At 37.2% G+C, this 43384-nt stretch carries 56 protein-coding genes and 1 tRNA gene (2 of these 57 running past the window's edge); 47 read left to right on the top strand and 10 right to left on the bottom strand.

Annotated elements, in window-relative coordinates; translation table 11 throughout:
- A protein-coding gene (locus tag HFP47_RS07010; RefSeq protein ID WP_011680317.1) for a rhodanese-like domain-containing protein crosses the window boundary here: on the top strand, positions 1-341 show its 3' portion. Its footprint begins 64 nt before the window's first position; the window shows 341 of its 405 coding nt (coding positions 65-405); its start codon lies beyond the left edge, outside the window; the stop codon is at positions 339-341.
- Between the two features lie 28 nt (positions 342-369).
- On the opposite strand, the gene HFP47_RS07005 is transcribed toward HFP47_RS07010, so the two are convergent.
- Positions 370-552 (bottom strand): DUF3042 family protein, encoded by a 183-nt coding sequence (locus HFP47_RS07005; protein WP_002815399.1) that lies wholly within the window; start codon positions 550-552, stop codon positions 370-372.
- Positions 553-635: 83 nt separating this feature from the next.
- Here HFP47_RS07005 and HFP47_RS07000 point away from each other — a divergent pair, with 83 nt between their 5' ends.
- The gene (locus HFP47_RS07000) at positions 636-1379 is read left to right on the top strand and encodes a glycerophosphodiester phosphodiesterase family protein (RefSeq protein WP_014325074.1); all 744 of its coding nucleotides are present in this window, start codon (positions 636-638) and stop codon (positions 1377-1379) included.
- Entirely contained in the window at positions 1372-2265 is an 894-nt protein-coding gene (miaA, locus tag HFP47_RS06995; protein ID WP_179876271.1) for a tRNA (adenosine(37)-N6)-dimethylallyltransferase MiaA, read from the top strand. The genes HFP47_RS07000 and miaA overlap by 8 nt, the downstream gene beginning before the upstream one ends.
- 45 nt (positions 2266-2310) lie before the next feature.
- On the opposite strand, the gene HFP47_RS06990 is transcribed toward miaA, so the two are convergent.
- The gene (locus HFP47_RS06990; RefSeq protein WP_002815396.1) at positions 2311-3138 is read right to left on the bottom strand and encodes a hypothetical protein; all 828 of its coding nucleotides are present in this window, start codon (positions 3136-3138) and stop codon (positions 2311-2313) included.
- A 361-nt stretch (positions 3139-3499) separates the two neighbouring features.
- Between HFP47_RS06990 and metK the strand changes: the two genes are divergently transcribed.
- Together metK and HFP47_RS06980 are read left to right on the top strand one after the other, a co-directional pair.
- Positions 3500-4657, top strand: coding sequence for a methionine adenosyltransferase (gene metK / locus HFP47_RS06985; protein ID WP_011680314.1), 1158 nt, complete (start codon positions 3500-3502; stop codon positions 4655-4657).
- A gap of 18 nt (positions 4658-4675) precedes the next feature.
- Complete coding sequence (locus HFP47_RS06980) at positions 4676-5635, top strand: ADP-ribosylglycohydrolase family protein (protein WP_011680313.1); 960 nt, start codon at positions 4676-4678, stop codon at positions 5633-5635.
- Between the two features lie 17 nt (positions 5636-5652).
- Here the strand turns inward: HFP47_RS06980 and HFP47_RS06975 are convergent, their stop codons facing one another.
- Together HFP47_RS06975 and ppcA are read right to left on the bottom strand one after the other, a co-directional pair.
- Complete coding sequence (locus tag HFP47_RS06975; RefSeq protein WP_179876270.1) at positions 5653-6564, bottom strand: diacylglycerol kinase family protein; 912 nt, start codon at positions 6562-6564, stop codon at positions 5653-5655.
- 97 nt (positions 6565-6661) lie between these two features.
- Positions 6662-8176 (bottom strand): phosphoenolpyruvate carboxylase, encoded by a 1515-nt coding sequence (gene ppcA / locus HFP47_RS06970; protein ID WP_011680311.1) that lies wholly within the window; start codon positions 8174-8176, stop codon positions 6662-6664.
- A 412-nt stretch (positions 8177-8588) separates the two neighbouring features.
- On the opposite strand from ppcA, the gene HFP47_RS06965 reads away from it, so the two are divergent.
- Both HFP47_RS06965 and HFP47_RS06960 read left to right on the top strand, forming a co-directional pair.
- A tRNA-Asn gene (locus HFP47_RS06965) sits at positions 8589-8660 on the top strand.
- Positions 8661-9092: 432 nt separating this feature from the next.
- Positions 9093-9482: a DUF805 domain-containing protein gene (locus tag HFP47_RS06960; protein WP_010286910.1), complete on the top strand. Its 390-nt coding sequence runs from the start codon at positions 9093-9095 to the stop codon at positions 9480-9482.
- Positions 9483-9661: 179 nt separating this feature from the next.
- Here HFP47_RS06960 and HFP47_RS06955 read toward each other — a convergent pair whose 3' ends face one another.
- The 5 genes from HFP47_RS06955 to HFP47_RS06935 all read right to left on the bottom strand — a co-directional run bounded on the left by HFP47_RS06955 (position 9662) and on the right by HFP47_RS06935 (position 12446).
- Positions 9662-10279, bottom strand: coding sequence for a site-specific integrase (locus HFP47_RS06955; RefSeq protein WP_373562335.1), 618 nt, complete (start codon positions 10277-10279; stop codon positions 9662-9664).
- 35 nt (positions 10280-10314) lie between these two features.
- Positions 10315-10707 carry an Arm DNA-binding domain-containing protein gene (locus tag HFP47_RS06950; RefSeq protein WP_179876269.1) on the bottom strand — a complete coding sequence of 131 codons (393 nt, stop codon included), beginning with the start codon at positions 10705-10707 and terminating at the stop codon, positions 10315-10317.
- A 177-nt stretch (positions 10708-10884) separates the two neighbouring features.
- Positions 10885-11619 carry a DUF4190 domain-containing protein gene (locus HFP47_RS06945; protein WP_114666130.1) on the bottom strand — a complete coding sequence of 245 codons (735 nt, stop codon included), beginning with the start codon at positions 11617-11619 and terminating at the stop codon, positions 10885-10887.
- A 47-nt stretch (positions 11620-11666) separates the two neighbouring features.
- Positions 11667-12104: a hypothetical protein gene (locus HFP47_RS06940; RefSeq protein WP_114666129.1), complete on the bottom strand. Its 438-nt coding sequence runs from the start codon at positions 12102-12104 to the stop codon at positions 11667-11669.
- 3 nt (positions 12105-12107) lie between these two features.
- Positions 12108-12446 (bottom strand): helix-turn-helix domain-containing protein, encoded by a 339-nt coding sequence (locus HFP47_RS06935; protein WP_114666128.1) that lies wholly within the window; start codon positions 12444-12446, stop codon positions 12108-12110.
- A gap of 254 nt (positions 12447-12700) precedes the next feature.
- Between HFP47_RS06935 and HFP47_RS06930 the strand changes: the two genes are divergently transcribed.
- Entirely contained in the window at positions 12701-12916 is a 216-nt protein-coding gene (locus tag HFP47_RS06930) for a hypothetical protein (RefSeq protein WP_150288668.1), read from the top strand.
- An 89-nt stretch (positions 12917-13005) separates the two neighbouring features.
- On the opposite strand, the gene HFP47_RS06925 is transcribed toward HFP47_RS06930, so the two are convergent.
- On the bottom strand, positions 13006-13302 hold the full coding sequence (locus HFP47_RS06925) for a hypothetical protein (protein ID WP_179876268.1): 297 nt from the start codon (positions 13300-13302) through the stop codon (positions 13006-13008).
- Between the two features lie 86 nt (positions 13303-13388).
- Between HFP47_RS06925 and HFP47_RS06920 the strand changes: the two genes are divergently transcribed.
- The 39 genes from HFP47_RS06920 to HFP47_RS06740 all read left to right on the top strand — a co-directional run.
- A complete protein-coding gene (locus HFP47_RS06920) occupies positions 13389-13631 on the top strand; it encodes a hypothetical protein (protein WP_011680304.1) in 243 nt (80 codons plus the stop codon).
- 5 nt (positions 13632-13636) lie between these two features.
- Positions 13637-14362 (top strand): phage antirepressor KilAC domain-containing protein, encoded by a 726-nt coding sequence (locus HFP47_RS06915; RefSeq protein ID WP_096639505.1) that lies wholly within the window; start codon positions 13637-13639, stop codon positions 14360-14362.
- An 11-nt stretch (positions 14363-14373) separates the two neighbouring features.
- Complete coding sequence (locus tag HFP47_RS06910; protein WP_179876267.1) at positions 14374-14538, top strand: hypothetical protein; 165 nt, start codon at positions 14374-14376, stop codon at positions 14536-14538.
- A gap of 98 nt (positions 14539-14636) precedes the next feature.
- The gene (locus tag HFP47_RS06905; RefSeq protein WP_257229737.1) at positions 14637-14975 is read left to right on the top strand and encodes a hypothetical protein; all 339 of its coding nucleotides are present in this window, start codon (positions 14637-14639) and stop codon (positions 14973-14975) included.
- Positions 14976-14977: 2 nt separating this feature from the next.
- On the top strand, positions 14978-15892 hold the full coding sequence (locus tag HFP47_RS06900) for a recombinase RecT (RefSeq protein ID WP_179876265.1): 915 nt from the start codon (positions 14978-14980) through the stop codon (positions 15890-15892).
- A complete protein-coding gene (locus tag HFP47_RS06895) occupies positions 15889-16539 on the top strand; it encodes a hypothetical protein (protein ID WP_257229736.1) in 651 nt (216 codons plus the stop codon). Before HFP47_RS06900 ends, HFP47_RS06895 begins: the two co-directional genes overlap by 4 nt.
- Positions 16540-16683: 144 nt before the next feature.
- Entirely contained in the window at positions 16684-17439 is a 756-nt protein-coding gene (locus HFP47_RS06890) for a conserved phage C-terminal domain-containing protein (protein ID WP_179876264.1), read from the top strand.
- Complete coding sequence (locus HFP47_RS06885; protein WP_179876263.1) at positions 17436-17942, top strand: DEAD/DEAH box helicase family protein; 507 nt, start codon at positions 17436-17438, stop codon at positions 17940-17942. Before HFP47_RS06890 ends, HFP47_RS06885 begins: the two co-directional genes overlap by 4 nt.
- Positions 17936-18208 carry a hypothetical protein gene (locus HFP47_RS06880; protein WP_179876262.1) on the top strand — a complete coding sequence of 91 codons (273 nt, stop codon included), beginning with the start codon at positions 17936-17938 and terminating at the stop codon, positions 18206-18208. The genes HFP47_RS06885 and HFP47_RS06880 overlap by 7 nt, the downstream gene beginning before the upstream one ends.
- Before the next feature lie 155 nt (positions 18209-18363).
- Positions 18364-18816, top strand: a complete 453-nt coding sequence (locus HFP47_RS10955) for a hypothetical protein (RefSeq protein ID WP_373562327.1) — start codon at positions 18364-18366, stop codon at positions 18814-18816.
- A 6-nt stretch (positions 18817-18822) separates the two neighbouring features.
- Positions 18823-19065 (top strand): putative HNHc nuclease, encoded by a 243-nt coding sequence (locus HFP47_RS10950; RefSeq protein ID WP_373562326.1) that lies wholly within the window; start codon positions 18823-18825, stop codon positions 19063-19065.
- A gap of 119 nt (positions 19066-19184) precedes the next feature.
- A complete protein-coding gene (locus HFP47_RS06870; RefSeq protein ID WP_025268420.1) occupies positions 19185-19406 on the top strand; it encodes a hypothetical protein in 222 nt (73 codons plus the stop codon).
- A complete protein-coding gene (locus HFP47_RS06865) occupies positions 19399-19797 on the top strand; it encodes a hypothetical protein (RefSeq protein WP_025268419.1) in 399 nt (132 codons plus the stop codon). Before HFP47_RS06870 ends, HFP47_RS06865 begins: the two co-directional genes overlap by 8 nt.
- A 2-nt stretch (positions 19798-19799) precedes the next feature.
- Positions 19800-20240 (top strand): hypothetical protein, encoded by a 441-nt coding sequence (locus tag HFP47_RS06860; protein ID WP_050895009.1) that lies wholly within the window; start codon positions 19800-19802, stop codon positions 20238-20240.
- Positions 20237-20404: a hypothetical protein gene (locus HFP47_RS06855; RefSeq protein WP_179876261.1), complete on the top strand. Its 168-nt coding sequence runs from the start codon at positions 20237-20239 to the stop codon at positions 20402-20404. Before HFP47_RS06860 ends, HFP47_RS06855 begins: the two co-directional genes overlap by 4 nt.
- 260 nt (positions 20405-20664) lie before the next feature.
- Positions 20665-21087, top strand: a complete 423-nt coding sequence (locus HFP47_RS06850; protein WP_179876260.1) for a RinA family protein — start codon at positions 20665-20667, stop codon at positions 21085-21087.
- Positions 21088-21205: 118 nt separating this feature from the next.
- Positions 21206-21784: a hypothetical protein gene (locus HFP47_RS06845; RefSeq protein ID WP_010292081.1), complete on the top strand. Its 579-nt coding sequence runs from the start codon at positions 21206-21208 to the stop codon at positions 21782-21784.
- Positions 21781-21906, top strand: a complete 126-nt coding sequence (locus HFP47_RS10725; protein WP_010292084.1) for a hypothetical protein — start codon at positions 21781-21783, stop codon at positions 21904-21906. Before HFP47_RS06845 ends, HFP47_RS10725 begins: the two co-directional genes overlap by 4 nt.
- 413 nt (positions 21907-22319) lie before the next feature.
- Complete coding sequence (locus HFP47_RS06840) at positions 22320-22574, top strand: hypothetical protein (RefSeq protein WP_011680294.1); 255 nt, start codon at positions 22320-22322, stop codon at positions 22572-22574.
- Between the two features lie 304 nt (positions 22575-22878).
- The gene (locus tag HFP47_RS06835; protein WP_179876259.1) at positions 22879-23064 is read left to right on the top strand and encodes a hypothetical protein; all 186 of its coding nucleotides are present in this window, start codon (positions 22879-22881) and stop codon (positions 23062-23064) included.
- A gap of 194 nt (positions 23065-23258) precedes the next feature.
- Positions 23259-23780 (top strand): hypothetical protein, encoded by a 522-nt coding sequence (locus HFP47_RS06830; protein WP_179876258.1) that lies wholly within the window; start codon positions 23259-23261, stop codon positions 23778-23780.
- Positions 23781-24062: 282 nt separating this feature from the next.
- The gene (locus HFP47_RS06825; protein ID WP_025268413.1) at positions 24063-24263 is read left to right on the top strand and encodes a hypothetical protein; all 201 of its coding nucleotides are present in this window, start codon (positions 24063-24065) and stop codon (positions 24261-24263) included.
- A 61-nt stretch (positions 24264-24324) separates the two neighbouring features.
- Entirely contained in the window at positions 24325-24855 is a 531-nt protein-coding gene (locus HFP47_RS06820) for an HNH endonuclease (protein WP_179876257.1), read from the top strand.
- Between the two features lie 93 nt (positions 24856-24948).
- On the top strand, positions 24949-25122 hold the full coding sequence (locus HFP47_RS06815) for a hypothetical protein (RefSeq protein ID WP_011680289.1): 174 nt from the start codon (positions 24949-24951) through the stop codon (positions 25120-25122).
- A 248-nt stretch (positions 25123-25370) separates the two neighbouring features.
- Complete coding sequence (locus HFP47_RS06810) at positions 25371-25892, top strand: phage terminase small subunit P27 family (RefSeq protein ID WP_096639491.1); 522 nt, start codon at positions 25371-25373, stop codon at positions 25890-25892.
- Positions 25879-27759: a terminase large subunit gene (locus HFP47_RS06805; RefSeq protein WP_179876256.1), complete on the top strand. Its 1881-nt coding sequence runs from the start codon at positions 25879-25881 to the stop codon at positions 27757-27759. The genes HFP47_RS06810 and HFP47_RS06805 overlap by 14 nt, the downstream gene beginning before the upstream one ends.
- Before the next feature lie 188 nt (positions 27760-27947).
- Positions 27948-29090, top strand: a complete 1143-nt coding sequence (locus HFP47_RS06800; protein ID WP_179876255.1) for a phage portal protein — start codon at positions 27948-27950, stop codon at positions 29088-29090.
- The gene (locus HFP47_RS06795; RefSeq protein ID WP_011680285.1) at positions 29087-29776 is read left to right on the top strand and encodes a head maturation protease, ClpP-related; all 690 of its coding nucleotides are present in this window, start codon (positions 29087-29089) and stop codon (positions 29774-29776) included. The genes HFP47_RS06800 and HFP47_RS06795 overlap by 4 nt, the downstream gene beginning before the upstream one ends.
- A 10-nt stretch (positions 29777-29786) precedes the next feature.
- A complete protein-coding gene (locus HFP47_RS06790) occupies positions 29787-30950 on the top strand; it encodes a phage major capsid protein (RefSeq protein WP_096639487.1) in 1164 nt (387 codons plus the stop codon).
- A 10-nt stretch (positions 30951-30960) separates the two neighbouring features.
- Positions 30961-31293 (top strand): head-tail connector protein, encoded by a 333-nt coding sequence (locus tag HFP47_RS06785; RefSeq protein WP_096639486.1) that lies wholly within the window; start codon positions 30961-30963, stop codon positions 31291-31293.
- Complete coding sequence (locus HFP47_RS06780) at positions 31286-31657, top strand: phage head closure protein (RefSeq protein WP_096639485.1); 372 nt, start codon at positions 31286-31288, stop codon at positions 31655-31657. Before HFP47_RS06785 ends, HFP47_RS06780 begins: the two co-directional genes overlap by 8 nt.
- Positions 31647-32063, top strand: coding sequence for an HK97 gp10 family phage protein (locus HFP47_RS06775; protein WP_096639484.1), 417 nt, complete (start codon positions 31647-31649; stop codon positions 32061-32063). The genes HFP47_RS06780 and HFP47_RS06775 overlap by 11 nt, the downstream gene beginning before the upstream one ends.
- Complete coding sequence (locus HFP47_RS06770; RefSeq protein ID WP_010292990.1) at positions 32063-32437, top strand: DUF806 family protein; 375 nt, start codon at positions 32063-32065, stop codon at positions 32435-32437. Before HFP47_RS06775 ends, HFP47_RS06770 begins: the two co-directional genes overlap by 1 nt.
- 3 nt (positions 32438-32440) lie before the next feature.
- On the top strand, positions 32441-33076 hold the full coding sequence (locus HFP47_RS06765) for a phage tail protein (RefSeq protein WP_096639483.1): 636 nt from the start codon (positions 32441-32443) through the stop codon (positions 33074-33076).
- A gap of 340 nt (positions 33077-33416) precedes the next feature.
- Entirely contained in the window at positions 33417-33821 is a 405-nt protein-coding gene (locus HFP47_RS06760; protein ID WP_096639482.1) for a phage tail tube assembly chaperone, read from the top strand.
- 38 nt (positions 33822-33859) lie between these two features.
- Positions 33860-34039, top strand: coding sequence for a hypothetical protein (locus HFP47_RS06755; protein WP_010282314.1), 180 nt, complete (start codon positions 33860-33862; stop codon positions 34037-34039).
- On the top strand, positions 34040-39253 hold the full coding sequence (locus HFP47_RS06750) for a phage tail tape measure protein (protein WP_179876254.1): 5214 nt from the start codon (positions 34040-34042) through the stop codon (positions 39251-39253).
- 65 nt (positions 39254-39318) lie between these two features.
- Positions 39319-40431 carry a phage distal tail protein domain-containing protein gene (locus HFP47_RS06745; RefSeq protein ID WP_105296184.1) on the top strand — a complete coding sequence of 371 codons (1113 nt, stop codon included), beginning with the start codon at positions 39319-39321 and terminating at the stop codon, positions 40429-40431.
- A 14-nt stretch (positions 40432-40445) separates the two neighbouring features.
- A protein-coding gene (locus tag HFP47_RS06740) for a hypothetical protein (RefSeq protein WP_179876253.1) crosses the window boundary here: on the top strand, positions 40446-43384 show its 5' portion. The gene runs 1354 nt beyond the window's last position; the window shows 2939 of its 4293 coding nt (coding positions 1-2939); it begins with the start codon at positions 40446-40448; its stop codon lies off the right edge, out of view.

The raw sequence follows: 43384 nt of genomic DNA, 5'->3' as shown, positions 1-43384 counted from the left end.
GTTGGCTTTGGGTGTTTGTCTCGGCAAAAATGCATGGGACATTGTTAAAGCCCATTGAATTTACTGAAAAACTAGAAGCCGATAATGGTCAAATTATTGACGTACGTGAAAGTACGTTGTATAAACGATCACACATTTTAGGATCTCGAAACATTGTTGCTATGAATTTTTTGCAGGGAAAATCTGGTTTGCGTAAAGATCGCGATATTTTTTTATACGATGATAACCTTCGTGACGCTGTGCGAGCTGCTAAATCATTAAGCAAACAAGGTTTTGAAAAAGATAAGGTTTTCATATTACGAGGCGGTTTTAATCGTTATGAAGGTAAAAAGACAAAATAAAAGAACTGCAATAGTGCGGTTCTTTTTCTTAGTATCGTGATTGATGTGCAGCAACGCTTCTTCTGATAGCTGCTTTAGAGACTTCATTGTACTCTTCTTCTGCCTTTTCAATAGGCTTGATGACTTTGTGACGATATACTAAAGCACTTCCAGCAACTGCAGCAGCTGTTCCAAAAGTTCCAATGATAACACCTAATTTAAATGATTTCATATTTTTTCCACTTTCTTAAGTTTCTTTAAGTACTATTATCAACCATTTCAGCGCATTTGTAAATAACTATGATTGGGTAAAACATGACAGAAATAATAGCACACCGCGGATATCGAATCGTTGCTCCAGAGAACACACTACCTGCTTTTGAGGCAGCCTTGGCATATGATATTGATATGCTTGAAACTGATGTACATCGTACTAAAGATGGGTATCTTGTAGTTATCCATGATGAAACAGTAGATCGAACAACCAATGGGACTGGTTTAGTAAAGGAACTAACTCTAGCAGAAATAAAAATGTTGGATGCAGGCAGTTATAAACAGCCAATGATGAATAATGTTTCAATCCCAACACTAGAAGAATTATTAATTTTTTTAAAAAATGAAAGGTTTAGTAAAACGCTACTTTTAGAAATAAAAACAGATCATATTGACTATCCAGGCATTGAGCAAGAAGTTCTAAATTTAGTGAATCAGTTTGATCCGACATATGGTATTACTTATCAAAGCTTCAATTTAAAATCATTAAAAATAATACGGAAGCTTCAACCTAATGCTAAAATCGCTGCACTAGTATTTTGGCCTTCGCCCAAAGTTTGGTGGTTAAAAATTATTGGTGTATTTAAATTTGTACATCCTGATATTAGAATACTAAAAAGAAAGCCAAAATTATTTTGGCGTATAGGATTGCCCATTCGCCCTTGGACGGTTGACAAGGAAGAAGATATGCGCGCTGTATTCAAAGCAAAATTACCGGGTATCATCACAAATCAAGTAGCGTTGGCCTGTCGAATACGTAAGGAGATACAAAAAGTTAATGAATAAAATAGTAGTGTTGACTGGGCCAACAGCCTCTGGGAAAAGCAGCTTATCTATTCAGATGGCACAACGTCTCAACGGTGAAATTGTATCAGCTGATTCGATGCAAATTTATCGCAACTTGGACGTCGGAACTGCCAAAGTGACTAAAGAGGAACAAAACATTGTTCCGCATCATTTAATTGACATTGTAGATTTAACAGCTAATTACTCTGTGGGCGATTTTATTATTGCTGCAGATAAAGTGATCGCTGATATCATTTCACGAGGAAAATTACCAATTATTGTGGGTGGCACTGGGTTATACGTTAAAGCTTTGTTAGGCTTTCAAGAACTAGAATACGCCGCAAGCGATACGGAAGAAGTGCATAAATTAAATGCTTATGAACTAGACAAATTAGTTGTAGAATTAAAATCTTTAGATATTAATCGTGCTCAAAAAGTAGATTTAAAAAACAAGCAACGCGTTATTAGGGCAATTCAAATTGCAAAATATGGGAAAAAAGATGCAAAATTAACACAACGGCCAAAGTATGATGCGCTGGTTATAGGCCTTGATTGGCCCCGTGAGCTACTTTATGAGCGTATCAATAACCGTGTTACACAAATGTTTCAAGATGGCGTGTTGAGGGAAGCACAGACAATTCTGGACGCTGGCGGGGAAAAACTACAATCAGGGAAGGCCATCGGTTATAAGGAGTTTTTCCCTTACTTACGCGATCAGGTAACTTTGGATAAAGCTATTAATCAACTGCAACAAGATTCTAGGCGGTACGCAAAGCGACAATTAACCTATTTGCGTCATCAAATACCTGGATTAGTCTGGCTAAAAGGACAGACGGCTGAACTTAGGTTAACAGAGATGATTGAAGGCTGGTTATCATTGAAGTAATATTGGTATTTGTAAGCAAAAAAAGAACACGTCTGTGTTCTTTTTTTAATGATATAACAATAACATTGAGAAAGCTTGTAATAAGATATAGCCCATATTCTGCCAATTACCCAACTTAGCCTTCATAAACTGTAGTACAAAAGCCAGTAAGCTAAAAAGTACAACAAAGATAGTGCTGACACCAACATGATGGCTGAACAATACAACCCAGAATAGACCAAGTGTTAAAATACTCAATTTCCTACCATCGGGATTTGGCATTAAGATGGGATTGAAATAGAAAATAAAGCTGAAAAACATGGGTAATAATTGCAAAATAAATTTCTCGGTTACAAAATTATTTTGTACATAAAAAATAGCAATAGGCACTGTGAACGTCGCTAGAACGGCCAGTAAAATTAATCCTAGAATATTTTGTAAACCAAGCCAGAGTTGTTGAACGATGACTAAGAAGACACATAAGAGTAATAATAGGACGAATATTTCATGTCTTGATTGAATTAATGAACTAAATGTGAACAAGCTACCAACAGCAAAAAAAATATAACTAATCAGACTACGGAAGTTCTGAGTCATCATAAGCGCCATACCCACTGCTATTGCTATTGTATAGCAAAATAATGGTGCAATTTGCCAAGTAATGGAACCTTGAAGAGATTGGGTATGGAGTAGGGGTAATCGCCACCAAATAATATTTAGAGAAATCACGATTACAGACAGTGGTATCCAAAAACGGCGGTCACGAAAATGTATCGGATAAAAATTTTCAAAACTTCGTTTGTCTTGAGCATCATTGCTTAAGCGTCGGGGCATTGAACGGCCATCTGGCAGGCGATGGGCCATATTTGATTGTTGAAAATAATCTTGTTCCATGATTAATATTGTACCGTAAATTTGAATTGTAAAGTTGTCGTTTTGATAACGACATAGTTACAGATGAAATATTTTAAACGCTATTTGCTTTTTAATGAACCATTTGATATGATTGTCTATACAATTTAAAACAGCTATCAAGAGTAGGCGAGTGATACAGCACAATGACCCTGCACCAACCGGCAAAATAACGAAAAGCAGCTACGAGAGTGTATTTTCATCAGTTTTGACATGGTGGTCCATCTGTACAGATAGTCGTCACGTTAGCGCGTTCGACTATGCTTGTCGAACGCGCTTTTTTATGCGACTCTTAGCTTTTTATTTTGATTCAAAGGTGACGACCAAACGTAGGAGAGTATTCATGGCAAAGTATTTCACATCGGAATCAGTTTCTGCTGGGCATCCAGATAAGATAGCTGATCAAATAGCTGATGCTATTTTAGATGCAGTTCTCGAACAAGATCCGAAAGCACGTTCAGCGGTTGAAGTGACTACTTCAACAGGAGATGTATCCATTTTTGGTGAATTATCCACGAATGCTTATGTTAATATTCGCAAAATCGCGACAGATACAATTCGTGAAATTGGATATAATCATGCTGAACTAGGATTTACTGCCGATTCAGTTAACGTTTCTAATAAAATTGTTGAGCAATCAGGGGATATTGCACAAGCTGTCGATAATGCAGAAGATGATCCAGACCAACTTGGAGCTGGTGATCAAGGTATGGTATTTGGCTATGCTACTAACGAAACAGACAGTTATTTACCATTGACGTTGGCTTTGTCGCATCGTTTAATGCGCAAGATTCGTGATGCACGTGAAAACGAAATTTTACCATATCTAAGACCAGATGCTAAAGGTGAAGTAACAGTTGAATTAGATGATAATGATAAAGTTAAGCGCATTGCTGCTGTGGTCCTTTCAACACAACATGATGACGAAGTCACACTAGAGCAATTGCGAGCTGATATTCGTAAACATGTCATTGATGAAGTGTTACCACAAGATTTGGTAGACGAAGACACGATTTATTATATTAATCCATCTGGAAGATTTGTTTTAGGTGGGCCACAAGCCGATTCAGGATTAACAGGACGTAAAATTATTGTGGACACTTATGGTGGTGCTGCCCATCATGGTGGCGGTGCCTTTTCAGGTAAAGACGCTACAAAAGTGGATCGTTCTGCCGCTTACTATGCTCGTTATGTTGCAAAAAACATGGTTGCGGCTGGGGTCGCTGATAAGTTGGAATTGCAAGTATCATATGCAATTGGTGTTGCACGCCCTGTATCACTGAATGTTGATTCATTTGGTACAGCCAAAGTTTCTGAAGAAAAAATCAATGAAATTATAACTAAATTGTTTGACTTCAGACCATTAGCTATTATTAACAACTTAAATTTGCGTCGTCCAATCTATAAGCAGACAGCTGCATTCGGACATTTCGGACGTACGGATATCGATCTTCCTTGGGAATCATTAGATAAGGTGAAAGAAATCAAAAACTTACTTTAATTCATGATAAAATGAAATATGGTTAAAAAAGGATCGACAATTCAATTTTTGTTGAAAGGAATGGCTGTAGGCGAAAGTATTGCCTATTTGCCAGTTCGTGAACAGGAAAAATTGTTACGAGGTGAGTCAGATCATGAGCTGAGATGGGGTACCCAGACAAGCTTGGCACTGACAACAACCGCTAGTTTATCACGAGGTTATCAGTTAGCAGATGTAATGATTCATCTGCAAAACTGGTACAAAAAGCGCCAATATGCACCAATGGGAACAATTCAAGATGTGGATGTTGTGACCAAGCAGGCGTTAGAAAACTATACTAAAAATAGAGACATATTGGCAGCAGGAATTGGTACTGATGATGCTGATAGTGAAAATATACTATCACGTATGCTGCCAGTATCTCTCTATTTATATCATCAAGTAGGGGTTTCTTTTATTAATGATGAACCAGCCATGCTGATGTTACATAGAATAGCGGGTTTAACGCACAATGACGAGGGAGCTCTGGTCAGTGTGGGGATGCTCAGCCTTATTGTCAGTCAAATATTGGACGGGCATTTGATATCTGATGCCGTAGAAAATGGATTAGCATTTGGATTTGAGTATTATTCTCGCCACCAAGTTTTTGTGAATGAACTGACTGCGTTTTATGATCTCAATCTACCTGATTTTTCAAATATACCAGCTGATAAAATCGAATTAAATGGTAAAGCTTCGCCAACATTGGAGGCGGTTATTTGGAGCTTGTTGAATAGTGATAGTTACACGCAAGCAGTTGAAAAATCTTTGATTCATGGTCATTCTAACAGCATTGTACCCACCCTAGTTAGTGCAATTGCTGCAATATATTATAAAGATGATTTAGTATTAGAATTTGGACAAAATCTTGTTTCAAAACGTGTGATTACGACGGTAATTGGGCAAGCTGAACGTTCATCAAGATTCAATCTATTAAATAAACCCACTAACTTAGGTTAGTGGGTTTATTTTGCAATTTAAATCCAAAATGGGTAAGACTGTTGATCAACATTAAATGAAAAACTACCATTTCCAAGTAGTCCGCCATCAATATGTCCAGGTTGAATATCGTGAACATGAATAGCATCTCCAGGGGATAGGTTAACGTGATGTATGATGTTTGATCTTAAATATTTATGATTGAAAATAATACCCGTGACAAATTGCATCATCTTCATTTTCCTAAGAACAATAATTTCTATCGAAGTTTCTGGCAGGTTGCCAGTAGTAGATGTTGCAGTTACTTTGTTTTTTAAGGTTAGTAGGAAGGAGTTTGGTAGTTGCAAATATTCCGAGCAAGCGTTAATCGTTACAGGAAAACTTTTCTGACTAAAGAAGGCTTTAGTGGTCAAAAAATGATTCTTTAATACGTTAAGTTTGAATGGACTGGTATTTTTAATACTATTTTTCTTGTATTCGGTTAGTGCAGTATCAAAACCAATGCCAACACTACTAATAAAATATTTGGTCTGCTGTTTGGGTATATCACCACAGATTTTGCCAATATTTAAAAATTTAGGATGATGAATTTGCTGCAATTGAGGTAAGACGTTTGTCTTATCTTTGAGATGGAGCGCGGGTGTAAAATTAGTATGGAGATCCAAAGGTATATAACTAATAGGAAGTTGATGTTGGCGCTCGACACTAAGTAGTCCATTTAATACTGTATTCAAGGTGTTGTCGTTGCCAAGTACTAAAATAACATGATTTGATGATTCATCCGGTAGGTTTTTGGCCAGTTTTTTTGCTATAAAAGTTATTTCTGCGTCAAATGTAGCCTCATACCACGAAGAAAACTTCAGTGAATTTTTCACGTGAGAGACAAAATCTGCAGATTGTATATCTTGGTGTTTATCTTGTACTATATTAATAATGTGGAAATCTGGCATATTTTGACTCTTGCTTTCAAACAAATTAGTATCATTGTATCAAAATTTCAATGTTAAGGCGAACTGAGAGCAAATAAAAAAAGCCTGTTTAGGCTTTTTATCCAAGGAAGTGTCGTAATTGTGCCATGCGGTTAATAAGGGCTGTAATGGCAACTGGAGCACCATCTTTAAATTGCACTACTTGAAGTGCAATTTCAGCATGTTGTTGTTCTTCGCGCGTTTGAGGACCAATTTCAAACTTGAAAATACGTTGCATGATGAGAATATCTTCTTCAACTTCGGCCCAAGCAGAATTTTGAGTTTTTAGAATTTGCAAAGCATCCATATTAACGAAGCGTGCTAATTCATTAAAGTCTTTGCTCATGCTAGGATATGAGCGAACAAATACGCTCAAATGATCAGCATCTAAATGCTTCAATGCGCGCCCAAAACCAATAAATTCTGGTGGGACACCGACTGAGTAGAATGAGCCAGTGAAGTTAATGGCCCTTGGTAATTCGATGCCATCAACTGAACGTGAATATCCAAGAACACCAACGTGTTGACGGCGATCACGACGCTTTGGGAACGCCTTGAAAATCGCTTGCATGCTAGGAACCAAATTGTCTAGCGTATTAGAATAAAACTTAGCGGACTCTTCAGCTATCTCAGTTAAAATCTTTTGATCATCAAGAGAAATTTTTAATGGTTCTGCAACAGGCAATTTTTCTTTTAATTCAGCGATGCCTTTTTGCACTTCTTCAATAGGAAAGTCGTAACGGAATGCTGATTGAACAGTTGCTGTGCGTACTCCTGGAAATTCTGTTACGTAGCGATCGATGCGGTGTGGAGATAAACCACCACGGAAAATTGCTGATCCGGTTCCTGAAATTGGGAAAATTTCAATGTTTTCTTCTTCAGCAAACTCATGAAGTCGCGCAATTGCTAGTTTGTTACCGGTAATTGAACTCATAAATCCAGCTGTTAAAGCAGAATCCGATCCGGCTAAGAATACACGCATATATTTTGGTCGGAAGCCAAAATGTTCTTCGTGGAGGTTTAAATACTCCTTTAAAATTTCAGGTGCATGTAATTGCGTTTCAAAATCCTCAAAAAGAGGGATCATTTCAATATAGGGTGTGTTTTTATCAGAGCGAGTAAATTCTGCTGATTTGAAGTTTGCTAATTTTTCAAACAAAACTTGCATTTTCAAAATTTGGTCTGCACGCTGTGCCATTGGCAGAATAGCTTCAAATAATGGTCGAGAGAATCCAAGATCATGGGCGAAGTCTTCAGAACTTAAGAAGGCAGTCATCGCTTGCATTAAGTTGTAGCCTTTTTCTTCCCAAATATTAGGGAAACGGAAAGTTAAAAACTTGTCACGACCGATTTGATGATCTTTGAAATAATCATACTCTGTGCTAAACAAGCGATCAATGACAGCTGCATCAGCATGTTTACCTTCCCAATCCCACATATACTCATCGACATTTAATTCATTAAAGTTTTCAAATGCTTCACCGGTTTCTCGATAGGCACTGATAAATGGTTGCTGAGAACTTTCCCAGAATGGCGCATTAGCATTATCTGGATGTTGCGTTCCCATGATTGAAGGGATTTTACGTGATGTCATGATAGCTCCTTAATTTGTACTGATGATATTGTAACATACTGACAAACGACAAGCAGAAATAATGTCAGCTTTTTTACGAATAATTAAGTTAAATGATCCTTAATGTTCGAAAATTGCGGGGATAAATTTCCGATACAAATTAATCATAGTATTTTTGAGAAACGTTCATCTTGATAAGTAACCTAACATTTTTTAGAATAATTGTTAAAGTAGTGGCTATACTAAAATAGTAATGTTTGTTCACAACATTACTACCCCCAACAGACGATTGAAATTAAATTCCTCGATATAGTCCTGTCTGTTGGGGATTTTTTATTATTAAAATTGTATTATGAAAGTACATATTTTTTTCTGAAAAATATGTTGACAACTAATAATTAATACATTATAATTTAATCATTGTTTATTTCATTGCTCCATAGTTCAGTGGTAGAATAACGCACTGTTAATGCGCAGGTCCTTGGTTCGAATCCAAGTGGAGCAGTTAGTAAAAAGCCAACTCACAATTTGTTGAGTTGGCTTTTCTGGTCATTTGAGGTGGTTTATATATCATAAATGTAAGCGTTTGCAATCGGAGCGTTTATATGCTATACTACGTATATAGATTAGGAGGAAGTCCTAATAACAATGCGAGTTGTTGAAGTTATCCTTAACGATAACGGGAATGGGTTTCTTTCAATCCAGGAGCAGTTTACTCAGCGTTTAGGCTAGAAATGTTGATGGTGCCTGATAGCTCTATTTCAGCAGATGCTTAGATGAGAAAATAATAATTTACCCAGTGTAAGCTTTGGAAATTGTTGTTTGAGAGTATGCTGCTTTTTATATTGTCAACATATTCTAGCTTGATTCTCTAAATTAACTTTTTCCAAAAAGAGTGTTATCATTGATTGATGATGAGAGAAAAGGGGGAAATCATATGATTAATGCTTATCGTGAATTTTGGACAAAAATGTTTTCTTGGCATGCAACGGCAACAAGGACACAGTACTGGGTACCGTTAATTGTCAATTATTTTTTGGGTGGAATATTAGTTAGCATCTTGGAAAATATGCAAGGTCATTCAATTGAAGATATCTACACTGTTGGTGACTTGTCTACTAATTTGACAACAAGAATCGTCATGATAATTGTGTGGATTGCTACTTTTACTTTGAAAGCACGCCGTCTGCACGATACAAATCGAAGTGCTGGTTGGATATTTATTGATTTGATTCCGATTATCGGAAATATTTGGTTCTTTATTTTAATGATTTTACCAACGACACCGGAATCACGTTGGACTTTGAATCAAAGTAATGTGAATTAGTAATAATTTTGTGAAATAAAAAAACACCTAGATTATTTTCTAGATGTTTTTTATTTAAACCAAAATTAGCATTGGCATAATCATTGGTTTGCGAGCTGTTTCTTTGAATAGGATTTAGGGGTACTGGTGCATAAGGTTTTCAGATACCCTTGTAGTAAAACTGTAGTAAATATCGAAAATCATAGTGAATTAAGAAGCGTGATGGTGTGTGAAATTTCCTTATTTCGCTTCACTTGTAAGAGGTGTAAATACGTCTTTTGAGTGATAGAAATATCTTTGTGACCCAATCTTTCACTTATATATTCTACAGCAACGCCCTGAGAAATTAACATAGAAGCATGGCTGTGTCTCAATCCGTGGAAAGTTATTCTTTTGGGGATGTCTAATCGTGTTAATATTCTTTGCAATTCACGATTAACACTGGATTGCTGACGATCAAATAATCTTTCATTGTTGTCTTTGGATAATGTAAGTAGGTAATCCGTTAACCATTCTGGAACGTCTACAGTTCTGATTGAACTAGGAGTTTTAGGCTCTTTTACAATATTCAAACGTTCTTCATAAGACTTGCTGATATTGATTGTTCCATTACCGATGTCATTAGGGGTAAGGGCTAATACTTCTCCCAATCGAGCACCTGATAAAGAAGCTACTAACATAATATCATGAGTTGGCTCATGGTTTTCTTTTAGAAATTCTATAAAACGTTTAAAGTCAGTGTATTCTAAGAACTTTAGTGAGCTATCTTTGGCATTAGTACCATGCGGTTTTGCTCTTTCAAAAGGATTGACCCTTATTATTCCATCAGCTACGGCATCCTTTAATATGCCACTTAAATGTCCTTTGACTTTTGGCTAGTAGCAAGAGAGTGAGAGAGCCCATATTCGTTTAAAAATTTTTGCGCATCGTGACGGGTTACTTGATCTAATGATGTATTTTCAAAGTATTCGCTAACAGCTTTCAAAGTCATTTCATAACCAACATGAGTTGAACGTGACACGTCTGTTTTATATGTATCAATCCAGTCACTTATATAGGAAGAAAGGAGTTGTGACGGTTTAAAATCAATGTCACCATCAATCTTAGATCCTTCCGTTTTTATAGCCCATTGATTTGCTTCGGTTTTTGTTTTGAAACCTGATTTAGTTTTCTTTTTATATCCGCCTTGATAAGGGACGGATACACTAACGGTAAATGTTTTACCTCTTTTATATATTGAAGCCATACAAAAATCTCCCTTAAAAAGAGGGCTTATATCTGTTATAATCTAATAGAACGCCCCGTGCGTTTGTAGTATACTTTTAGCACACCCAGTGAACTTTTGCAGGTTAGGGTGTGCTTTTTTATTTTGTCTTATTTTAGAGACTTCATTGTCTATTATGTACGCCCATAAGGGCATTTGTTAACGTAATTGAAATTCAAAATCAGAAGTATTTGACAATGAATCTTTATAGGTGAATGATAGGTTCCCATCAGAACCTGATTGTCCTACCCATGTGCCACTGTAACTAGCATTCGGGCTTAATGTTCCAGATGTAAATTGGTTCTGAACAAAATCATCGTCAACATAATCATTATCGGTCTTATTTCCATTATTACTTAATTGAAAGTCTAAAGGATTATACTCATAATCTTTATCCGAGTTGTTTTTTATCGTAACGTCAACAAAAACATATTGTTTACTGTTATCAGGCACGTTCATATCACCATCGCCATTTGAATACGAAACCTTAGTAACTGTATATTCAACTCCGCTTATTGAAGCTGTTTCTCCAACTTTGAAGTCCTTTTTTGCATTTGAGCTAGACGAAGCACTGGACGATTGTTCTTCAGATCCAGATGAACTATCAATTTTCTTTACTTCTTTATTATATGATTTTGTAGCCTTATCTAATGAATTAGCATATAAACCTTGAGTTGCTATAACTATAATGATAGTAGTTACAGATAAAACAGTTCCAATAATAGAAAGCAGCTTTTTATTTTTTCTGTTGATCACTAATGCAATAATCCCTAATACCAATGAAATTATGCCTAGGAAGAACGCAAAGTTATTTACTATAGGAATCCATGATAACAATAGCCCTAAACCACCAAAAATAATAGAAAGTATACCTAATACTTTTCTTTCTTTCATCTCTCAATCTCCTCAAACCTTTTATTGTGATTGCTTAGCACATAATTTTAAATAACGCTAAAAGGTTTTAAATTTTCTAACCAAACTTTTTGAACTAGATGTTCCATCGATAAAGGGAGACCTAGAGCATACATAACAGAAATATAATTAGGAAGATATTCTTCGTCTACACTTTTAAAGAACAGCCTTAGAGCGAAAATATGAGCTGATATTTCCTCATCTATTTTTGCTAAAGGAGAAAAAGCATAGATGGTTTGATTCTTGCTTTTGTGAAGCACGTGAAAAATTTCGTGAGCTTCAATAAACGTAGAATCAATAGACGTTTCATAATTATCATTATAAAAAATCATGTTTTTCTGAGGGTAGGCCAGAGGTGGATCATATTTTTCGACAAAAACATGCTTAACCTTGATGTTATGCTCCGCTGTAATTTTGTCAATGTTTTCCCGAAAAGGAGCTAAATTGTAACAGAAGTCATCTCTCATACATTAATCGTCCTCTTCACTCAATAGTTCTAATATCACTCTCTTGTACTTTTCAGAAATCGGTTTACCATCAAAAGCAAGCATTGGGTCGTGCTCTAAAGCGTATTTTAAATCTGTTTCTTTATTCGAAGACGAATAGCTATTCATGACATCCGTTCGTCCAAGCAAATAGTCGGTTGAAACATTCAAAACATCTGCAACTGAACTAATCTTATCAATAGAGGGCGTTTTCGTTTTCCATCCGTAGATAGAATTGATGCCCATGTTTGATTTTTCAGCTAAAGTTTGAAGGCTTATTTTCCTCAAATCAGCAACTTCTTTAACACGTTCAAATATAGTCATATTGGCATTTCTCCTAGCATTCGAGAAAAATATTAATTCTATCGAGTAATTTAATGTTGACATATTTATTCGATAGAGTTATTATTAACTCATCAAGTAATTGAGCAACAAAAAACAAACACTTGTAAATCTAACTTGGCGGTCTGATTACTAGGTGGCGCGTTATTTGTAGCTTATTTCGTATGCACTTAGTTTACTCTATCGAATAAATTTAGTCAATAACTTGATGAATAAATTATGCAGGAGGAGATTACATGCCGGTAGTTAGCCCAGAGGAATCAATAAAGAGAAAGATTCGTCGAGCGATTCGAGGTGAGTTGGACGAACGAGGAATGTCTCAAATAGAGTTGGCGAATATGATTGGTGAGCGTGAAGACGAAGTTAGTCGAGCAATCAATGGATACAAAGAAACACGCTTTGTAAAAATTCGCGAGAAAATTTTTAAGCTATTCAATATTCAAGACATTTAGAAAGGAAGTGAGAAACATGGCAACGAAAATTATTAACAAAAAAAGGTACCAAATCACACAAGTGACTGGTACCAAGACTGGATCAATGCTTATTCAAAATCGTCAAGGTTTTCTACTGAAAATGTACCGTCGTCGTTTTGGACGATTGGGTGACTTGTTCGAAAGGTTATCCGCTCTAATTCTACTTCTGCATAATAAGCGAAACCGTTAGGATAATAAGTTAGCGACTTCGCCGGAGTTTCACCTTCTGGGGTTATAAAAAATTTCTCGACTTCTTTCCAGTTGGCGGTGAAATATTCTGTTGAGATGCGCACCGTATTCGTACCACCGTTTTCGGGCGCTTCAACAACATACTTATATGGCATTTTAACGTTCTTCTCTTCCATTGCTACTTTCTCCTTTCCTAAAACTAGGCAAATGAGCCAGTAATTAAAGGATAGCACAAAACAAACATTAGAAAGGAAGTGATCGGATGGTAACGCAGCTACTTGCAAAACTAGATGAAATCATAAAGTTTTTCCACAAGAGTCAATTACCAGAAATCATGGATAAAACAGAGTTGGCTCAGTTTCTAGGAGTTGGCATAAACAACGTTAATAAATATATCTATTCAGATGGATTTCCTTATATCGAACAACCAAACATGAAAGATGGTTATCCGAAAAAGGCAGTTCAGGAATGGATAGATTCACACACAAAATTTTACGGAAGGTAAATAACATGGAAGAAATTATCAAGATTAATCAAAACGATCAAGGCGAAGCGCAAGTAAATGCCCGTGAATTGTATCAGGCATTAGAAGTCAAAAAGAGTTATCGCTTCAGTCAGTGGTTTGAAACAAACGCAAAACAACTCATTGAAAATGAAGATTATCAGGGCGTGGATGTAACCACACCCTCGCAATCTAATAATGGGGCAGTACAACGAGTACAAGATTACATATTGACGGTTGATGCTGCTAAGCAAATTGCGTTGATGTCTGGAACTGAAAAAGGCAAGCAAGTTCGTATGTACTTCATTCAAGTTGAAAAAGCATGGAACAGCCCAGACCAGATTATGGCGCGCGCATTAACTATTGCACAGATGAAATTAGATCATAAGGATAACTTGATTGCTGAAATGAAACCCAAAGCATTGTTTGCTGATGCAGTGAGCGCAAGTCAAACAAGTATCTTGGTTGGCGAACTAGCCAAGCTGTTGAAACAGAATGGAATTGATACAGGAGCTAATCGATTGTTTACCTGGTTGCGTGAGAATGGCTATCTAATTCGCCGTAAGGGAACAGACTACAACATGCCAACTCAAAAGAGTATGGAAATGGGATTGTTCGAAATCAAGGAGCATAACCATATCAACTCAAATGGGGTAAACGTAACAACTAAAACACCAAAGGTAACTGGTAAGGGACAGCAATACTTTATTAATAAGTTTTTGCAAGCGGCATAAGGAGGAATAACATGTGGTTTTTACAAGTAATAGCAGTAGCAATCGTGCTAGGAATAGTTTTCGTAGGCGGCATGATACAAGGTGAGTTACAAGAACGTGAGCATCAACGTAATAAGCACCGTTTGGAACGCATGGGTGGCACAGATGGCAGCAACAAGTATATGCGGGTTAAATAAAAAAGCGCCTAACTGTTGGAGCAGTTAAAGCGCTGGATATAAATTATTGTGAAAGAAAATTTATATCTCGATTATAGCAAGAAACGAGGTAAATGCAAATGGTAGTGACATTGCCCGAACCATATAAACCACGAAATGATTTTGAGCATGATTATTTTGAGGGAAAAGAAGCCGTTCCGTTTCACGAGAAATGTTTGTATGTTTATGCATTAAATAATACAGATGAAGCTGACTTTATGTGGATGACTTATGAAGAATTGCAAAAAGAATGCTACTTCGTTTATGTGGTCAAAGTCGGAACGAAAGAAGTTGTTTGTGCCGGTGAAGCACTTGGTACGTATTTGGAAAAGAACTGCCTAAACGGTGTGTACAAGGGAATATTAACGCCCTACAGCACGTATGGCGAAGAAGCAATTAAAGAATTGGAGTGGAAGTAATTATGGCAAATGAAGTAGCGCAAGTTCAAAAAATTATTAACAGTGACAAGATGCAAAAGCATTTTGAAGAAATACTGCAGGACAACGCAGCCGGTTTCTTAAGCGGATTGTCAACGGTTGTGGCATTAAACCCAGACTTAGCAAAAACAAATATGAATGACCTAACAAACGCTGCAATGCGAGCAGCCATTCTTGATTTATCCGTCTTACCAGACCTTGGTGAAGCCTACGTCATTCCGTACGGAAAGCGCGCGAAGGTAGACGGTAAGTGGATAACCAAAGATGTTAAAGCCCAGTTCCAATTAGGTTATCGAGGGATTATCAAGCTTGTACAGAATACTGGTCGTGTTGGTCGTTTGGGTGGAAGTGTTGTTTATGAAGCAAACAAGCCACATTACAACTATGTATTTGATGAATTCACAATGGAAAATGAAAACTATGATCCATACGTAGACGGTGAAAGTCCAGTAGCCGGATACTTGGCATTTTATTACTTAGACGGCGAACGTATCGTCAAGTATTGGCCGATCCAACGAGTAATTAACCATGCTATGAAGTTCAGCCAAACTTATAAGGGGCCAGACCATAAAGACCGTTACGGCAAAACACCACAGACACCATGGTACACGGACTTTGATGCAATGGCGATTAAAACTGTGATGAAAGACTTGCTTAAGTTTGCCCCCAAGACTACTAAGGTTGCGCAAGCTATTGCAGAAGACGACAAGAACGAACGTGAGGCACGTGATGTTACTCCGGAAACAGAAGAAATCACTCCTGAAGAGCAAAACGTTGAACCAGAAATTATTGATAATCAACCAGAAGAAAAAAGCGATAATCCGTTTTCAGGAGTTGATACAGGTGATGCGCCTAATCCTTTTGCTGAAAAGAATGAAGCTTTGGAGGACGTGAAATGAGTGAGCCAAAAACAGTAATGCCATTGATTAGCTTTGAAAACGGTGTGGCACAGAACTGGAACGATTTACGAGCAACGTTGAACGGTGTTGAAGTGACCACGATTAGTAGCAAGGTAGATGCTCAAAGTATGGCTGCTTTGAAAAAAGACATGAAGCAAGTATCTGACTTAATCAAGAAATCAGTGAAGCAAAATGTTAAGGATTATGAACAAGAATTAATTGAGCGCAATGGTGGTTTATTCGCCGTTAAAGATACTGCCGATTCAATCATTGAGGATATCACGGAAGAACAAAATACGTGGAATGTTGGCCGTCTAAAGCAATTACAACCAGTGTTGCAAAAAGAAATTGATGAACGTAATGAATCGTATCAGCTTAAAACGCCACTGACCATTAAGGCAGATTGGTTAAAAATTAGCAATTTCACTGCTACTGGTAAACCAACTGGAGCGCTTACGAAGTTGTTGAATTTAGAATTTGTTCAGGCTAAAGCATTGGAGTCCGAACCACCCAAGTTAACAGAGGTTCAGGAAGTAAAAAAGCAATTAAATATGAGTTCTCGAAAGTTTGGGACGATATCCAAGATGACGATATTTACACCGGTAAAGATTTCAAACAAATGCTTTCTGAAATCGCTAAACAATTAAATTAAGGTCGGCGTGACCCGATCATCGTCACTAAACTGATTAATCCAGTGAAAAGAGTTTAAGTCGCTCGATTCGTTGATGTTCATTCGTATGATGGCGATGTGGCGTAACCACACGAAAGGGTGTGAAGCCCAAAGGAGAAACATGGCGCAAAGAAGAATGTTTAGTAAAGAAATAACAACCAGCGACACATTTGTCGATATGCCAATGTCTAGTCAGCTTCTGTATTTTCATTTAGGTATGGAAGCAGATGATGAGGGATTTATCGGTAATGCAAAAATGCTAAGTAGAGCATATGGCGCAAACAGCGATGATTTATCCCTGTTAAAAGCTAAAGGATTTATCATCATGTTTCAAAATGGCGTGAGTGTCGTTAAGGATTGGAATTTAAATAATAAAATACGCAAGGATAGATTAAAACCAACTATTTACAGGTCTGAAAAAAGTCTTCTAAACGTTGATATAGATGGGTCTTACTTTATTGACAACCAGATGACAACCAAAGTGCAACCAATTGACAACCAAATGTCCGCACAGGATAGGTTAGGTAAGGTAAGGTTAGGTAAGGATAGAAAAGATATATTGTCCGGTTCCGAAGAACCCGACCAACTCCCTTACAAAGAAGTTGTTAATTATTTGAACGAAAAGACTGGGAGTAAGTATCGAAGTAGTGGAACTAAAACTAAAAAATTAATTAAAGCAAGATTTAACGAAGGATTTAGTTTAGATGATTTCAGAACTGTGATTGATGTTAAAAGCAAGCAGTGGTTAACAGATCAAAAAATGAAACAGTATCTAAGACCTGAAACATTGTTTGGAACTAAGTTTGAAAGTTACTTGAATGAAAACCAGGTAACTGGCAAACCAGCAATGAGGAACGGAGGCTATGGAACAAGATGAATAGTCTCAAGGAGATGTTAGAAAACGATGAACGCTTTGCCAAGAACAAGGTTAGCGATGAAGAATTGCAAGCATGGCGTGAAAAAGTAGAACGTGAAGACCAGGAACGAGTTCGTCAAGCACTGTTTAATAACAGGGCACGTATCTACAAGCGAGATAGCGTGTGGGGAACTAGCGGTGAGCAGACGTTCACATTTCAGAAGTGGAATCCAAAAGTGCAACCTAATCAAAAGTTAGCCCACGACATTTGGAAAAAGTCAGCAGAAATCACTAAGAGAATGTTTGATAGTAATTTCAACGTTCTGTTCTACGGTGAAGCTGGTACTGGTAAAACAGCCATGGTGTTAGCAATCATTGATGCACTGAAACAACACTCGAATAAGCTGAGTATGTTTGTCAGCGTTATGGACTTACGAGAACTGATTATGTATGACTTCAATGACAATGAAGCAGCTATCAAGATAAAAACATTGAGCGATCAATGCGTGAAGTTGATGTGTTGATACTTGATGACTTTGGTTCTGAAGCTGGTGGTATGAAAAACGAAGGTAGTGCCACTGAAAGATTACAGCAGTTCTGGTTTCGAGTTGCTGAAGCAAGGCAAGTGAAAGATAAAGACGGCAACAAGCGTTACAGCACTATCGTGACCACAAACAACGATAGAGGCGATCTGGAACGCATGTACAACAAGAAGATTGTTAGCCGACTGATTACAAAAAAAGCAGAGAACACAGTTGTGTTTGACGGATTGGACGATGTCAGAGAATGAGTTATCAAATGATTTGTACAGAAAACGACAGAGTGATTATGCGAGACCCAAGAGTGTTCACGAAGTTTGAGGATGTGGAGTACGCATTAGCAAAGCGCATGTGCGTTGACAGTGAACCTTGGAATTGGGGCATTGAAATAGTGTAGGAGTGCTTAGTGACTGAATTATTTGGACAAGTGAATAAGCTAAATCCAAACAAAGGGTTAGTCACATTGCGAATGAGCGATGATGATTTGCGCACATTGCAGAAGTATCACACAACTAATCAGCAACAAGTTCTGTCAGTGATAGCTAGTGATGATAATGAGCCGACACCAAAACAGCGTAGATTTGCGTTTGCACTGCTCAATGACATTTGGTTGTCACAAGTAGGTGGATCATGGTTAGAGACCGTAGAAAGCACAAGAAGACACTTTTACGGCACGTACGAGTATTACCACGGTTTAGACTTTGGCGAATTTAGTCTGAGCGCAGTCAAGGGCAATAAGTCAGACACAAACGAGTTCATCAACATGTTATTAGATTATGCAGTTTTTCATAATATCAGCTTGAGCGTGAAGCCGTTGAATGAATTAGAACCACAGGAAATAGCGCATTGGGAATATTAGTGTCTGATGAACAAGTGTTGCGTGATATGTGGCAAGAGACCGAGTGACCTGCACCATTTAGACACGATTGGCCAAGGGGTAGACAGGCGTAAGACTAACCACTTGAAACACAGAGCCGTGCAATTATGTCGCATTCATCATCAAGAGGCGCATTCGTTAGGGGTGGAAACATTCTTACAGAAACACCACCTGACCGGCATCAAGATAGATGAGCGAATTGCAGAGGCTCATAGATTAAACGTTAGATAGACATTAACAAGCGTTTTAAGGCGTTAAACATTAATTAGGTATAAAATACACTAAACCACATTTAAAACGTCAAATATGACGGTTTCTGTGGACGTGAGAGCAAATGAAAAGGAAAGGATATGGCTACTAAGATAAAACCGAAATCAGAACGAATTTGGGCATTGTACAAAGGTGATGAATTTATTGCAGAGGGAACACCTAGAGAAATTGCTAGAAAGACGGGTAAAAAATTTGACCATTTAATGTTCATGACACGTCCGTCTTATGTCAATAGATTTGTATCTGACAAAAAATACAAAACCAAAGGGAGGTTAGAAATGGTCGAGTTAGAAGATGAATAACAATAAAATTTATTTCAATATTGAGCAGTACCGAGATAAAACTTTGAATAAGTATATAAATGCAGAAAGAACGAATAGATATGCGGGTTCCGGATTGAAAAAGAAGGGGACGTTATATGCTAAAAGAATAGTTGAACAAGCCATGGTTGATGGCATTATATTTAATTGGCCTTGTAAATTGAAATTTGACTGGTATTTAGCAGACGGACGAATTGACCCAGATAATTGGGATTTCATAAAGAAGTTCATATTCGACGGCATGCAAAAAGCAAACGTGCGAGGGGTGACATTTTTAGGGAACGACAATATCAAACACATCAACGGATATGATCATGATTTTTATATCGACAAAGATAACCCGCGATTGGAGATATACGAACTGGAGAAATAATAATGACGAACTATGCAGCTGAATTTTGTGACAAGGAAAGAAAATTCGGATTTGACATGGCTGCCGAGTGGATGCAGTCAAAATTAAAAATAGAACCAGGCGGTGAAAATTCAAGCCATTGGAGCGATAAACAAACGGAAACATTAATTTCTATGCTTGATGAAGGTAAAGAGTTCAGGGCAATTTCGAACGCGATTGGTAAAACCACTGTTCAAATATATGCCAAGCGCAGAAAGTTAATTGAAAAAGGGCTCGTGGAAGCGCCAGAAGAAACGCCGTCAGAAGCCAAGCAAAAACGAGTAGTGAAGTTTAAACAGTTGACGAAAGCTGGCGTTACAGACGTTCATGAAATCGCTAAACAATCTGGCTGTAACGAATCATCGATATATGGTTATGCCAAAGAAATGGGTTATGAAATTAATAAAGGTAAGGTAATTTTATGAGAAAACTACAAAACACAGGACTAACAATATGTGTCTTGCTAATGCTAATTAGCGTTATCGCTGGATTGTTCATGGTTATCAATTTTGAATTAGCGTTGACATACGTAATTATTTTTGGTCTTGATGCAGCTATGTTTTATGTATTTATGAGGAAGGGTGATTAACATGAACGAATGGCACAAGAAATTCACAGTCATTGAAATACTTTTTTATAAGTGTAGATAGGCTAGTATTAATACTTGTATGAAAATACCAAATACCGAAATAATTTTGGTACCGTGACTATGGATAAGAAATCCAATTATTAAAGTAATTGATAAGAAAAAAATCATTGAATATATCAAAATGTAAAGTATAAGTTGTGTCATATATATTAAATTGACCTTTTATTTTTTGGTAATTATATCATTAAAAGGAGCAAAGCGTGGCAGATAGAATAGACAGATACCTAAGTGACTATTATTCAGGTGTAATCGACATGCAGATTAAGCTACGTAAAATCGAATTACAGACACCTGAAACAGTAGATGAAAATGTAGGCGGTGGTACTGCTCAAAACAAAGAAAACCGAGTTCTGGATAATCAGCTAATCATTGAAGAAAGTGATTATGCGTTACAGTCCTTTATTCGTGACAAGTGGTGCATGTCTAACTTTTTGAAGATACTAACGGAGGAAGAGAGAGCCATGCTATCCTTGCGATATGATCGTAGACGCAAGCGTAGTTGGAATCAGGTAGCTGGAATACTTTCTAAGTCAGAGAGCCAGTGCCACAGAGATTTGCAGAATATTAAGCAGATATATCGAAAGTCTGTATTTGCTTATCAGCCTGTGGATAACTCGGAGTAGCGAAAACATGCGAGTTTTTAGACAGTTTTTGACCTAAAAACAGTGCAATAATGGTATTGTTGATAATTAAGAAGTCAATGATGTGGTATCATCTTTCTTGTAAAAGGAGAGATGATTTATGAGCAAGAAAGAAATTACTTTGTCGCAAGTTGTAACTTGGTTTTTGACAATAATTGCTGTTGTTATATCTGCTTTTAGTGGTATATATCAATGGAATCAAAGTAAAAGGTACAGCGACAATACAAACAAAATTCTGATTAATTCAGCAAAATTAGCTGAATATGATTTGGATCTGATGATTTATAAAATTGACAATGGCGGAGATGAAACACTTGATTATGGTCAATTTAGATTTCAACTTGATAGTCTTCAACAAAACTTTGAAACTATTGAAGCCATAAATCCAACAAGTTTGTCTAAAAATCAAGCTATGAATTATCAAGTTTATCGTCAAAATCTTAACGCTGTGATTTACAAGGCGACATCATATGTGAATGCGTTGAGGGTTAACCAAACGGAAACTCCAAAAGACACAGACAAGCTTCACGTAGATTTGGGAGCAAGACAAAATTTCTACCAAGGTGTCGGCAGTTCATTGAATGTAATTAAAAGTGATTTAAAGGTGCTCGAAAATAATAAATCGTTGTATGATCAAGACTATAAGAAAAATTCCAAAATTTTGGAGGAACAAAAATGAGTGAAATTTATATATATGGGCCAATGGTTTTATCTATAATTGCTTTGGTGATATCCACTTTTCAAATTGGGTATACAGTTGGTAAAAATAAAAATAGTGGCAAAAACTCGAAAGATAACTAATAAATCAGACTGAAAATGACCTAGAAATTAGTAACGTATAGTGTTAACATAGTTTGTAAGGTGTCTCACATAAATACTCCTATTACCGTATTTAACTTCTTTCTCATCGCAAGAAGTGAGGCACCGTACATAAAATATGTTAGTGACAAAGGTAACTTTGTGTGCTAGCATTTAACGTGTGGTAACCCAAGCATTCTATACTCTCCTGAAAAAAGTATTGATAATATCATAAAGTGATATGGGTCACCAAGAAAGCATCTTAACGGATGCTTTTTAATTGGCAAAATTTAGTAGTAATCGCTTTCAGAAGATGCTATTATTAATGAGGTGCCTTATATTGGAAGCAATATTCGTGATGTGTTCTTCTATGATTATTGTTGGGGTAAGGCATCGTACATAAAGGAGAGATAATTATGATTGCATTACATATTTTCTTTGGATTAATGATATTAGTTGGTGTTATTATGACCTCAGTGTCATTTCAAGGAGATACTGACAAGTTGACTAAACTTCAAAAGTTTTCGTTGATTTTCACAACTTCAGCGATTGGATTGACCGTAGTAGCTGTCACAGCAGTATCTGGGGCGATTTACATTGCTTTAGTTATGTTCGTAGCGTTAGCTCTGTATGAGTATTATGCATTTCTGCATAAAGCTGCCCAGAAATAAATTGAATATTTTAAAAGCTCAACCACGTGAATAGGTTGGGCTTTTTGTTTGGAGTTAAACATGAATGAAGCAGAGAAAAAACTACGCAAGAGACGTAGACATATCAAACAGGCGACTGATGTTAATCGCAAGCACGCTGACATGATGAAGACAGAGAGTATTGCACGACATAAGCGCTCACGTATCCAGGTTAGGTCAGAAGTGATGGAGAACAGGCAGATTGACTACAAGAGCCACATGAAGTGGTTAGAGAATTAATAGCCCATAACGTACTATGATGTGAACAACATTTAGGAGAATAGATATGGCATTAGCAAGAGAAGAAATCAACTTTGAAAGCATCAAGCGTGAAGCAGATGTAGAGATGTTAGTTAAAAACATGATGCAAACCAACAACATGATCGCTCATTTGAAAGAGGAACAGTTTGAAATACGCAATGAGATAAAAAGGCGTGATGAAATTATCAGCAAGCTTAAAGATGATATTTAGCTTCTCAAAAAAGAGAAGAGATGGAATATGTTATGGCAGAATAGCTTAGAAGAAGATATTAATCATACCCAAATAGCATTACTTGCTGTAGGAGTTATCAATGTGTTGTTTACTTTTTTCATGAGTAGGTGATCTAATGTTTTAGTTACACATTCAGTCCTCTATAGTATAATTACTGCTATTGGAGGTTGGAGATGATGTTTTTAGGATTAGATACTGGAAGCTGGGCAGAGTGGACAAGCGGCATACTAGCAGCAATGGCGATATTTTTCGGTATTTTAAGTAGTAAGTTTGAAAAGCAAGTGAAGTTAAAACTAAAAGGTATCATGCTCTACCAGTATGGTTGTGTCTACCTAGAAGATAAAAACACTGGAGAAATGTTGCCTGAAGACATAAATGATACCTATCTTAAAATCAACTTAACAAATATAGGATTGATTGATATAGACGTAAAGGAATGTGGGATTACAAACAGTAAGTTCAAGCTCGAGAATATATGGACCGACTTTGAAAAAAGTTACGCACTATATCATAATGCCGTCGCCTTACACATTCCTTCTAAAAGCGGGTTATCGATAAACAAAGAAGAGTTTCCAATAGAATATCTAGGTGGTTTAGCAAAGGATAAACACAGAAGACTTTTAATATATGCTATTGATCAACAAGATAATATTTATTTCGGAAAATTAAAGTCTAAAGTTAAAAAGATAAGTTAATCAACAAGCGCTTAAGCGCTTTTTATTTTGCAGTGAATGAGGAGAAAAGATGACTAGAGTATTAAGAACAACTATTACAGTATTGATGACCATTATCACGTTGCTCGCTTTGTTTGGAATAGTATATGTAGTTGTTTGTCAACAAGACCATGCTTTGTTTAGGATAGTTAGTATTGTTATTAATTGGTGTATGGGATTAGTTGTGTATGGTTGGTCGATAGAAAAGTTATGAAATCGCTATCAAAAGAACTATAATGTAGTCATAAAGTGAGGTATGAGTATATGAAGTTTGGAATGAGAACACCATCTATCAAGAAGTCTATCAGTGCTAGAACAACTGGACGTGCTAAGCGAGCAGTTAAGTCAGCTATCAATCCTGCGTATGGCAAGAAAGGAACTGGCTTAATTACTAATCCTAGTAAGTCAGTAAAGAATAGCGTTTATCACAAGACAACTAAAAGTGTTTGGAGTTTGTTCAAGTGATGTCAGCTCAGCTCATTAAATTGAGTTGGGCTTTTTGTATACATAAATTTAAGGAGCAAGTATGGCTAGAGTAAAGATATGCCGTAAGCCTGACTGTCACAATACCATACCTTATGCACAAGACAATCCATACTGTGAGATACACAAGGCTATGTATCGACCTAAGCCAGAGTTTAAACCTAAGTCATCTTATGAACGTAAGCGACAACAACGTGAGTACAATGCTAACAAACGTGACAAGGAAGCTAATGAGTTCTACCACAACAAGACGTGGAAGCATTTATCAGCAGGACTTAAGCAACAGACAATGTTCACATGTGAGTGTTGTGGACGTACAAGTACAACCAAAGGTTACTTAGTTGTAGATCATATCATCCCCAGAAAGATAGATAAGCGTAAGCAACTGGATAAGGATAATCTATGGGTGATATGCAAGAGGTGTCATTGGTACAAAGGTATGCTTGAAGATGATGTCTATACTGATGGCTTATTCCTAGAGAACATAGATACTAGCAAGTCATGGTGTAAGGATGAAGTAAGACAATGGATACTTGATTCAATTAAACGTCATGATGAAAGGAAAGATGATTGATGTTGTTTAACATTTGATGATGAACTTAGTTATCAACATTAGTTATTGGTTGTTCATCATTCAAGTTATTGTTCATCAACGAAAGGAATCGATATGAAGAACAGAACGAAAGCTAATCAACTAACAAACGAATTGATTAGATTGAAATTGTTGAATAAGAATAATAAAACGAAAATAATTTCGTTTGGAGATAATCAAGATCAAGGAGTTGCCTTCGTAAACGCAATAAAACGGGTTAACGCGTTGCAAAGCTGGAGCCGAGTTTAATCGTACGGCTTTTACAGATTAATTTAGCAGTATAAGTGATTATTATTCGGGTACAAATAAAAAATACCCCCGGGTGGGGGCAAACGGAGGGAGCGTCACAAGGTGGCGTCCTCGTTTTTTGCAAATGCAGAAATCAAAAATTTTTGAATGGGCTATTTTAGAATTTAAAACGTTGTTATATCAACGTTTAACGTGTTATTAATATGCATTTAGTATACCACAAACTTTTGACGAAAGGGGGTGTTTGTTTGGTAAATAAACGCAATTCTGGACGTAAAAGGACTACTGGCACTGACGAAACAGTCAGAGCAGACCAACGAGAACGTAATTTAGAGTTTCAGGAGAAACAAAATGAACTTAACGAACTACAAGACACCCCTCCTTATCATTTAAAAGGAAGTGGTATAACAATTTGGAAAAAAATAGTTCCTGAGTTACGGAAACTGGGTACCATAAAACAAATTGATACAGTTAATCTTGAAGCTTTTTGTTCATCATACAGCACGTATATAATTGCAGAAAAAGAAGTATCAGAAAACGGTATATTTGCCTATAATTTTGATGATGAAGGCAATAAAATAACAGATTTCAGTAAGAAGAATCCTGCATATTCAATAATGAATGATAGTATCAAGACTTTAAAATCATTAGCTGTTGACTTAGGATTATCATTTGATGCAAGGTCTGGTCAACTGGTTCCAAGTGACATTGGTGTTAAGGAAAACAAGCAAGATAATTTAAGGTTGGTGAAGTTCGGTGCAGACATTTAATTTAGTAGGTGTAACAGACGTTAAAGGTGCTGTTAAATCAGAAAAAAGACGATATAAACGTTATTTAGATAAATATAATGATCCAGCTACTCAATATGCTTTTGATGTTTTGTTCACTGATAAGTATATAGCTGGTCGAGATGCGCAACTAGCTTGTTTTAGGCATATGCAAGACTTGGGTAGACAACGTGACAACGATTTTCCATATCACTATGACACCGCATATGTAACTATGATTGAGAATTTTACAAGGATACTACCTAACCCTGATAATTTTAAGGTCACTTTGAAGCCGTATAATTGGCAGTCGTTTATATTAGACAGTTTATTGGGTTGGCGTACGGAAGAAAATGGTACAAGATTTACCACATCTAACATAAGCGTTGCTCGTAGACAGGGCAAAACGTTTATTGCATCCATGTTGGTTAACTTTTATTACTTTATGGTCGCTGCGGAAGCAACGTCACAAGATTTTCTGGTTGCTAGTTATGATAGTGAACACGCCACTAAGTTATTTAACGATGTTTCTATTCAGGCCAAGAAGCTATTAAAAATGCCAGAGTTTTCTGCTTGGGCTAAAGAAAATGATGTTGATGCACAAACACAACAAGTAATAGGGCGTATCAGCAAGAACACCATTCGTAAAGGAACATCAGAAGGTGGCGGATTTGATTCATTTCACAACGTTATTGCTGTTTATGATGAAATTGGTAATCTTAAACCTGATAAAAACGAAACATTGCGACAAATAACATCTGGTCAAAACGGTATAAAAAATCGTATGTTTGTCAAGATATCAACTGCCTACCCTAATGCAAAGGTTAAATTCAAAAAAGACCAAGATTTGATGCGCAAGATTATTGAACAAGATGATTCACGTGAAGCAGACAATACGTTTCAAATTATTTATGCTCAAGATAGTGAAAATGAAGTGTTTGAAGAAAGTACTTGGAGCAAATCAAACCCTAACTTAAACGAGATGGACGAGGGCAAATATAAGTCTGAAATCAATAGTTTGATTAAGGATAGAGATGATGCTGATAGAAGTGGTGAACTTGCCACGTTTGTTAATAAATCATTGAACATTTGGAGTCGTAAGTTCCAAAATAGTTATTTGTCTCTTGAAAACATTCAGAAAAATATCATTGATGACTTTGATATTTATGGTCGTGATGTTTATATCGGCTTTGATGGTAGTCAAAGTAACGATAATACCTCATTAGGTTTTATATTCCCTTATCGTGAAGTGAAAAGTTATAAATATTTTTGTAAACAATTCAGTTTTATTCCTTTTGCACAAGCTAAAACGATTGAAGCTAAGGAAAAACAAGATGGTTTAAATTATCGCGAGCTTGAAAAACAAGGGCTGTGTGAAATAACTAGAAGTCCAGAAGGAACTATCGATAAAGACCAAGTTTATCATCGGTTAGAAAAGTTCGTTGCTGACAACGACTTGAAAGTAAAGATGATAGCGCTTGACCCCAACTTATCTGATTGGCTGTTAAAACGTATCGAAAACTACCACGATGAATGGCCTGTATCTACCGTTCGACCAACTTCACAGGTGCTGTCTAATCCAACTAAAGATTTGCAAGCGCAATTTATTAACGGCAATGCTGCTATTTTGAATGACCCACTTTTGATTGATGGATTTACAAATGCTGTGTTGATTGAAGACAGAGGTGGAGCTGTTAAGATTGACCGTTTGAATAGAACAAGTGATCACATCGATACATCAGATGCATTGGTTAACGCACATACTGGAGCACAGTTCTATTTTGAAGATTTTAAAGGGGATGATTATAATCCGTTTAATGATTTGAGCCGTGATGAGAAGAAAGATTACTTTAAGAGGATGTTTGGATGATAGTAAAAATTATAAAAAGTATATCTAATTTTTTGATAACTGGCTAGCGGCAATTCTGTTTATTATAGGAATAGCATTGATTGATATCGGTGCTTTTTATTTTAATGTAATTATTGGTTTTACCGTTTCAGGACTGCTGTTTGTAGCCATGGCGATAATTCTCAATATGGAAAGGAGGGAATAAATGAATGGGTTTAATGACTTCGAGAAATCGACAACATAAAATCATTGACACAACTTATCCTAGTACGCATGGATATGATCCAGTTATTTCACAAATAGCGGGTCTTCCTGTTGGATATATAAGTGGCGCAAACGCACTAAAAAACAGTGACATATTCAGTGTAGTTAATCGAATAGCAAGCGATATTGCTAGTGCTAAGTTTAAAACTGAAAACACGTATGTTAGTGAGCGACTTAATCAGCCTTCAAAGCTGATTGGTCGTTTTTCATTTTGGCAGGGTGTCATTATTCAATTGTTATTGAGTGGTAACGCTTATGTACCGTTGGATTTGGATTATTTAGAACAAATACCGCCATCTTCGATTATTAGTATTGATATTGACAATGCGAATCAAGGTGCAGTTTATACGTTGGCTGAATACAACAACCACCCTCAACGCAAATTAACACAAGACAAGATACTTCACTTTAGGTTAATGCCTGACGCAACCTATCAATATCTTGTGGGGATGTCACCGTTAGAAAGTTTGACTAAAGAGCTGACCGTTTCAACAGCAAGTACAGACCAAAGCTTGAACTTGATTAAAAATCGTATCACGCCAACTTCTGTTTTACAGATTAGTAACGCACTGCTGGAACAGGGTGATGCTGATGCAGCACGTGATGCATTTGAAAAAGCTAATAACGGCTCAAATAATGGCCGACTGATGGTTTTGGATTCCAATTCTACGTTCAGTCAATTTGAGATGAAAGCTGATGTATTCAAAGCGTTAAACAATAACGCAGAGTATTCTGCTAATCAGATTAGTAAGGCGTTTGGTGTACCTGTAGACATGTTAGGGGGTGGTAATAGTACAGAAAGTCAGCACAGCAACAGCACACAAATCAAGAACTTGTACTACGAGAACTTAATTAGTTATGTAGCCCCAGAAATTGATGAAATTGCTTTGAAAATGAATGCAGAAGATTTAACACTTGATATGCAATATGTTGACGACGCTACCCGTGTTAGCCAAATCAACGACATGGTTAAAGTTGGCACTTTGTGTCAAGCGCAGGCTGAATTCATGCTGAAGCAATATGGTGTGTTGCCTAATAATTTACCTGTCTATGTTCCATCGACGCAGGGGAAAGGAGAAAGTGAATGAAGTTAGATATTAAAGGCATGATCACTAATGATGATGATGCAGAAATATATCGTGATTGGTTAGGCATGACTGTTACCTCACCAACTGATATTTTAGGCAACTTACCTACTGATGGTTCTGATTTAGAAATTGGAATTAATTCAGGAGGCGGAGAAGTTGATGCTGCGAATGAAATTTACACAGCGTTACGAAATTACCCTGGTAAAGTTATTACGCAAATTGAAAGTTCAGCTTATAGTGCTGCATCGATTATTGCAATGGCTGGTGATACTGTTCAAATTTCGCCAGTTGCTCAACTAATGATACATAATGCGTCAACTTATGCAGGTGGTAACCACAATGACTTGGATAAAACATCTAACGCGCTAAAATCCACCGACAAGGCCATAGCTAAGGCGTATTCTGTAAAAACAGGGCGTCCAGTCGATGAGTTCCTTGCCTTGATGGATAAAGAGACGTGGATTAATGCTGACGATGCATTAGAACTTGGATTAGTTGATGAAGTAATGACTTTTGAAAAAGAGCCAGTCACTAATTCTGTTAATAATGTACTACCTCGCAAAATTATCAATCGTATCAAAGATTTGGTTGGTGAAAATCAAAAATTGAAAACTAACGCAACTGATAGTCAACCAAGTGAACACGACAAGCTCGTGCAAGCTAAGTTGGCTATTTTACGTAAATAAGGAGAAAAATATGACTAAAGAACAACTACAAGCGGCATTCCGTGACGCTAGCACCAAGGCATCTGATTTGAATGCTAAATTGAACAACATGGTTCAAGATGATTCTGCTTCAGTAGAAGATATTAAGAAGGCTCAAGATGACTTGACGGACGCTAAGACACGCCGTGATATTTTGAACTCTCAACTCAAGAGCTTTGAAGACGTCGAACCAGAGCCTAAAAAGCCTGGTAAAAAGACTAATATTTTGGACAATAAGGCCGCTGAACTTGCTGCAAAAAAGCAAGGCATTAATGATTTCATTCATTCTCGCGGTGCAAAGATTTCAGATGCAGTTGCTTCACAAGTTACTTCGTCAGAAGTTGGTGTATTGATTCCAGAAGAAATTATTTATGATCCATCTGCTGAAGTTAACTCAGTTGTTGACTTATCAACTTTGGTTAACAAGACACCAGTTACTACTCCAAGTGGTAAGTATCCTATTTTGCAACGTGCAACCGATCGTTTCAATTCTGTTAAGGAATTAGCAGAAAACCCTGCTTTAGCTGAACCTACTTTCAAGGAAGTAGACTGGTCTGTCGATACTTATCGTGGTGCAATTCCTCTTTCAGAAGAATCAATTGCTGACACACAAGTCGATTTGACAGCATTGGTTGGTCAATCAATCGGTGAAAAGAAGGTTAACACTTATAACGCCTTGATTGCACCAGTTTTGCAAGCATTTACTGCTAAGTCAACTACGAGTGATACATTAGCTGACCAAGTAAAGCACATTTTGAATGTTGATTTAGATCCAGCTTATGCACGTGTTATTATTGCTAGCCAATCATTCTACAATGCCGTTGACACATTGAAAGATAAGAACGGACGTTACTTACTTCAAGAATCAACTGCATCATTAGCACAAGCATCCGGAAAGACGTTGCTGGGAGTACCGGTTTATGTGATTGGTGATGAACTATTTGGTAACGCTGGTGACCAAAAAGCATTTATCGGTGACACAAAGCGTGGTGTTCTATTCCCTAACCGTCAAGAAATTACTTTGGCTTGGGAAGACAGCAAAATTTATGGCCGTTACCTAGGTGCTGCTTTCCGATTTGGAGTTAAGCAAGCTGATGACAAAGCCGGTTACTTTATTACTAACACAGCTACTCCTGTATCTGTCAGTGGCGAATAAGGAGTAATTCATGGCAGATGAAACAAATTCACCTCGTGCGCCTTCAACATCAACAGGTGTCACGGTTGGTGATATGCAAGACTATTTAGCAATTGATGGTGATGATGGTGTTTTACAGGAATTGATTGATTATGCCGAAGAAGACGCTCGTGGTTCAATTGACAGCACTATCGATATTGAAATATATCGAAAGTTACCAATATTTAATCAAGCAGTTAGGACATTGGTTGATTTCAATTACTATAATCGTGGTGCTTTATCTGGTCAGCAAATTGCTTATCCTAAGTCTTATCAGTACATGCTGAACAAAATCAGATGGAAGGTGGGTCAGACAAATGGTTAGTGGAAAATTAAAACCAAGCAACTTTATTGGAAAGGTTGAGTTCGGAACTGTTAAATCTGTTTTAAACAAAAACACAGGACAAAAAGTACCTAGTTTCGTTTCTTCTACTAGCCAAATGCGATATGCACCCCGTAGTCGCTCGATTACGCAATCTGATTCTATTTTTGGAACAAGTATACAGGAAACTAAAATAATTGCTGTACGGCACAACGAGAGCCTTACAGAGAATTTAAAAGTTCGCTTTGTAAAAACGGGTAAGGTTCACGACATCAAATATATTTCATCTGATGAAAGTAATACACCGGTTTCGTTTGACTACATCACCATTACTAAAGAACCACTGGGGGCATTTGATGGAACTTGATGATGCTTTAGATCAATGGCTACGTAATGTGAATAAACTAGTTCCTAACGTTAAGCAGAGACAAAAAATTACGTTAGTTGGAGCGGAAGTCTACAAAACAAGGCTCCATGATATTACTAAGGCCAAACATTATGATGAAAATCATAAGGACACTAGTCAAGTAACTCACTTAGCTGATTCAATTGAAGTTTCCGGAACAAACATTGATTACATTCGTGACGGTACCTCGTTAGTTGGTTTCACCAAAAAAGGTATAAACCACGGTCGTATCGCAAGATTATTGAACGATGGCACAAAATTTATTCCAGGTGATCACTTTGTTGAAGACGCTAGGCGTAGTTCTCGACAAGCTGTGTTAGCGGCTCAATATGCTGAATATCAACGACTTTTGAAAGGTGGTAATTGATGATACTACCCATTTTTGAAGTTCAAGAACTCATAGAAGCAATGAGTTTTGCTGATGTTGTTTTTGTAACAAGTATCGATGAAGAATATCTCGAGAATGTCACCTCAACAGTAGTTCTTGTGACCGAAACGGTTAACGACTTGGATAAGAGAGCCAACAACCGTTTTAGAAACATGAATTATGGTGTTGAAGTACAGATATTTTACGGAATTAACTTCACCAAGCCAATTCTTGACACAGAAATATCATTGGCAAGGCTATTAGAAAAAAACGATTGGCAAACAACCCAATCTAAATCACATACCAATGACCCGAAGACTAATCAAGTCACTAAGGTCTTTTATTTTGAAAAAAATTATATTTTGGAGGATTAATTCATGGCAACACAAGGTATTGTTACCTCATATTTCGGATTAATTGACAATGCAACAGGTCAATTAATAAAAGGCGCTGATGGTTTGAGCGACACAGGCATCTATGAAGCAGACGGCCATCAAGATGCTACTGCTGAAGGTGCTACTCAAATTCAAATTCAGAACTTGGGTACTGCACCAACCTTGCAATACTCAAACAATAAGGCCAAACGTTCAACTAAGGCTCGTTCATATCCAACAGCCGAATTTACAATGCTTGATCTAGGATTTGAAGCTAAGCAAAAGCTGCTTGGTAAAATCCAAACAACAAGCAAAGGCTTTGTTGATGGTGAAAAAGAAGCGCACGTAGCGGCGATCGCTGTGACACAAACATTGGATAAGCAACATAAAATATATTATGCCTTTGCTAACGGGACAATGATCGAAGGAAACAAGACGTTGGGTACAAACACTAACAACGAAACTGATTCAAACGACGTTATGACTTTAACGACAATGAATCCCGTTGTTGATACTCAATTCGGGGGTGAGCCATACCAAGTTGCATCTGATTTGGTAGATGGATTTACACTTGATGCGTTAATGGCAGAAACCTTCCCTGGCTATTCAAAACCAACTGATGGCACAACAGGTCAATAATTAGTATTTTTTAACTCGCTTTTGAAATAAACAGTACATGAAAATGGGCGGGTTACATTTTTAGTTACTCATAGTTACCTTTAAACCTTGTAATAATATATATATATATTTATATAGTATTTTATGTAACTTTGTAACTTTTTGCTATTCGGGCTATGCCTGTCAAGGGATACAGAAGTTACATTTTTTTCGTAAAGTTACACAATTTTTGTAACTTTTTTGTAAGTTCTCATTTTTTAATTTGAAAAAATGTAACTTTGTCACTAAAAAAATACGTCGTTTTGTAACTAAATTTAGGGTAATTTTACCCGTACATATCAAAATAAAAGGAGCCTAGATCATGGCAGTTAATACAGAAAAAATTAAGTTGAATAAGTTCGGAATTCGCAAGACGGTATCTATAAAAAAGACATTTGGTTTGCGAGAAGAAGCGATTGAAAACAGCATAAAACTCGGTGAACTTGCTGATACTGAGGGTATGGAGTTTATTGATATCCAGAAAAATGAGTTGAAATCTAGCAAAATTAAGATGGACGTAATCAAGTCAATTTTTGGTATTTCTGACGAAGAAATGGACGAACTAACCCATAGTGTATCATCTAAACAATTTTCAGATGCTTATGAATATGTAGAACTGATGATGATGGGCGTTAGCGAAGAAGAATACGAAAATCTTGTTAGGCTTGCTTCTGAAAGTCAAGAAGAGGTAAATGAAGAAGACCCAAAAGAAGATTTGGTCGAATAAGAAGGGAAGTATTCGACAAGAAGAACCAACTTGAAGAGGTGCGTTATTTAAAAAAACAACTTTTTAAAGAATACGGTATTTTGCCAAGTGATTTAGATAATCAGGAATATTTTTCATTCATGAATATGCTTAATGCAAAAGAGCCTGATAAACGTGCTGGTGATCCATTAGCTATTGCTAAACAAATGGGGTTGAACATACCAGGGGAAGGAGAGTAAATGGTTGAACGAATTCAGGCGGAGATGGCCACGTCTATTGCTTTAGACACTTTAAAAGCGACTAATAGTTTACGTGGTTTGAACGATGCTGTTACTTCTGTTAAAAACGCTTGGAAAGCTCAAGAGGCAGCGGCTAAATCATCGGGCGATTACTTAAAAGCGTCACAAGAGCGATACAATGGTCTGAGCCGAGAAATGGAAGCTCAGAAAAACAAAATAACTGAATTGCAACAACGTCAAAAGGGCTTAGACACCTCTACAAAAGAAGGTGCTGAGTCCTTTTTAAAATACGAAAGAAACATCCAACAGGCTAATCAAAAATTAGCTAGCTTAGAGTCTCAGCAACAACGTGCCAAGTCTTCAATGGAGTATCAAACCAGTGGATTAGCAAAGTTGCAACAAGAATATAAGCAGATGAATCAAGTTTCTGATTCGTATGTCAACCGTTTGAAAGCAGAGCATAATACTAGAGCAGCTAATATTACTAGCGCTAATAATATGAAAGCCTCGCTATCAAACCTCTCCCAACAGTATGTTAAGCAATCAGAAGAGCTGAAAAGAATTGAGCATGCAAGTGGTTCAGCTAGTGATGCATACAAAAGGCAAGCTGTTCGAGTGAATGAAACGGCAACAAATGTTGCTAACATGAAAAACGAGTTGAAATTAACTCAAGCAGAAGTTAACCGTGCCAATCCTTACGGGTTAAGCAAGTACGCAAGCGGAGCCAATGGTGCTTACCGTGCTGCTGAAAAGATGGGTAATGGGTTCCATACTGCAGGCCAGAAAATCAAAGACATGGCATACAGTAGTAGTATTGCTATTGTCGGTATTGGTGCTGTTTCAATTAAGGGCGCTCAGCTTGCTACAAACTTACAAGATACATTTGTAAAAGTAAATAACATAGCCACTACGGGTGGTGAAAAGCAAGCTGAGGTAACAAAAAATCTATCACAGATGCAAAAAGACGGCGCCAAATATTCTGTGCAATATGGTAAGTCACAACAGGCTATTGCTGAAGGGTACTTGGAGTTAGAAAAAAGAGGATACACATCAACGGCTGCATTAAAAGCCATGAAGTCTGAACTGCAAGCATCAGTAGCTTCTGGTGATGATTTCAATGATGTCCTTACTGTTACATCTCAGGTTGTTGATGCATACGGCATGCGTACTAATAACGCTGCTAAGATGACTAAAAATACCAAAGAAGTTGTTAACCAGTTAGCCTATGCTGCTGATATGACAGCCACTGACTTTCATGACCTTGGAAAAGGAATGGAATATGTAGGTGATTCTTCTCATGCTGCAGGATTTAAATTATCTGAGACAGCATCAGCCATGGGTATTCTTTCTAACCATGGTCTTGAAGCTGATAAAGCTGGTACTGGTTTACGTAAAGTTATTAATTCTATTACAGGTGCACTATCTGATCAAGAGGCGGCACAAAAAGGTTCGGCTTCATCAATTGATTCGTTAAATGAAAAAATAGCAGACCATCAGAAAAAAATAGCTGATTATCAAGCAGCTGAAAAAGCTGGCACAAAGAGTTCTAAATCAGCTGCATCTGCCATTAAAACGCAGCAAGAAGCCATTGAAAAATTGAACGGCAAGATACAAGCGATTAAGTCTGGCGGAACTAATGACATGCTTAGTAAGTTGGGTATTAGTCGTAGTCAATTAGTTGATTCAAACGGCAACCTACGTGATTTGACAACTATCATGGGCATTATTAACGAAAAAACCAAGAATATGGGTACTGCTCAAAAGAACTCAGTATTCAATAGTTTATTCGGTACTACTGGTCAAAATGCTGGTGTAATTTTAGCTCAAAACAACAAAGAACTAGGTGAGCTAAATGAAAAAGTTAAAAAATCCGCAGACGGGCAAGGATATGTAGCTGATTTAGCCAAAAAGAACATGAAGTCTGTTAAAGCTGAATTGCAACAATTTAGCCAAGCTGGTCAAGCCGTTATGATCATGATTGGTAAACAAATGTTGCCAGTCATATCAGAAGCCGCTGTAAAAATGGCTAAAGCCTTTAATTCCGAAGAAGGTCAAGACGGACTAAAGAAAATTGCTGAGGGAGTAGCTTGGGTAGGCGATAAGTTAGTTGGTTTAGTTGAGTATATTGGCACACATACTGGTCAAATTAAAGCATTTGCAGAAGTGTTTGCTGGTATATGGGCTTTTAAAAAGATAAGTGACACAATAGGTTGGATTAAAACAGCTATTGGTACTTATAAAGAACTGAATGGTGTCTTAAAAACAACCGCAGCATTAAATACAGCTGCTAATGCTACTGGTTCAGTAGGTGGTAAAGCAGGCGCTGCAACCACGATGGTTGAAACTGCAGCAACTACAAGAGCAGCTGGAGCAGGAGGCGGATTAGCAACTCTATCTACTGGAGCTAAAGTCGCTAGTGTTGCCAGCAAAGTTGTTTCAGGATTAGGTATAGCGCTAACTGCTGCTGATGTAGGTGGAAGTATCGCTACTGCAATCAGTTCTAAAAAGTCTAGTGATAAAATCAGTGCTGCATCTAAAGGAGCCGGAGCTGTTATAGGTGGTGGTATTGGAGCAATACTAGGAAGTGTTATTCCTGGTGCAGGTACACTAGCTGGAGGAGCGATTGGTTCTGCTATTGGTGATTCGTTAGGAAGTACTAAGACAGCTCAATCGATTACTAAAAAGCTTAACAAAGCATTAAAAAAAGCTTTTTCAGATAATAAGATAACTATCAAAGCACCGAAAGTTGATGCAAAAGACGCTTATTCAGATTTGAATAAAGCTTCTAAAAAATATTATTCTGAAAAGCAAAAGCAAGATTTACAGGATATTAAGCTGCTAAAGAAAAACGGTTATCTTACTGAACAAGAATATCAAGATAGATTAAAAACTATCAAAGAAGAAGGCAAAAAGGCTAATAGTGTTGAAAAACTAAGTCAATCTGATAGAACAGCATTGACAAAGTATTATTCACAGCAACGTCAAAAGCTTGAAACTTCATATAATAAAACTAAGCAAAAAGACAGCAATAAATGGGATAGCATAATTGCTAAAGATGCTGCTAAGTATGGAGAAAATTCTTTACAAGTTCAAAAGGACTATAAAAAGAAAGAGCAAGCACTTGCTAAGGACGATCAGGCCAAGAAAAAGGCTGTTAATAAACTGACTGTCAAAAATGCAACTGAAACAACTGTTGAAGAAGCTAAACTGCATACAACTTTGACCGGGAAAATTAAGTTATCTAACAACGAGCAAGTAAAGTTGATGGATAAGTTGACCAAGGATAAAGGACGGTTAACTAATAAGCAGTTACAGGATATTACTTCTAAGTCACGAGAAGAATATAACAACGTCAAAAAGTATGCTGATAAAAAGCTAGATGCTGCGCAAAAAGCTGCTGATGAACAACTCAAAAAGGTTACTAAAGCCGCTGACAAACAACGTGATAACGTTGTTAACGCTGCTAAAAATCAGTACAAAGATGCTAAAAAGGCAGCCGACAAGCAACGCGATGACACAATAAAAGCTTCCGAAAATCAGTTCAAGGGCAATAGTCAATGGGCTAAAGACCAACGTAAAAGCGTTAGAGATTCGGCTAATAAGCAGCACGACGATACTGTTAATGCTGCAAAAGATCAGAGAAATAAAACAGTTGATTCAGCTAATAAGCAACATGACGATATTGTTGGTAAGGCAACTAGTCAAAGAAACAAAACATCCAATGCTGCAACACAACAGCGAAATGAAGTTGTTGATAAGGCATATAAACAAAAAGATAGTGTCCTTGATGCAGCTGGTAAACAAGGAAACGGCGTAGTTAATAAGGCTGTTCTCCAAGCTAATGGTTCTATGGAAGCCGCTTCAAAGCAAGCCAAAGGAACGCACAGCATTTGGAAAGGATTAGGCGATTTCTTTAATGGCTTAGTCAAAGGATTTGGTATTAAAAGCGTTGATGTTAAAAGTGGTGGTGATTTTGGATATAAGCCTGCTACGATGCAAGCATTCGCTACTGGTTCTCGAGGTGTATCCGGTGGAAAAGCGCTTGTCGGTGAAGCGGGAATTGAAGCAAGGTATTCCCCTTACTCGGGTAAAGTTGATTTTCTAGGTACCAATGGTGCTCAGGTTGTTAACCTTAACCCTGGTGACAAGGTTTTGAATGCCAGTGATACAGCTAAGCTATTCCAAGGCGGTTTAGGTAAAACATTGCCGGGATACGCTAAGGGTACATCTTCAATTGAATCATTTTTATCTTCAATGACTAAAGGGGCTTCTGATATTTGGGATGATGTTTCCGACGCAACAAGTGAGGCTATTGAAAAGTTAACCAATCCCGTTAAAACATTAACTGATATGGCGTCTAAGATTTTTGATGTCAATAAACTAGAAGTCGGTGATACAGGTCACAATTCATCTAGTGGAATGGTTAAAACGAGTATCGAAGATGGTTTTGGTAAGATGCTATCAAAACTCAAGTCTGGATTTGAATCAAGTGGAAACGCAGGCGGAGGCAAAGGTGCACCAAGTGGTGCAGGGGTTACAAGATGGCGTTCACAGGTTGTAGATGCCTTAAAGGCTAATGGACTTTCAACAAGTTCTTTAATGGTCGATAAGGTGTTACGTCAGATTCAAACTGAATCAGGTGGTAACGAAAAGGCTGTACAGGGTAACATTGGTGACGTTAACAACGCATCAGGTGACCTAGCCAAGGGTCTTATGCAAGTCATTAGTGCTACATTTAATGCCTATAAGTTCCCAGGACACAGCAATCCATTTAATGGTTATGATTCTTTGCTAGCTGGTTTAGCTTATGCGAAAAATCGTTATGGATCTAATTTATCATTCTTAGGTCAAGGACATGGCTACGCAAACGGCACTATCACCAACACGCCACATATAGCAAATATTGCAGAGGGTGGAATGACAGAGGCGGTAATTCCTTGGGATTTGTCTAAAAAATCTCGAGCAATGGAATTGTTGGGTGAAACAGTCACTCATTTTGCACAAAATACTAGTTCTAATACGACTGTTGCTGAAAGTTCAAATAGCAATCTATCAAATATGATTGAGGCTACTAATAAAACTCTAAATAGTGTTGTTGAGTTATTGGCGGGCATCTTAGGTCAAACTACAGAGGCTAACCAGTCAGTAGATGATATTGCTATGAATAAGTTTTCTAAAGCTGTGATTGCTAGAGCGGTTAGATCAGCTAATTAAACTAAAAACTCGCCATTAAATACACAATACTTCGGGGCGGGTTTTAGAAAGGAGTACATATGAGCATGTTTGTGCTAAATAACGCACGTGGTGAAAGCGTTGATTTGAATTCTGAAAATTTATTCGGTAATACACCAACAGGATTGGGAACAGTGTTTACAAACACTTATAGTCAATATGAAAGTTATTTTAAAGCAACTAAAATAAATATTCAGCAAGGACAGATGCAATTAAATATATTGTTTGGGGATGTTGAAAGTCGAAGTTATCAGACGTTTAGTCAGTTTTCCACATTCTTATCTTTTCAACCATTGACATTGCTGTATAAAACCGGTGTTGATACTTGGCATCGCGATGCAAGATTAACTAGTTTAACTAAGACAGAAATAGGCGGAACGACAGTATTACAAACCGATAAATTATTTGAGCAGTTTACAGTAGAGTTCATTAACCCTTGGTATAACAACAAACAAGGTAGATATAAGACATATAACATTGATACAGGTCTAGCCATTTATGGCTCAGGCTTTTTTAATGAACAAGGTAATTTTAATCAGAACTTGATACTACAATCCTCAGGTGAAAACGCATCAGCTGATTCAAGACCTAATTTATCAGGTGTAACCAATAATAATATCAACTCAACCATTGCATATGACAGTGATGCTATTACATTGAATTACACGGGTACAGGTTCCACAGAGTGGTACTACGGACTAGCAGAAGCATGGGCTAATATGAGTGATTCAGTCCTTAGTTTTGATAAGACGTATACAATTTCAGTCGATGTAAAAGGAACTGTACCAGGCGTTGCATTCAGGGTAAGTAATACATTCTCACCTACCACAAAGATTAGTAATGACACATGGACTAGAGCGGTTTATACGTTTACATTGCCTAATCTATCAGGTGATAACTTAAATAAGTTTTACATTCGCTTAAATGCAATGGCAACCACTAATGCATCAGGATTCGTAAAAGGTCAAACACTTAGATTCAGGCATTTTAAATTAGAAGAAGGCAACACAGCCACAGCTTACACAAGTGCCCCAGAGGACGGTGTAACAGATTCAAATATGAAGTACGGTTTTGGATTTATGGGCGTTGCTTATGATGATGAAAACAGGAATAAGCCTTATGTAGATGAGGCGCAAGTAGACATAACAAGTATTGAATAAAGGAGGTTAAAAACTTGGCATACCAACCAACAAACTGGGAACATGGCGACACAATCACAGGTGGAAAATTAAATAAGATTGAACAAGAACTAACACATGTGGCTGATAATGCTACTTATGGCTTTGGTGGTGCTCAATTATCAAGTGATGGCTTAACCCCTCTAAGTTACATCAATGCTGGTGACCCTATGCCATCTAACCCACAAAAGGGTGATACGGTATTCCTTAAAGATGGTAATGACTTCCTGATTTACTCATACAATGGTGAAGATTGGGTACTAAAGGTAGACCCAAATCTAAGCAATCGTATTGAAGAGACTATCAAGACAGCTTCTGATAACACAGATAAAGCTATTGCTGATAATAATACCCAGATTAACGAAACAATCAATCAGGTGGCTAAAGAACAAGCTGATTTAGCTGTTAAAGATGGTGATTTCAACAATAAAGCACAAGCAATGGCTGATAAAGCCTTAAGTGATGCTAAAGCTAACACTGCTACAGTAGCTAAAAGCACATTAGATACAGCTAATCAGAACATAGCTGATGCTAAGAAGTCTGTTAGTGATGATCTATCTAAGGAAGCAACAGATAGAGCATCAGCAGTAAGCGCTCTAGACACAAAAGCACAGGGTTATGCAGATACAGCTAAGAAAAACGCTATAGACGTAGCTACTAGTGCAGATAGTGTTATTAGTAAGAAAATTGACGACACAGCTTCTAGTATTACAAGCACAGTCAGTCAAAACAAAAAGGATGCAGACGGTAAAATTAGTACCGCTCAATCAACAGCTACACAAGCCTTAAATGGTTTAAATAGCAAGGTTGACACGTCCACATATAACGCTAAAACAGGGCAATTAAGCACTGATGTTACTAATGTTACTCAAACAGCTAACCAAGCTAAAACAGATATAGCATCAATCAAGCAAACAGACACCACACAAGATGCACGTATGACAACTATTGAAGCTGATGCCAGTGGAACTAAAACTACTGTAAGTAATTTGCAAACAGTTCAAGGTCAACAATCAGGTTCAATTAGTGCATTACAACAACGTGCAGATGGATTCGATGCAACTGTTACCAAGGTTAATAGCCTAGCAGTAGGTGGTAGAAACTACTTAACAGGCACAGTTAATACAAACTCTACAGTAGGGGCTAATGCTAATAATCAATCAAAAGCTCTATATAAAATAACATTATCATCTCTAGATGCTTTGTATAAAGAGTTTAAGAAGACTAGCGACTATTTCACATTAATATTTGATTGGACGTACACAGGAACTAACCCATCAGGTCAATTTATACCTCAATGGAACATAGCACCTTGGGGAATTGGCGGAAAGTACACTGTTATATCAAGTAACAATACCAGTGGCACTGTTATATTAACTGCAAGTATCAATAGCGATTGGAGTGGTGTTACTGCAACACCTTACATGGGTATTAGGTTTGACAATGTACCAACAACTGGTACTGTAACTATCTCTAATATGAGATTGATGTCTGGTAATATGTCATATCCTTGGACTATAGCACCTGAGGACGTAGACAGTGCAACTGCTAAAGCTCAATTAACAGCAGACCAAGCAACAACTGCATTAAATGCCTATAAAAATAACGCAGATGGACGTATAACTAAGGCACAATCTGATATTACACAGACAGCCAAGGATGTAACTACTAAGGTTAGTCAATCAGATTACGATAAGAAAACTGGTGATTTAAGTACATCAGTATCTAAGGCACAACAAACTGCTGATAGTGCTGTAACAACTATAGGAAACTATAAGACTAACAATGATAATCGTGTTAAAGCTACAGAAACATCTATAGCACAGAACACTAAAGATATTACCTTAAGAGCAACTAACACTGATTTAGATTCAGCTAAAAAAGATTATAATGCTCAAATTGCACAGGTTAATGTAAATGCTAATGCAATTACCAACCAAGTATCTAGCATTCAAACTAAGATAAATTCTATGGGTCAAGTTAATCAGTTGGCTAACACAGAGTTCAATCCAGATTATTCAGGATGGTACACAAAATACCCCAACCCTACAGCTAAAGATGTTGTTTCAACTCAGTTTACTAATGTTGGAACAGATGGATTCGGGTCAAACATGGTTAGCCACAAGGGCAATGGTTCCTGGATAGCATCTAGCGGTGTCCCCGTTACACCTGGTATGAAATTAAGTTTTTCAGCTAGGTTTTTTGCACCTAAGGCAATCACAAGTGGTGGCACACCCATAGCCTTATATATCATGGCTTATGATGCAAATGGCAATAGGACACTATCAAACGGATATAACGTACCAGTTCCAGGGTTAAGTGTTTCATCTAATACCCATAAGCTACAGAATGTGACTATTCCTGATAAGTCAGTGGTAACCTATGCAATATTTGCATGGAATGTTACTGATGAGGTTTATATATCACAGCCTATGTTAGTCTTTGGTTCTACAGTTGGTGATTATGTTCCAGGAGCGTATAACAGCAATGACAAGGTAGCCTTACAGCAAATAGCCTTAGACGGAATCACGGACACAGTATCCAAACAAGGTACTAATATTGATTCAGTCACTAAGAGAGTAACCACAGCTGAGGGTACATTAAGTACAGCAACAAACAACATCAGTGGTTTACAGAGTTCTGTTACTCAAACTTCTAACCAAATTAAGACAGAAATAACTGATAGAACTAATGGTGATTCTAATACCTTGCAGAGTTCAAAAGACTTTACAACAAGTTCTATCACTAGTTATGACAAAGGCGTTCAAACACAATTAACTCAAACAAGTGATGCAATTCTAGCTAAAGTAGGAGCAACTAACCTATTCCCTAATTCAGAGTTTGCTCAAAACTATGGATATGCAGGAAGTGGCACAGTTGTTGTATCAGGTAGTGTAAAAAACAATGTGGACGGTAAGTACAGTGGTACGGTATC

This window comes from Leuconostoc sp. DB-1 (assembly GCF_013414845.1).
GTDB classification, from domain to species: domain Bacteria; phylum Bacillota; class Bacilli; order Lactobacillales; family Lactobacillaceae; genus Leuconostoc; species Leuconostoc mesenteroides.
The sequence above is the reverse complement of the archived record's forward strand: the minus strand, read 5'-3'. Positions and strand labels throughout refer to the sequence as shown.

What these genes read in the sequence shown, in the direction of transcription:
- HFP47_RS07005 (WP_002815399.1), bottom strand. Translation starts at nt 552, where the DNA reads ATGAAATCATTTAAATTAGGTGTTATCATTGGAACTTTTGGAACAGCT.
- HFP47_RS07000 (WP_014325074.1), top strand. Translation starts at nt 636, where the DNA reads ATGACAGAAATAATAGCACACCGCGGATATCGAATCGTTGCTCCAGAG.
- miaA (WP_179876271.1), top strand. Translation starts at nt 1,372, where the DNA reads ATGAATAAAATAGTAGTGTTGACTGGGCCAACAGCCTCTGGGAAAAGC.
- HFP47_RS06990 (WP_002815396.1), bottom strand. Translation starts at nt 3,138, where the DNA reads ATGGAACAAGATTATTTTCAACAATCAAATATGGCCCATCGCCTGCCA.
- metK (WP_011680314.1), top strand. Translation starts at nt 3,500, where the DNA reads ATGGCAAAGTATTTCACATCGGAATCAGTTTCTGCTGGGCATCCAGAT.
- HFP47_RS06980 (WP_011680313.1), top strand. Translation starts at nt 4,676, where the DNA reads ATGGTTAAAAAAGGATCGACAATTCAATTTTTGTTGAAAGGAATGGCT.
- HFP47_RS06975 (WP_179876270.1), bottom strand. Translation starts at nt 6,564, where the DNA reads ATGCCAGATTTCCACATTATTAATATAGTACAAGATAAACACCAAGAT.
- ppcA (WP_011680311.1), bottom strand. Translation starts at nt 8,176, where the DNA reads ATGACATCACGTAAAATCCCTTCAATCATGGGAACGCAACATCCAGAT.
- HFP47_RS06960 (WP_010286910.1), top strand. Translation starts at nt 9,093, where the DNA reads ATGATTAATGCTTATCGTGAATTTTGGACAAAAATGTTTTCTTGGCAT.
- HFP47_RS06950 (WP_179876269.1), bottom strand. Translation starts at nt 10,707, where the DNA reads ATGGCTTCAATATATAAAAGAGGTAAAACATTTACCGTTAGTGTATCC.
- HFP47_RS06945 (WP_114666130.1), bottom strand. Translation starts at nt 11,619, where the DNA reads ATGAAAGAAAGAAAAGTATTAGGTATACTTTCTATTATTTTTGGTGGT.
- HFP47_RS06940 (WP_114666129.1), bottom strand. Translation starts at nt 12,104, where the DNA reads ATGAGAGATGACTTCTGTTACAATTTAGCTCCTTTTCGGGAAAACATT.
- HFP47_RS06935 (WP_114666128.1), bottom strand. Translation starts at nt 12,446, where the DNA reads ATGACTATATTTGAACGTGTTAAAGAAGTTGCTGATTTGAGGAAAATA.
- HFP47_RS06930 (WP_150288668.1), top strand. Translation starts at nt 12,701, where the DNA reads ATGCCGGTAGTTAGCCCAGAGGAATCAATAAAGAGAAAGATTCGTCGA.
- HFP47_RS06925 (WP_179876268.1), bottom strand. Translation starts at nt 13,302, where the DNA reads ATGGAAGAGAAGAACGTTAAAATGCCATATAAGTATGTTGTTGAAGCG.
- HFP47_RS06920 (WP_011680304.1), top strand. Translation starts at nt 13,389, where the DNA reads ATGGTAACGCAGCTACTTGCAAAACTAGATGAAATCATAAAGTTTTTC.
- HFP47_RS06915 (WP_096639505.1), top strand. Translation starts at nt 13,637, where the DNA reads ATGGAAGAAATTATCAAGATTAATCAAAACGATCAAGGCGAAGCGCAA.
- HFP47_RS06910 (WP_179876267.1), top strand. Translation starts at nt 14,374, where the DNA reads ATGTGGTTTTTACAAGTAATAGCAGTAGCAATCGTGCTAGGAATAGTT.
- HFP47_RS06905 (WP_257229737.1), top strand. Translation starts at nt 14,637, where the DNA reads ATGGTAGTGACATTGCCCGAACCATATAAACCACGAAATGATTTTGAG.
- HFP47_RS06900 (WP_179876265.1), top strand. Translation starts at nt 14,978, where the DNA reads ATGGCAAATGAAGTAGCGCAAGTTCAAAAAATTATTAACAGTGACAAG.
- HFP47_RS06895 (WP_257229736.1), top strand. Translation starts at nt 15,889, where the DNA reads ATGAGTGAGCCAAAAACAGTAATGCCATTGATTAGCTTTGAAAACGGT.
- HFP47_RS06890 (WP_179876264.1), top strand. Translation starts at nt 16,684, where the DNA reads ATGGCGCAAAGAAGAATGTTTAGTAAAGAAATAACAACCAGCGACACA.
- HFP47_RS06885 (WP_179876263.1), top strand. Translation starts at nt 17,436, where the DNA reads ATGAATAGTCTCAAGGAGATGTTAGAAAACGATGAACGCTTTGCCAAG.
- HFP47_RS10950 (WP_373562326.1), top strand. Translation starts at nt 18,823, where the DNA reads ATGAACAAGTGTTGCGTGATATGTGGCAAGAGACCGAGTGACCTGCAC.
- HFP47_RS06870 (WP_025268420.1), top strand. Translation starts at nt 19,185, where the DNA reads ATGGCTACTAAGATAAAACCGAAATCAGAACGAATTTGGGCATTGTAC.
- HFP47_RS06865 (WP_025268419.1), top strand. Translation starts at nt 19,399, where the DNA reads ATGAATAACAATAAAATTTATTTCAATATTGAGCAGTACCGAGATAAA.
- HFP47_RS06860 (WP_050895009.1), top strand. Translation starts at nt 19,800, where the DNA reads ATGACGAACTATGCAGCTGAATTTTGTGACAAGGAAAGAAAATTCGGA.
- HFP47_RS06855 (WP_179876261.1), top strand. Translation starts at nt 20,237, where the DNA reads ATGAGAAAACTACAAAACACAGGACTAACAATATGTGTCTTGCTAATG.
- HFP47_RS06845 (WP_010292081.1), top strand. Translation starts at nt 21,206, where the DNA reads ATGAGCAAGAAAGAAATTACTTTGTCGCAAGTTGTAACTTGGTTTTTG.
- HFP47_RS10725 (WP_010292084.1), top strand. Translation starts at nt 21,781, where the DNA reads ATGAGTGAAATTTATATATATGGGCCAATGGTTTTATCTATAATTGCT.
- HFP47_RS06840 (WP_011680294.1), top strand. Translation starts at nt 22,320, where the DNA reads ATGATTGCATTACATATTTTCTTTGGATTAATGATATTAGTTGGTGTT.
- HFP47_RS06835 (WP_179876259.1), top strand. Translation starts at nt 22,879, where the DNA reads ATGGCATTAGCAAGAGAAGAAATCAACTTTGAAAGCATCAAGCGTGAA.
- HFP47_RS06830 (WP_179876258.1), top strand. Translation starts at nt 23,259, where the DNA reads ATGATGTTTTTAGGATTAGATACTGGAAGCTGGGCAGAGTGGACAAGC.
- HFP47_RS06825 (WP_025268413.1), top strand. Translation starts at nt 24,063, where the DNA reads ATGAAGTTTGGAATGAGAACACCATCTATCAAGAAGTCTATCAGTGCT.
- HFP47_RS06820 (WP_179876257.1), top strand. Translation starts at nt 24,325, where the DNA reads ATGGCTAGAGTAAAGATATGCCGTAAGCCTGACTGTCACAATACCATA.
- HFP47_RS06815 (WP_011680289.1), top strand. Translation starts at nt 24,949, where the DNA reads ATGAAGAACAGAACGAAAGCTAATCAACTAACAAACGAATTGATTAGA.
- HFP47_RS06800 (WP_179876255.1), top strand. Translation starts at nt 27,948, where the DNA reads ATGGGTTTAATGACTTCGAGAAATCGACAACATAAAATCATTGACACA.
- HFP47_RS06795 (WP_011680285.1), top strand. Translation starts at nt 29,087, where the DNA reads ATGAAGTTAGATATTAAAGGCATGATCACTAATGATGATGATGCAGAA.
- HFP47_RS06790 (WP_096639487.1), top strand. Translation starts at nt 29,787, where the DNA reads ATGACTAAAGAACAACTACAAGCGGCATTCCGTGACGCTAGCACCAAG.
- HFP47_RS06785 (WP_096639486.1), top strand. Translation starts at nt 30,961, where the DNA reads ATGGCAGATGAAACAAATTCACCTCGTGCGCCTTCAACATCAACAGGT.
- HFP47_RS06780 (WP_096639485.1), top strand. Translation starts at nt 31,286, where the DNA reads ATGGTTAGTGGAAAATTAAAACCAAGCAACTTTATTGGAAAGGTTGAG.
- HFP47_RS06775 (WP_096639484.1), top strand. Translation starts at nt 31,647, where the DNA reads ATGGAACTTGATGATGCTTTAGATCAATGGCTACGTAATGTGAATAAA.
- HFP47_RS06770 (WP_010292990.1), top strand. Translation starts at nt 32,063, where the DNA reads ATGATACTACCCATTTTTGAAGTTCAAGAACTCATAGAAGCAATGAGT.
- HFP47_RS06765 (WP_096639483.1), top strand. Translation starts at nt 32,441, where the DNA reads ATGGCAACACAAGGTATTGTTACCTCATATTTCGGATTAATTGACAAT.
- HFP47_RS06760 (WP_096639482.1), top strand. Translation starts at nt 33,417, where the DNA reads ATGGCAGTTAATACAGAAAAAATTAAGTTGAATAAGTTCGGAATTCGC.
- HFP47_RS06750 (WP_179876254.1), top strand. Translation starts at nt 34,040, where the DNA reads ATGGTTGAACGAATTCAGGCGGAGATGGCCACGTCTATTGCTTTAGAC.
- HFP47_RS06745 (WP_105296184.1), top strand. Translation starts at nt 39,319, where the DNA reads ATGTTTGTGCTAAATAACGCACGTGGTGAAAGCGTTGATTTGAATTCT.